Annotated in this window: 51 protein-coding genes (2 of these 51 running past the window's edge); 21 read left to right on the forward strand and 30 right to left on the reverse strand. The window is 54.3% G+C overall.

The features are described from left to right. Window positions 1–1,391, reverse strand: the 5' portion of a protein-coding gene (locus tag G7069_RS01130; RefSeq protein ID WP_166293427.1) for a GGDEF domain-containing phosphodiesterase. 859 nt of this gene lie to the left of the window's left edge; only the first 1,391 of its 2,250 coding nucleotides appear in the window; it begins with the start codon at window positions 1,389–1,391; the stop codon falls past the left edge of the window. A 165-nt stretch (window positions 1,392–1,556) separates the two neighbouring features. Between G7069_RS01130 and G7069_RS01135 the strand changes: the two genes are divergently transcribed. Further along, on the forward strand, window positions 1,557–2,171 hold the full coding sequence (locus G7069_RS01135; protein ID WP_240912598.1) for a response regulator: 615 nt from the start codon (window positions 1,557–1,559) through the stop codon (window positions 2,169–2,171). Between the two features lie 13 nt (window positions 2,172–2,184). Here the strand turns inward: G7069_RS01135 and clpB are convergent, their stop codons facing one another. Continuing rightward, window positions 2,185–4,767: an ATP-dependent chaperone ClpB gene (clpB, locus tag G7069_RS01140; RefSeq protein ID WP_166297402.1), complete on the reverse strand. Its 2,583-nt coding sequence runs from the start codon at window positions 4,765–4,767 to the stop codon at window positions 2,185–2,187. Window positions 4,768–4,903: 136 nt separating this feature from the next. Between clpB and G7069_RS01145 the strand changes: the two genes are divergently transcribed. Further along, on the forward strand, window positions 4,904–6,040 hold the full coding sequence (locus tag G7069_RS01145) for a saccharopine dehydrogenase NADP-binding domain-containing protein (protein WP_166293429.1): 1,137 nt from the start codon (window positions 4,904–4,906) through the stop codon (window positions 6,038–6,040). A 3-nt stretch (window positions 6,041–6,043) separates the two neighbouring features. On the opposite strand, the gene G7069_RS01150 is transcribed toward G7069_RS01145, so the two are convergent. From G7069_RS01150 to rluD, 4 genes are read right to left on the reverse strand one after another with little or no spacing between them, the layout of a single operon-like run. Then, window positions 6,044–6,439 (reverse strand): thiol-disulfide oxidoreductase DCC family protein, encoded by a 396-nt coding sequence (locus tag G7069_RS01150; protein WP_240912599.1) that lies wholly within the window; start codon window positions 6,437–6,439, stop codon window positions 6,044–6,046. Next, window positions 6,436–6,966: a DUF4166 domain-containing protein gene (locus G7069_RS01155; RefSeq protein WP_166293433.1), complete on the reverse strand. Its 531-nt coding sequence runs from the start codon at window positions 6,964–6,966 to the stop codon at window positions 6,436–6,438. Before G7069_RS01155 ends, G7069_RS01150 begins: the two co-directional genes overlap by 4 nt. Next, window positions 6,963–7,712, reverse strand: coding sequence for a peptidoglycan editing factor PgeF (pgeF, locus tag G7069_RS01160; protein WP_166293435.1), 750 nt, complete (start codon window positions 7,710–7,712; stop codon window positions 6,963–6,965). Before pgeF ends, G7069_RS01155 begins: the two co-directional genes overlap by 4 nt. Beyond that, window positions 7,709–8,719 carry a 23S rRNA pseudouridine(1911/1915/1917) synthase RluD gene (gene rluD / locus G7069_RS01165; protein WP_166293437.1) on the reverse strand — a complete coding sequence of 337 codons (1,011 nt, stop codon included), beginning with the start codon at window positions 8,717–8,719 and terminating at the stop codon, window positions 7,709–7,711. Before rluD ends, pgeF begins: the two co-directional genes overlap by 4 nt. Before the next feature lie 105 nt (window positions 8,720–8,824). Here rluD and G7069_RS01170 point away from each other — a divergent pair, with 105 nt between their 5' ends. Beyond that, window positions 8,825–9,745 carry an outer membrane protein assembly factor BamD gene (locus tag G7069_RS01170; protein WP_166293439.1) on the forward strand — a complete coding sequence of 307 codons (921 nt, stop codon included), beginning with the start codon at window positions 8,825–8,827 and terminating at the stop codon, window positions 9,743–9,745. A 15-nt stretch (window positions 9,746–9,760) separates the two neighbouring features. On the opposite strand, the gene G7069_RS01175 is transcribed toward G7069_RS01170, so the two are convergent. From G7069_RS01175 to sucC, 3 genes are all read right to left on the reverse strand, one after another. Next, a complete protein-coding gene (locus G7069_RS01175) occupies window positions 9,761–11,398 on the reverse strand; it encodes an NAD+ synthase (RefSeq protein WP_166293441.1) in 1,638 nt (545 codons plus the stop codon). A gap of 148 nt (window positions 11,399–11,546) precedes the next feature. Next, window positions 11,547–12,422: a succinate--CoA ligase subunit alpha gene (gene sucD / locus G7069_RS01180; RefSeq protein ID WP_166293443.1), complete on the reverse strand. Its 876-nt coding sequence runs from the start codon at window positions 12,420–12,422 to the stop codon at window positions 11,547–11,549. Then, window positions 12,422–13,591, reverse strand: coding sequence for an ADP-forming succinate--CoA ligase subunit beta (gene sucC / locus G7069_RS01185; protein WP_166293445.1), 1,170 nt, complete (start codon window positions 13,589–13,591; stop codon window positions 12,422–12,424). The genes sucD and sucC overlap by 1 nt, the downstream gene beginning before the upstream one ends. A gap of 173 nt (window positions 13,592–13,764) precedes the next feature. Between sucC and G7069_RS01190 the strand changes: the two genes are divergently transcribed. The 8 genes from G7069_RS01190 to G7069_RS01225 all read left to right on the forward strand — a co-directional run bounded on the left by G7069_RS01190 (window position 13,765) and on the right by G7069_RS01225 (window position 22,938). After that, on the forward strand, window positions 13,765–15,384 hold the full coding sequence (locus G7069_RS01190) for an ATP-binding protein (protein WP_166293447.1): 1,620 nt from the start codon (window positions 13,765–13,767) through the stop codon (window positions 15,382–15,384). Window positions 15,385–15,431: 47 nt separating this feature from the next. Further along, window positions 15,432–16,844, forward strand: coding sequence for a sigma-54 dependent transcriptional regulator (locus tag G7069_RS01195; RefSeq protein WP_166293449.1), 1,413 nt, complete (start codon window positions 15,432–15,434; stop codon window positions 16,842–16,844). Window positions 16,845–17,163: 319 nt separating this feature from the next. After that, window positions 17,164–17,520 carry a prepilin-type N-terminal cleavage/methylation domain-containing protein gene (locus tag G7069_RS10735; protein WP_166293451.1) on the forward strand — a complete coding sequence of 119 codons (357 nt, stop codon included), beginning with the start codon at window positions 17,164–17,166 and terminating at the stop codon, window positions 17,518–17,520. Between the two features lie 116 nt (window positions 17,521–17,636). Continuing rightward, the gene (locus G7069_RS10740; protein WP_166293453.1) at window positions 17,637–17,969 is read left to right on the forward strand and encodes a prepilin-type N-terminal cleavage/methylation domain-containing protein; all 333 of its coding nucleotides are present in this window, start codon (window positions 17,637–17,639) and stop codon (window positions 17,967–17,969) included. A 73-nt stretch (window positions 17,970–18,042) separates the two neighbouring features. Beyond that, window positions 18,043–19,884: a hypothetical protein gene (locus tag G7069_RS01210; protein ID WP_166293455.1), complete on the forward strand. Its 1,842-nt coding sequence runs from the start codon at window positions 18,043–18,045 to the stop codon at window positions 19,882–19,884. Beyond that, window positions 19,881–21,011 carry a glycosyltransferase family 4 protein gene (locus G7069_RS01215; protein ID WP_166293457.1) on the forward strand — a complete coding sequence of 377 codons (1,131 nt, stop codon included), beginning with the start codon at window positions 19,881–19,883 and terminating at the stop codon, window positions 21,009–21,011. The genes G7069_RS01210 and G7069_RS01215 overlap by 4 nt, the downstream gene beginning before the upstream one ends. Then, window positions 21,008–21,931 carry an NAD-dependent epimerase/dehydratase family protein gene (locus G7069_RS01220; protein WP_166293459.1) on the forward strand — a complete coding sequence of 308 codons (924 nt, stop codon included), beginning with the start codon at window positions 21,008–21,010 and terminating at the stop codon, window positions 21,929–21,931. Before G7069_RS01215 ends, G7069_RS01220 begins: the two co-directional genes overlap by 4 nt. Continuing rightward, complete coding sequence (locus G7069_RS01225) at window positions 21,904–22,938, forward strand: glycosyltransferase family 2 protein (RefSeq protein ID WP_166293462.1); 1,035 nt, start codon at window positions 21,904–21,906, stop codon at window positions 22,936–22,938. The genes G7069_RS01220 and G7069_RS01225 overlap by 28 nt, the downstream gene beginning before the upstream one ends. A gap of 121 nt (window positions 22,939–23,059) precedes the next feature. Here the strand turns inward: G7069_RS01225 and G7069_RS01230 are convergent, their stop codons facing one another. The 6 genes from G7069_RS01230 to G7069_RS01255 form a co-directional block, all read right to left on the reverse strand. Then, entirely contained in the window at window positions 23,060–24,010 is a 951-nt protein-coding gene (locus G7069_RS01230; protein ID WP_166293464.1) for a glycosyltransferase, read from the reverse strand. Beyond that, window positions 24,007–25,488 (reverse strand): lipopolysaccharide biosynthesis protein, encoded by a 1,482-nt coding sequence (locus G7069_RS01235; protein ID WP_240912600.1) that lies wholly within the window; start codon window positions 25,486–25,488, stop codon window positions 24,007–24,009. Before G7069_RS01235 ends, G7069_RS01230 begins: the two co-directional genes overlap by 4 nt. A 42-nt stretch (window positions 25,489–25,530) precedes the next feature. Next, complete coding sequence (locus G7069_RS01240) at window positions 25,531–26,325, reverse strand: class I SAM-dependent methyltransferase (RefSeq protein ID WP_166293468.1); 795 nt, start codon at window positions 26,323–26,325, stop codon at window positions 25,531–25,533. Continuing rightward, window positions 26,322–27,230, reverse strand: a complete 909-nt coding sequence (locus G7069_RS01245; protein ID WP_166293470.1) for a hypothetical protein — start codon at window positions 27,228–27,230, stop codon at window positions 26,322–26,324. The genes G7069_RS01240 and G7069_RS01245 overlap by 4 nt, the downstream gene beginning before the upstream one ends. A gap of 255 nt (window positions 27,231–27,485) precedes the next feature. Beyond that, the gene (locus G7069_RS01250) at window positions 27,486–28,652 is read right to left on the reverse strand and encodes a DegT/DnrJ/EryC1/StrS family aminotransferase (RefSeq protein WP_166293472.1); all 1,167 of its coding nucleotides are present in this window, start codon (window positions 28,650–28,652) and stop codon (window positions 27,486–27,488) included. A 4-nt stretch (window positions 28,653–28,656) separates the two neighbouring features. Beyond that, entirely contained in the window at window positions 28,657–29,514 is an 858-nt protein-coding gene (locus G7069_RS01255; RefSeq protein ID WP_166293474.1) for a glycosyltransferase family 2 protein, read from the reverse strand. A 68-nt stretch (window positions 29,515–29,582) separates the two neighbouring features. Between G7069_RS01255 and pilB the strand changes: the two genes are divergently transcribed. The 4 genes from pilB to coaE are packed head-to-tail and all read left to right on the forward strand — an operon-like array spanning window position 29,583 to window position 34,058. Continuing rightward, window positions 29,583–31,325, forward strand: coding sequence for a type IV-A pilus assembly ATPase PilB (gene pilB / locus G7069_RS01260; RefSeq protein ID WP_205758729.1), 1,743 nt, complete (start codon window positions 29,583–29,585; stop codon window positions 31,323–31,325). 2 nt (window positions 31,326–31,327) lie between these two features. Continuing rightward, on the forward strand, window positions 31,328–32,581 hold the full coding sequence (locus G7069_RS01265; protein ID WP_166293476.1) for a type II secretion system F family protein: 1,254 nt from the start codon (window positions 31,328–31,330) through the stop codon (window positions 32,579–32,581). A gap of 3 nt (window positions 32,582–32,584) precedes the next feature. Continuing rightward, window positions 32,585–33,451: an A24 family peptidase gene (locus G7069_RS01270; RefSeq protein WP_166293478.1), complete on the forward strand. Its 867-nt coding sequence runs from the start codon at window positions 32,585–32,587 to the stop codon at window positions 33,449–33,451. 1 nt (window position 33,452) lies between these two features. Further along, complete coding sequence (gene coaE / locus G7069_RS01275; protein WP_166293480.1) at window positions 33,453–34,058, forward strand: dephospho-CoA kinase; 606 nt, start codon at window positions 33,453–33,455, stop codon at window positions 34,056–34,058. A gap of 44 nt (window positions 34,059–34,102) precedes the next feature. Here coaE and G7069_RS01280 read toward each other — a convergent pair whose 3' ends face one another. After that, on the reverse strand, window positions 34,103–34,351 hold the full coding sequence (locus tag G7069_RS01280) for a hypothetical protein (RefSeq protein ID WP_166293482.1): 249 nt from the start codon (window positions 34,349–34,351) through the stop codon (window positions 34,103–34,105). 236 nt (window positions 34,352–34,587) lie between these two features. Between G7069_RS01280 and G7069_RS01285 the strand changes: the two genes are divergently transcribed. The 3 genes from G7069_RS01285 (at window position 34,588) to G7069_RS01295 (ending at window position 36,174) form a co-directional block, all read left to right on the forward strand. Continuing rightward, window positions 34,588–35,538, forward strand: coding sequence for a Nudix family hydrolase (locus G7069_RS01285; RefSeq protein WP_166293484.1), 951 nt, complete (start codon window positions 34,588–34,590; stop codon window positions 35,536–35,538). Between the two features lie 196 nt (window positions 35,539–35,734). Continuing rightward, window positions 35,735–35,881, forward strand: a complete 147-nt coding sequence (locus G7069_RS01290) for a hypothetical protein (RefSeq protein ID WP_166293486.1) — start codon at window positions 35,735–35,737, stop codon at window positions 35,879–35,881. A gap of 86 nt (window positions 35,882–35,967) precedes the next feature. Next, the gene (locus G7069_RS01295) at window positions 35,968–36,174 is read left to right on the forward strand and encodes a hypothetical protein (RefSeq protein WP_166293488.1); all 207 of its coding nucleotides are present in this window, start codon (window positions 35,968–35,970) and stop codon (window positions 36,172–36,174) included. Window positions 36,175–36,630: 456 nt separating this feature from the next. Here G7069_RS01295 and G7069_RS01300 read toward each other — a convergent pair whose 3' ends face one another. Next, entirely contained in the window at window positions 36,631–36,816 is a 186-nt protein-coding gene (locus tag G7069_RS01300; RefSeq protein ID WP_205758730.1) for a hypothetical protein, read from the reverse strand. A gap of 1,069 nt (window positions 36,817–37,885) precedes the next feature. On the opposite strand from G7069_RS01300, the gene G7069_RS01305 reads away from it, so the two are divergent. Together G7069_RS01305 and G7069_RS01310 are read left to right on the forward strand one after the other, a co-directional pair. Beyond that, on the forward strand, window positions 37,886–39,148 hold the full coding sequence (locus G7069_RS01305) for an HlyD family efflux transporter periplasmic adaptor subunit (protein WP_166293493.1): 1,263 nt from the start codon (window positions 37,886–37,888) through the stop codon (window positions 39,146–39,148). Then, entirely contained in the window at window positions 39,145–41,238 is a 2,094-nt protein-coding gene (locus tag G7069_RS01310) for a peptidase domain-containing ABC transporter (RefSeq protein WP_166293495.1), read from the forward strand. Before G7069_RS01305 ends, G7069_RS01310 begins: the two co-directional genes overlap by 4 nt. Before the next feature lie 466 nt (window positions 41,239–41,704). On the opposite strand, the gene G7069_RS01315 is transcribed toward G7069_RS01310, so the two are convergent. The 3 genes from G7069_RS01315 to G7069_RS01325 form a co-directional block, all read right to left on the reverse strand. Then, window positions 41,705–42,502, reverse strand: coding sequence for a hypothetical protein (locus G7069_RS01315; protein WP_166293497.1), 798 nt, complete (start codon window positions 42,500–42,502; stop codon window positions 41,705–41,707). A 253-nt stretch (window positions 42,503–42,755) separates the two neighbouring features. Beyond that, window positions 42,756–45,482: a preprotein translocase subunit SecA gene (secA, locus tag G7069_RS01320; RefSeq protein WP_166293499.1), complete on the reverse strand. Its 2,727-nt coding sequence runs from the start codon at window positions 45,480–45,482 to the stop codon at window positions 42,756–42,758. A 131-nt stretch (window positions 45,483–45,613) separates the two neighbouring features. Then, complete coding sequence (locus G7069_RS01325; RefSeq protein ID WP_240912601.1) at window positions 45,614–46,558, reverse strand: M23 family metallopeptidase; 945 nt, start codon at window positions 46,556–46,558, stop codon at window positions 45,614–45,616. Here G7069_RS01325 and G7069_RS01330 point away from each other — a divergent pair. Further along, window positions 46,549–47,019 carry a DciA family protein gene (locus tag G7069_RS01330; protein ID WP_166293501.1) on the forward strand — a complete coding sequence of 157 codons (471 nt, stop codon included), beginning with the start codon at window positions 46,549–46,551 and terminating at the stop codon, window positions 47,017–47,019. The genes G7069_RS01325 and G7069_RS01330 overlap by 10 nt on opposite strands. A 129-nt stretch (window positions 47,020–47,148) precedes the next feature. On the opposite strand, the gene lpxC is transcribed toward G7069_RS01330, so the two are convergent. The 10 genes from lpxC to murF all read right to left on the reverse strand — a co-directional run. Beyond that, window positions 47,149–48,069, reverse strand: coding sequence for a UDP-3-O-acyl-N-acetylglucosamine deacetylase (lpxC, locus tag G7069_RS01335; protein WP_166293504.1), 921 nt, complete (start codon window positions 48,067–48,069; stop codon window positions 47,149–47,151). A 141-nt stretch (window positions 48,070–48,210) separates the two neighbouring features. Then, complete coding sequence (gene ftsZ, locus G7069_RS01340; RefSeq protein ID WP_166293506.1) at window positions 48,211–49,461, reverse strand: cell division protein FtsZ; 1,251 nt, start codon at window positions 49,459–49,461, stop codon at window positions 48,211–48,213. A 98-nt stretch (window positions 49,462–49,559) separates the two neighbouring features. Further along, window positions 49,560–50,828: a cell division protein FtsA gene (ftsA, locus tag G7069_RS01345; protein WP_166293509.1), complete on the reverse strand. Its 1,269-nt coding sequence runs from the start codon at window positions 50,826–50,828 to the stop codon at window positions 49,560–49,562. Next, window positions 50,825–51,562, reverse strand: a complete 738-nt coding sequence (locus G7069_RS01350; protein ID WP_166293512.1) for a cell division protein FtsQ/DivIB — start codon at window positions 51,560–51,562, stop codon at window positions 50,825–50,827. The genes ftsA and G7069_RS01350 overlap by 4 nt, the downstream gene beginning before the upstream one ends. After that, window positions 51,559–52,518, reverse strand: a complete 960-nt coding sequence (locus tag G7069_RS01355) for a D-alanine--D-alanine ligase (protein ID WP_166293514.1) — start codon at window positions 52,516–52,518, stop codon at window positions 51,559–51,561. The genes G7069_RS01350 and G7069_RS01355 overlap by 4 nt, the downstream gene beginning before the upstream one ends. After that, window positions 52,515–53,975: a UDP-N-acetylmuramate--L-alanine ligase gene (murC, locus tag G7069_RS01360; RefSeq protein ID WP_166293516.1), complete on the reverse strand. Its 1,461-nt coding sequence runs from the start codon at window positions 53,973–53,975 to the stop codon at window positions 52,515–52,517. The genes G7069_RS01355 and murC overlap by 4 nt, the downstream gene beginning before the upstream one ends. After that, window positions 53,972–55,018 carry an undecaprenyldiphospho-muramoylpentapeptide beta-N-acetylglucosaminyltransferase gene (gene murG, locus G7069_RS01365; RefSeq protein WP_166297410.1) on the reverse strand — a complete coding sequence of 349 codons (1,047 nt, stop codon included), beginning with the start codon at window positions 55,016–55,018 and terminating at the stop codon, window positions 53,972–53,974. Before murG ends, murC begins: the two co-directional genes overlap by 4 nt. A 17-nt stretch (window positions 55,019–55,035) precedes the next feature. Beyond that, complete coding sequence (ftsW, locus tag G7069_RS01370; RefSeq protein WP_166293518.1) at window positions 55,036–56,418, reverse strand: putative lipid II flippase FtsW; 1,383 nt, start codon at window positions 56,416–56,418, stop codon at window positions 55,036–55,038. Then, entirely contained in the window at window positions 56,418–57,506 is a 1,089-nt protein-coding gene (mraY, locus tag G7069_RS01375) for a phospho-N-acetylmuramoyl-pentapeptide-transferase (RefSeq protein ID WP_166293521.1), read from the reverse strand. The genes ftsW and mraY overlap by 1 nt, the downstream gene beginning before the upstream one ends. Then, window positions 57,496–57,671 carry the 3' portion of a UDP-N-acetylmuramoyl-tripeptide--D-alanyl-D-alanine ligase gene (gene murF, locus G7069_RS01380; RefSeq protein WP_166297408.1) on the reverse strand. 1,201 nt of this gene lie beyond the right edge of the window, so 176 of the gene's 1,377 nt are visible here — the last part of the coding sequence; the start codon falls outside the window, past its right edge; it ends in the stop codon at window positions 57,496–57,498. The genes mraY and murF overlap by 11 nt, the downstream gene beginning before the upstream one ends.

Here is a 57,671-nt window from a genome sequence, read left to right on the forward strand (position 1 = left end):
TGCGAGGCGACCAGGAGTGCACTGTTCAAAGCCAAGACACTGTCGTCTTTCACGACCGCCACACCTAGGTAGGGCGACAGCCGCACCAACTGCCCATCAATGTCGACGGTTAATGATTCGATGCGACGAATAACGCGTACCCACGAGCGTTCGGTCAGACCTTCAGCGCGCGGCATCAGAACAAACTGGCCGGTACCCGCTATAAACGGCTCGCAGAAATTCGACAGCTGCTGCGCAATTTCGCGCTGCACACGTGCTTGAAGATCGATACCGAAGCCGGCCGTCCATTCTTCGCTACTGTCAATAAACATGTAGCCGATTTCCAAGGGCTCACCGCGCTTTTGCATCAACTTGGCCACATCACGGAACGCGACTAGGTTGGGCAATTGCGATACCGGATCCACGTGCGCTTGCGTCGACAGGCGTCTTGCTTGGGTGACCACATCACGGTGGTACACAAAGACGAACAGCAAACCAATCTGCAAAATCAGGGCTTCAAACGAGATCGATGCCAAGTTGGCCAGCGCTACCGGATCAATGGGCTGTGGAATGCCCATCGACGCCAGCTTGCAAATCAAGATCATGGCGACAGACAGCAGGGCAAACGCCAAACGCGGTCTGAGGTAGAGAAACACCCACGCCAGCACACCGGCAACGGCATAGCGGAAATCCGTAATGAGCGCAGCGCCATTTGCGGTGGATTTGCGATCGACATTGCTGAGCACGAAATAGGCCAGCACTAACAACCCCAGCATCAGCAACAGCCACAAGGCGCGTCGATGCGGCGAGCGTTTAACACGCAGTCGATAGGGTTCGCGAACATTGAACTCTGTGACGAAACCGATCAATGGCACGGTCACGATCAAGACGCCGAAGAAGCGCGCGAAAATGACTTGCAAACCGCCTGCAAACAATTCTTCAGGCACGGTGACCCACGCGCGCATGATGCCGGAGAACACCACCCCCAAAGGAAAGAGCATCAAGCCAATGAATGCAAAGCGTGGCAAGTCGGCACGCTCAATTCGGCGATGACCCTCGTCGCGCGGCCATCCCATCAATTTCGCGCAAAAGCGCGACCAAACAATGATGATCAGAACATCGACGATGCCGGGCCATATTTGATCGAACGTGCTGTTGTCGACATAGGCGCGCACCACCCAGCCGCAAAACAACACCAGAAAGTACGTAACCAGGATGCGAATGTCGCGAAAAAGCATCGCGATCGCCAAGCCGAGTCCCGTGTGCAAATGCATGAGTGTCGCGCTGTCAGTGACACCGCCATGGGCCCATACATAGGGCATGGAAATCTGCTGCAAGCCGATGCCGATCGCGCTTAGTAGCGCGGCCGGCGCAATCCAGCCGCGTGGAAGCAGTTGCCTGTCCAATTTCACAATCCGAGCTTCTCCAGAAGTCTGGTGCAGGGCAAGCTGCCAATTCCGTCGGCACCAGTATTCCTGTGACCGCGTTCATTTTGCAAGTGCGCCCGGCTAAACCTGCGAAACCAGTGACAAAACAGCATGTTCCAGCGTACTCTTTCCGCAGGGAGGGACTGACCCATGGCAACACTGGATTTTCTGAAGCGGATGTTGGGGACACCGAGCGCTGAAGCTGCACCGCAAGGTTCAGCGGCTGCCCGTGAGACCAATTCGACCGACCGCCGTTTGACCGGACGCGAGCAGGGTGAAATCGGCTTGAAAGTCCTTGTCGTGGACGACTCTCAGACCATCGTCAATGTGCTCACCCGCATGCTCGAACAGAACCACTATCAAGTGATGTCCGCAGGCGATGCCGAGAATGGTCTTGAACTCGCAAAAGTACACAAGCCCGAATTGATCTTCTTAGACGTTGTGCTGCCGGGCATGAGCGGTTTCGATGCATTACGCCACTTCCGCAAGCAAGAAGAAACCGCAACAACGCCCGTCATCATGATTAGTGGCAATGCCATGGCCACCGAACAGTTTTATGTCAAACGCATAGGTGCCGACGAATTCATGAAGAAGCCGTTCGGCCGCGTGGAAGTCTTTTCGGTCATTCAAACGCTTGTGCAAGCCGGTCGCCTACACAAGCGCGGTGCGCCGCAAGAACACTTGATGGTTGATGATGGCGAGCGCGTGATGCCGGACGACCCGGAAGACGACGCCGGTTTGAATCCAAACTTCGACGCCGCCTAATCCGAGCGCTTGCTTAGCGTTTGAATACCAAGTTGCCGCCCTCTGCGTCGACCTGAACATGGTCGCCGCTGCCGAAGTCACCTTTCAAGATCAGTGAGGCAAGCGGATTCTCAATCTGCTGCTGGATCGCGCGCTTCAATGGCCGTGCGCCATATATCGGATCGAAGCCCACGTCGCCCAACAGATCGAACGCCTTGTCGCTCAAGGTGATGGAAATACCGCGTTCGGCCAAACGCTTTTCCAAGCCACGGAGTTGGATGCGCGCAATCGATTTGATTTCCGTCTTGCTCAGCGGATGGAACACGACAATGTCGTCCAATCGATTGATGAACTCCGGCCTGAAATGCGCTTGCACCACACCCATGACCGCCGCCTTCATTTGCACATAGGCTTCGGGTGAGTCATCGCCGGACAACTCCTGAATTTGGTGCGAGCCCAAGTTCGACGTCATTACTATGACCGTGTTGCGGAAGTCGACCGTGCGGCCCTGCCCGTCCGTCAGACGGCCGTCGTCGAGCACTTGCAAGAGGATGTTAAAGACATCCGGATGCGCCTTCTCGACTTCGTCCAACAAGATCACGCTATACGGGCGACGACGCACCGCTTCGGTTAAGTAGCCACCTTCTTCATAGCCGACATAGCCCGGCGGCGCGCCAATCAGACGCGACACACTGTGCTTTTCCATGAACTCGCTCATGTCGATGCGCACCATGGCATCGGGCGAGTCAAACAAGAAGCCGGCCAATGCCTTGGTCAGCTCGGTTTTGCCAACGCCTGTCGGACCTAAGAACAGGAACGAACCTGCGGGTCGCTGAGGATCTGACAAGCCCGCGCGCGAACGTCGTACGGCATCGCTGACGACCTTGATTGCTTCCTCTTGACCGACCACTTGTGTATGCAGATGTTCTTCCATCCGCAGCAACTTCTCGCGCTCACCTTCGAGCATCTTGCTGACAGGAATCCCGGTCCAACGCGCGACCACTTCTGCAATTTCTTCAGCAGTCACTTTGTCTTGCAAGAGTTTGAAGCCACTGGTTTCGACTTCTTGCGCCGCTTTCAGCTGCTGCTCAAGGCCCGGCAGTGTGCCGTATTGGATTTCGCTCATGCGCGCAAAATCCTGCGTGCGCTGTGCCGACTCCAATTGGGCTTTCGCTTCTTCGATCTGTTCCTTGATCTTGGTGGCGCCTTGCACCATCGCCTTCTCGGCCTTCCAGACTTCATTCAAATCGTCGAACTCGCGCTCCAAGACGCTGATGTCCGCCTCCAAATCCGCCAAACGCTGCTTGGATGCATCGTCCTTTTCTTTCTTGAGTGCTTCGCGTTGGATCTTCAGTTGAATGAGGCGACGCTCTTTGCGATCCAACTCTTCCGGCTTCGAATCAATCTCCATACGAATGCGCGATGCAGCTTCATCCATTAGATCGATAGCTTTGTCTGGCAGCTTGCGGTCTGCGATATAGCGATTCGACAAAGTCGCTGCGGCCACAATTGCGGGGTCGGTGATTTCAACACCGTGGTGAACTGCATATTTCTCTTTAAGTCCGCGCAGAATGGCGATGGTGTCTTCAACCGAGGGCTCACCCACAAACACTTTCTGGAACCGACGCTCGAGTGCTGCGTCTTTTTCTATGTACTGGCGATACTCATCGAGCGTGGTCGCACCGATGCAATGCAATTCGCCACGCGCAAGCGCAGGCTTCAGCATATTGCCGGCGTCCATGGCACCGTCGCCTTTGCCCGCGCCGACCATGGTGTGCAATTCATCAATGAAGAGAATGATTTGCCCTTCATTCTTTGACAGATCATTCAGCACGCCTTTCAAGCGTTCTTCGAACTCGCCGCGGAATTTCGCACCCGCAATGAGCGCGCCCATATCGAGCGAGAGCACGCGCTTGCCGCGCAAACCCTCCGGCACCTCGCCGTTGACGATGCGCTGCGCAAGCCCCTCGACAATGGCGGTCTTACCCACGCCCGGCTCACCGATCAACACCGGGTTGTTCTTCGTACGACGCTGCAACACTTGAATGCACCGACGAATTTCCTCGTCGCGGCCGATCACGGGATCTAGCTTGCCCTTCTCGTGACGCGCGGTCAGGTCGATCGTGTATTTCTCAAGCGCCTGGCGCTGCTCTTCTGCATTTTCGTCTTGCACTTTTTCGCCTCCACGCATTTTTTCAATAGCCGCCTCAAGTCTTGCGCGATCTGCGCCGGCAGCCTTCAGTGCACGACCTGCTGCACCGCCTTCTTCAACACATGCCAACAAGAAGAGCTCGCTAGCGATAAACGCATCGCCGCGTTGCTGCGCCAGTTTGTCGGTCAGATTCAGCACACGCGACAACTCATTGCTCACACTCATTTGGCCACCCTGCCCGCTCACCTTGGGCAAGGCATCCAGCGCCTCAGTCAAGCGCTCACGCAGCACGGGTACATTGACGCCGGCCTGCGACAACAAGGGCTTGGTACCGCCCCCTGATTCGTCCAATAAGGCAAGCAGAACGTGCGCGGGTTCGATCATTGAATGATCGCGGCCGACTGCCATTGATTGCGCCTCCGACAGTGCCTGTTGGAAGCGGCTTGTAAGTTTGTCCATTCGCATGGCGTGCACCTGGGTATCTGGCGGCTTGCGTGCCGCGATGCCATGGATATGGTGGCAAACCGGGGTGAGTTCAACGTCAAAAACGTTCAAAATGACCCGAATTCAACATTTTGTTAATCAGGCAACGGAATAGCCAGTGACCTCATCTCCTACGCGCGTTGTCGTGCTCGGCGGCTACGGATTGTTTGGCCAACGTATCTCGGCGCGCTTGGCGAAAGATCCTTCATTTCATGTGTCTGTGGCTGGACGGCATCCCGACAAAGCGAATGATTTGATTCGCACGCTCGATGAAGACGCACGCAGTCGCTGCGCATCCGTGGCCATTGATACGCATGCCAGTGACTTTCCAGCGCGTCTGGCGGCCCTGTCGCCCCACATCGTGATCGACACAGCGGGGCCCTTTCAAGCACGCGACCTGCGTGTTCCGCACGCGGCACTGCAGGCGGGTGCGCACTGCATTGATCTGGCCGATGGCCGGGACTATGTGGCTCGAATTCAAACATTGGACGACTTGGCCAAGGCCAAAGGTTTGCGCGTGATCAGCGGCGCGAGCAGTGTGCCGGGGCTTTCCGCGGCTGTCATTGCTGCGCTGGCGCCGTCGTTTGAAAGACTCGATTCGGTCAACGTGGGCATCTCGCCGGGCAATCACACGCCTAGAGGACTCGCCACCACAGAAGCGATTCTGAGCTATGTCGGCAAGCCGTTTTCAATCTTGGAAGCCGGTACGTCGACTACCGTCCACGGATGGCAATCCTTGCGCAAGGTCGACTTTGAAGGTGTCGGGCGCAGGTGGTTTGCGCGTTGCGAAGTCCCTGACCTGGATGTGTTGCCGGCCCTCTACCCGAGCTTGAAGAATTGCGATTTTCGAGCCGGCTTAGAACTGCATCGAATGCATTTTGGTTTATGGCTTGCCAGCTGGGTGGTTCGCGCGGGACTAATGCCTTCATTGGCGACCTTCGCAAAACCCTTGCTTAGAATCAGCGAACTTTGGCAAACGTCGGGCAGTGACACCGGAGTGATGCACATAGATCTGAAGGGCACGGACGCGCAAGGAAACGCTAATGGCATGCGCTGGGAAATCATTGCACGTCAGGGAGATGGTCCGGAGATTCCTGCAACGCCCGCCGTTGTTTTGGCGCAGAAGCTTGCGCGCGGGGACATCAAAGGCGGTGGTGCATCCGCCTGCGCGAATTTGTTCGACTTGGCGTCGCTTCTGTCGTCACTTGCGCCCTTCAAAATTGAAACGCGGACAACGCAGCTGACGGATCTGTAAGTTTTAAAGGAATCGATCTGCAACGTCTGCTGCAGGCACGAGACAAGCTTCATGTTTACCGAAGAGGCGATAGCGATTTCGTGCAAGTGCGCGATAGGCGCGGTCACGCAGCGCATTTGGGACAACTTTGAAAATCACAGCGAGCGACCACACACCGCCAAGCGATTGCAGCACGCGAATGATCGCATTGGAATCTGAATAAGGAAGCCCTGCTTCCAAGAGTAAGAAAGACACGGGGTCGTCCGGGTCCGAGCCGTTATCAGCCAAAAGCGTCCGGCCAACCTCACTTTGCATAGAAGCAAATTTGTAGCGATTCGCTCTGTCTTTAGACAATAGAAATCGCACCCATCCGTTGCACAGTACGCAGACACCATCAAAAACGATGACGGAATGCGTCATGCGCGTTCCAACCATCCTTCATAGCGCACCAAACGCCCAACAATCGGCAACTGCGCATCCACGCAAAAGTGATAGCGCTCATCTTGCTCGGATTCGGTGCAACGCACGTGCTCAAGCCATGACTTTGGCAAAGGCAGGACGCCGAACACGCGTGCGCTGCGACCCACCCAATGCAGTTCTTTGCCCACGCGATACAGGTAGAAGCGAAACGAAATCATGCCCATGCGTTCGAACAGCATGCCCTCCTTCAACTTCAATGTTGAAACCAAGGGCGCGCCATTGAAATCGCGACGCCAGACTTCTTTATCGCGTCGCGTGGTGAACCGGACCGTCATCGGCGCATCTTGCATGTCGGGCGCCAAGCGCGCGAATGCGCCGCATAGCCGCGACAACACACCCGTGCCGCGTTCAACGTTGACGCGACCCGTATAGGTAAAGTCACCTTGCTCAATATGCAGCGCCTTCACTGCAGGTGCCAAATGAAAAAAGTCGGCACCTAGGATGCGCTGAAACAAAGAAACACTCATGGATCCATCCACACCAAGGTCGCCATTCTTCCTGTGCGCGCATCACGACGATGCGAGAAGAAGGCCTCAGATTCACTGATCGTGCAGCGGTCGCCACCGTAGATCTCGCTCACACCGATGGCGTTCAAGCGCTGCTTGGCAATGCCATAAAGATCAATGCGCCAATGTCCGGGGCGCGTTTCACGAAAACACGCACTCGCCGCCGCATCAGCGACCAAGAACGCATCGCGCACTTCCTCACCGACTTCATAGATGCACGGCCCCGCAGCCGGCCCCAACCACGCAACGAGTGCATCTGGTGCCGTCGCCATCGCTTCGACACTGCGCTCCAAGACACCGGCGACCAATCCACGCCAGCCCGCATGTGCCACGGCCACTTCCTGTCCGTTTTTCGCCACCAGCGCGACTGGCAAACAGTCTGCCGTCAACACGCTTAAGACCACACCACGCACTGAAGTCACCGCAGCATCCGCCACCTGCTCTGCCGCATCGACGTCTGCAACGGCTGAGAATCGATGCACATCGGTGCCATGGACCTGGTTCAGCCAATGCGGCAGCGATGGCAAATGCAATGCGTCTGCCAACGCTTGGCGATTACGCTGCACAACGGCTGCTTCATCGCCACTGCGCAAGCCGAGATTAAATTCGTTGAAAGGCGATGCCGATTCACCCAAGCCATGGCGCACCGTGGTGACAACGTGCACACCTTGCGGCAAGGTCAAGGCCGGCTCGATCCATGCACTCATCGGCGGCAATCGCGCGCTTCGAATTCTTCGGTGTCATCACGCAAGGCCGCAATGAGCGCCTTCATGTCTTCAGGGACCGGTGCTTCACATCGAATCTCACCGCCGTGTACGGGATGCTCAAACGCCAATACTTCCGCATGCAATGCTTGACGTTTGAAGCCGCGCAGTTGCGCCACCAAGTCATCCGTCGCGTTTTTCGGTAATCGCAAGGCACTGCCATACAAGGGGTCACCCACAATCGGATGACGCGCGAATTGCATGTGCACACGAATTTGGTGCGTGCGCCCTGTTTCCAATCTGCATTCAAGAAGCGTATGCGCGCGGAAGCGCTCGCGCAGGCGATAGTGCGTGACGGCATGACGGCCATCTTCGCGCACGGTCATGCGCAAGCGATCGCGCGGGTGTCGGTCTATCGGAGCGTCCGCCGTGCCACCCGATACCAATGCCCCGACCACGACCGCCAAGTACTGACGGTGTACATCACGCGCGGCAAGCATCTCTACCAGCTTGTTCAACGCGGGCATCGACCGCGCGACGACCATCACACCCGAGGTGTCTTTATCTAATCGATGCACAATGCCCGCGCGGGGTAATTGCGCCAGCGTCGGATCACGGAAAAGCAAGGCATTGACCAAGGTGCCATCCGGATTGCCCGCACCGGGGTGCACGACCAAGCCTGCAGGCTTGTTCACCACGAAAAGGTCAGCATCCTCGTACAGCACATCAATCGGGATGTCTTGCGGCAAGGCATGGGTCTGGGTGTCCAGCTGGACTTCCAGCACCAAGGACTCGCCCCCGGTCAGCGTATCTCTTGGCCGCGCAGTCGTACCGTTGACCGTCAGGCGGCCTGATTTGATCCAATCAGACAGCTTGGAGCGGGAAAAGTCCGGAAACAGCGTCGCCGCAATGACATCCAGCCGACTGCCAGCAAGGCTGAGTGGCACCGTGGCCGTTTGCGTGCTCGCAGTCGCATCGACCGAGTCCGTTTCATTTTCTGGGTCATGCATCCGCTGCGAGTCCTGTACTTAACCAAGTATTCATTCGGAGAAGGGATCGTTCCCCCCGCCTGCGGTATTATCGCCTTTTCCGTATTCACGGCGTCGCAGGCCCTCATGAACTCAGGCAACATCGAATTCGCAACCAAGCGCGTCGTCCGCGCAGTCCTCCTTTCTGCAGCTCTGGTAGTGGTAGCAACCGGCTGTACGACGATGAAGGGCTTGTTCGGCCGGAAGCAAACAAAAGAAGACAATCGTCCCGTCGCCATGTTGTATGACAAAGCGCACGACGCGGTCGTGAGGGGCAACTACGGCACTGCCGAAGAAGATTTCAAGACTTTGTTGGCGCAATATCCGTACGGCCCATACGCCGAGCAGTCGCTCATGGAAATGGCGTACGCGCAACACAAGGGCAATAACAACGACGACGCGATCTCTTCGATCGACCGTTTCTTGCGTACCTACCCGACCAATGCCAACGTGCCCTACATGTACTACTTGCGCGGTTTGTCCAACCAATCGCGCAATACCGTATTTATGGCGCGCATTTTCGACATCGATATGTCGTCGCGTGACCTGGCAGCGCCGCGTCAGGCCTACAACGATTTCGGTATTGTGCTCGACAAATATCCGAAGAGTCGATATGCCGAAGATGCGCGTGCACGTCGCGCCTATTTGAATAACCAATTCTCGCGCTACGAGTTGGGCACGGCTGTGCATTATTTGCGCAATGATGCCTATGTCGCGGCCGTCAACCGAGCGAAGTACTTGCTCGAAACCTATCCTGAAACCGAATATCGCAACGACGCAGTGGCTGTCATGGCTGAAGCCTATACGCGTCTCGGTAATACGCAATTGGCCGCAGACGCCAAGCGTGTGCTTGAAGCCAACGACCCCAATCACCCCTGGCTGAAGGGCACCTGGCCGCGCGGTGATTCGTTCCTTCGTCGTTTGAATCCATTTGCTCGCGGCAGCGCAGTCACCGTTGAACACGTGCCGCCGCCGATGCAAGCACCGGCACCGGCGCCGGCGCAATAGTTCGCCCTTAGTGGACTACCCTCGGTATCCGTTAGTAATCGGATACCGACGTTCGCGCCCAAATGCACGCCGCGAGACTTTGGGTCCTGGCGCTGCTTGATGGCGCTTCCATTCGGCAATGCGCACCAATTTGACGATGCGATCGACGACGTCAGCGCTATAGCCTGCCGCCACGATCTCATCGCGTGAGTGTTCTTGATCAACGTAGCGCATGAGGATGCCGTCAAGAACGTCATAGGGCGGCAGCGAATCTTGGTCTTTTTGGTTGTCGCGTAGTTCTGCCGTCGGCGGACGATCGATGACGGCTGTCGGAATCACCTCACCGGTACCGACGGTATTACGCCAACGCGAAAGTGCGAACACTTCCGATTTATAGAGATCTTTGAGCGGTGCATAGCCGCCGCACATATCGCCATAAATCGTTGCATAGCCCACGGCATACTCGCTCTTGTTGCCTGTCGTCAGCAGCAAGCCACCCAACTTATTTGAAAGCGCCATCATCATGGCGCCACGAATCCTGGACTGCAGATTTTCTTCGGTCACGTCCACCGGATGATCGGCGAAGGTGTCAGCCAAGGTCTCGAGATAGGCTTGAAAGGGCTTCTCGATGGGCAGTGCCAACAGGCGTACACCCAAGACATCGCACTGCGCTTGCGCCAAGTCGTTGCTGAGATCGGCCGTATAGCGTGAGGGCATACGCACCGCTGTGACATGTTCCGGGCCCAAAGCATCCACAGCCAATGACAGCACCATCGAAGAATCGATGCCACCTGACAGGCCTAGCCAAACTTGCTTGAAACCGTTCTTGCCGCAGTAGTCGCGAATGCCACGCACGATGGCACGCCACGCCAAACCATCTCGCGATTCGTCCTCATCGCTTTGCCAAAGCACAGGATGGAACCGACGCGCGTCAGCGTCATAGTCGACCACCAACCACTGATCAGAAAATGCTTTTGCGGCGAGTGATGCCGTGCCATCCGCATCAACGACGACAGACGCGCCATCAAACACCAATGCATCTTGCCCGCCCACCAAATTGAGATAGGCGACGCCAACGCCCGTCTCGCGCGCGCGTTGCGCAAGCAGCGCATCACGCTGCGCATGTTTGTCGCGTTCAAATGGCGATGCATTGGGCACCAAGACACAGCACGCTCCCGCTTTGACCGTGCTGGCAATCGGTTCTGCAAACCACAAATCCTCGCAGATCAGCAGACCGACTTGCGTTCCATTGACTTCAAATACGCAATCGTCTCTATCGGGATCCACTTCGAAATAGCGACGCTCATCGAACACCGCGTAGTTGGGTAATTCGCGCTTGCGATATGTTTGCGCAATCTCACCATCGCGCAATACACTCGCCGCGTTGTATACCACCGCACCTACGGCTTGCGGCCAACCGACCACCGCCACGATGCCCTGCACGGATGCTGCAATGTCTCGCAGTGCATCCGCACAGTCTTGCAAAAATCGCGGGCGGTACAACAAGTCTTCCGGCGGGTAACCACTGACCGCGAGTTCGGGAAACAACACCACATCGGCCGCATGCAGGTCTCGTGCCTCCGTCACCCAACGCTTGATGCGTTCTGTATTGCCGGCGATATCGCCGACGGGACAATCAAACTGCGCCAGCGCAATGCGTAAGGGTTTCGACATGACGCCAATACCTGTAATTCGACTTTCATCCAGAACGACTGAATGTGTCGCTTGGCGCGTCTGATGTCAAATCATGCGCCGTACAAAACAAACGGGCCCGCAAGCGGGCCCGTTGAGTGACAACACCAAGCGATGCTTAGGGCGTCGTTTACCTGGCGAGACGCTTGGCAATCGCTGCGCCCAAATCACCAGGTGACTTCACAGTTGTGACACCTGCTTTTTCCATCGCCGCAAACTTGCCTTCAGCAGTGCCCGAACCACCCGAAGCAATCGCACCTGCGTGGCCCATGCGCTTGCCCTTCGGTGCTGATGCACCGGCGATGAAGCCGACGACTGGCTTGGTGACGAACTTGGCGATGTATTCGGCCGCTTCTTCTTCAGCCGAACCGCCGATTTCGCCAACCATGATGATGCCTTCGGTTTGCGGATCTTCTTGGAACAACTTCAACGCGTCGATGAAGTTGGTGCCGTTGATCGGATCACCACCGATACCGATACAGGTCGACTGACCCAAACCTGCGTCGGTTGTTTGCTTCACGGCTTCATAGGTCAAGGTGCCCGAACGCGACACGATGCCCACTTTGCCCGGCATGTGGATATGACCCGGCATGATGCCGATCTTGCATTCGCCAGGCGTAATCACGCCCGGGCAGTTCGGACCAATCAAGCGTGCATCCGGATACTGCTTCAAGACATTCTTGACGCGCATCATGTCGAGCACCGGAATACCTTCGGTGATGCACACGATCACTTTGATACCGGCAGCGGCGGCTTCCATGATGGAATCCGCGGCGAACGGCGGCGGCACGTAGATGACCGAAGCATCTGCACCGGTAGCTGCAACGGCATCCGCCATCGAGTTGAACACCGGCAAGCCGAGATGTTCAGTGCCACCCTTACCCGGAGTCACGCCACCGACGACTTTGGTGCCGTAGTCGAGCATTTGTTGCGCGTGGAAAGTGCCTTGCGAGCCAGTGAAACCTTGCACCAGCACTTTCGTATTCTTGTTAATCAGAACAGCCATTAGTTGCTTCCTTTGACGGCTTCAACCGCCTTCTTCGCGCCGTCGTTGATGTCATCGGCCGGAATGATGGCCAAGCCCGAGTTCTTCAAGAGTTCTTTACCGGCATCCACATTGGTGCCTTCAAGACGCACGATCACCGGCACTTTGACGCCGACTTCTTTCACTGCAGCGATGATGCCTTCCGCAATCATGTCGCAACGAACGATGCCGCCGAAGATGTTGACGAAAATGGCTTTGACGGTCGGCGAACGCAAGATCAACTTGAACGCTTCGGTCACTTTTTCTTTGTTCGCGCCACCGCCGACGTCGAGGAAGTTGGCCGGCTCACCACCGTTCAACTTGATGACGTCCATGGTGGCCATGGCGAGACCTGCACCGTTCACCATGCAGCCGATGTTGCCGTCCATGGTCACGTAGTTGAGGTCGTACTTCGACGCCAACACTTCGGTTTCGTCTTCTTGACGCGTGTCGCGCATGGCGACGAGGTCAGCATGACGGAACGACGCGTTGTCGTCAGAATCGATCTTGCCGTCGAGCACGGCCAAGTTGCCGTCGTCGAGAATGGCGAGCGGGTTCAGCTCAACCAGGGCCAAGTCTTTTTCGTTGAAGAGCTTGAACAAGCCCAACATGATCTTCGACAGCTGACCCACTTGCTTGGCGTTCATGCCGAGCGCAAAGCCGAGGTCACGCGTTTGGTAAGGCTGCAAGCCTTCCACAAAGTTCACGTGCAAGGACTTGATCGCTTCAGGCTTTTCTTCAGCCACTTGTTCGATGTCCATACCGCCTTCAGCCGAAGCAATGAAGGTGACGGTTTGGGTCGCGCGATCTACGAGGACCGACAAATAGAGTTCTTTGTCGATATTGGTGGCTTGGGTCACCAAGACTGCGTCGATCGGCAGCTCCACACCGGCGGTTTGATACGTCGCCATCTTGGTGCCGAGCATGTTTTTGGCGTATTCGCGTACTTCGTCCAAGGTCTTGGCAAGCTTGACGCCGCCGGCCTTGCCGCGGCCACCCGCGTGAATCTGCGCTTTGACGACCCAGAAATCACCACCGATTTCTTTGGCGACCGTAACGGCCTCGTCAGGGGAATGGGCGACTTTGCCCACGGGAACTGCAATGCCGTAGTCGGCAAACAGTTGTTTTGCCTGATATTCGTGGAAATTCATGGCTCACCGAATGTAAGAAGGAAGCATGCGTCGGCAGAGTGCCCGAGGATCGGGCGGCCGAACGCCGCGCGGTATTGTCTCAAAAAATGACGCGGCGCGGCAAATCGGGGCCTGACAGGCACCTCACCCCCAGACACCTATATATTTATAAGGAGTCCACTCAGCACGTCCATGTGATCAAACTCTTCCCCAGCTCGCGCTTTGCCCTTGATGCCAACCGCCAGGAGCTGTTCGCCTACAGCGTCTTTCGCGCGTTTCAGGCCGGGATGGTCAGTTGGGTGGTGGTCGGGCCGGGCCAAGGTTGGTTTGGCGAAACCCGCCACGACTTCATCGGCCCGTGGATCTGCATCGCCTATTTGCTTTTCTCGTTGGTGATGTTGGGCGTTACCCGCAGCAACGTAAAGGTCGTCACGCAGGTTGCCATCGGCACGGTCATCGACATCTTCTTTGCGAACGCAGCGATTCGCATCTTGCCCGATGCGTCTCCCATCATCGCGATCATGTTGTTGTTGAACGTGGCTGCAAGCTCGCTACTTGTCTCCATGACATTTGGTCTTGCGACCGCCGCCTTGGCGGGCGCGACATTCATCTTGCAAGGCGTCATCAATCAAGCGATCGGATCCGAATATGCGGTTCGTCCGATCGCGGAATCTTTTGTTTTCGCCGCTGCGTTCATCGCGACTGCGCTGTTTGCCAACTCACTGGCACGGCGTGTGGTCAAGTCTGAAGAAGTCGCAAAAGTCTTCAGTGAAGAAGCGCGCGATCTCGCAGCAATCAATGAAGTGATCATTCGCCGCATGCCCACCGGCGTGATCATTGTCGATGGTGACGGCTATATCCAATTGGCGAATGAAGCCGCGATTGCACTGCTTGGGCAAGCCGGCGAAGGGCTGCGCGCACTCGCACTTTCCGCGCCAAATCTTTCAGATCGACTCGAGCTGTGGCGTCAGTACCCCACAGTGAAGTTTCAAGAGAGCGACAACTATGGCCCCATCCGGATGGGACCCGATCAGCTTGAAATCGTGCCTAAATTCCTGCGTTTGCATGCAGACAGCGAAGACGACGTGGTGATTTTTTTGGACGACACCACAATCGCATCGCGTCGCGCAGAAGGCATTACGCTCTCTGCGTTGGGTCGTTTTTCTGCAAGCCTCGCACACGAAATTCGTAACCCGCTTTCAGCTATCAGCTACTCCACACAACTCCTCGAAGAATCCCGCGACCTTTCAGTGATGGATCGCAAGATGCTCGAAATTGTTCGGCAGCAAGTCACGCGCGTGAACGGAATTATCGAAAGTGTCTTGGGCTTGGCGCGCAGAGAACGCGCGTTGCCTGAACCCGTTCAACTGGGCGACATCGCAAAAGAATTCGCAGAAGAATATGTGCGCAGTTATCCGTTGGATGCCGATGTATTGAAAGTCGATGCCACGGTGAATCCGATGGCGATGGCCGACCCAAGACACATCCACCAGATTCTGCAGGTCTTGATCAGTAACGCACGCTACTACGGCCGCAAACCGGGCGAGCCTGCCAAGATGACGATCCGCGCATTTATGGCCGGAAACACACCCATGCTGTCGGTGATCGATCAAGGGCCTGGTATCAGCGATAAGGACCAAGTCCAACTGTTCCGCCCCTTCCACACCACGTCGCCGCACGGCACCGGTTTGGGCTTGCATATCGCCCGTGAACTGGCGCGTAGCAATGGCGGCGACCTGCGCTACAAACGCACGGGCGTTGGCAGCGTGTTCGAACTTTCCTTGCCGGATTCATTAGCTTTACGCAAGACATGAAGCGCGGCGCGGTATCATGGTGTGACTCAATGGATTGATGGTTCAGAATGTCCGAAGACCGCTGTGCGCTAGTCGTTGATGACGAACGAGATATCCGGGAACTGCTGGTTCTGACGCTCACGCGCATGGGTTTGCGCGTGGAGACCGCAGCGACGCTCGGAATGGCCAAAAGCCAGCTGGCCAATGCGAAGTTCGATTTCTGCTTGACCGATATGCGCCTGCCGGACGGCTCCGGTTTGGAGCTGCTGTCGCACATTGCAGACAAATACCCCGAAATGCCGGTGGCCATGTTGACCGCCTTTGGCAATGTAGAGGCTGCGGTTGAAGCCCTTAAGCTTGGCGCCTTCGACTTCGTCGCCAAACCTGTCGATTTGAAGGTGTTGCGCAATTTGGTGCAGCACGCGCTGGACCTGCGTACAGAACGCAAGCTCGCCCCCAAAGCCCCCGAACCTGAAAAGCGCATGCACGGCGACTCGCCTGCCATGGCGCAATTGCGCCAAACGATTGGCAAAGTCGCGCGTAGTCAGGCGCCTGTTTACATCTTGGGTGAATCCGGCGCCGGTAAAGAGCTGGCCGCACGCAGTATTCATGACCATTCCCCGCGCGCGGATGGCCCCTTTGTGCCCGTCAACTGCGGCGCGATTCCGCCAGAGCTGATGGAAAGCGAATTCTTCGGCCACAAGAAAGGCAGCTTCACCGGTGCCCACGCAGACAAACAAGGCCTGTTCCAAGCAGCTAATGGTGGCTCGTTGTTTTTAGATGAAGTTGCCGAATTGCCGTTGTCGATGCAGGTGAAGTTGCTGCGAGCGATTCAAGAGAAATCGGTGCGTCCTGTTGGCGGCCAAGCGGAAGAAGGCGTCGACATTCGGCTCATTTCGGCGACCCACAAGGATCTTTCTGCGCTGGTGGACGAAGGTAAATTTCGCCACGACTTGTATTACCGCATCAATGTGATCGAACTGCGCGTGCCGCCTTTGCGTGAGCGCGTTGAAGATATCGGCACCTTGACCACAATGATCTTGGCCAAGTTGTCTGAGCGCCATCAGATGCCGAACACGAAGATCAGCAATGAAGCACTCGATGCATTGCATGCCTACCCCTTCCCAGGCAATGTGCGTGAGCTGGAAAATATTCTTGAGCGCGCGATGACGCTTTCGGATGGTCAGGCGATCTATCCGGAAGACCTCAACCTGCCAAAAGTGGCGCCTCCGGCTGTATCAGTGCCCACTGAGACAGCGGCGCCTGACTCGCCTCAAGAGCGCGCATTCGATGCACCTATCGCCCCGCAAAGCGTGGGAACGCCCACAGGGGCCCTGCCCGAGGCGCTGGAGCAGCTCGAAAAGCAAGCCATTGAGAGCGCCCTACTGGAAAACCGCTATAACAAGACCAAGACAGCTGCGCAGCTGGGTATCACCTTCCGCGCATTGCGTTACAAGCTTAAAAAGCTGGGTTTGGACTGAGTTTTTGGATTTTTAGACCGCCGCGATTTCAGAAAATTTCTTAGAATGGGAGCGCGGTCTCAAAATCGCTCAAGGTAATGCTTGATTAAATCTCGGCTGAATGTGACGCTTAGGGTCACTTTGGGACCAGGGGTGCGTCAGGGGATTCAGGGGAATCCTACGCGGGGATGGCGTAAGTGGTTGATTGACGGTCGGCGCCTCACTTGGCACGGCCTCTGCTTTACCAGTAATGCACGTGCACCGTAGCACGGCACCCACGGACCGGATTCACCGGCAACGGGGTACGTGAAAATCAAACCTTCTAGCTAGGAAGAACACTATGAACAAGCAACAAGGCTTTACCCTTATCGAATTGATGATCGTTGTTGCGATCATTGCAATCTTGGCCGCTATTGCTTTGCCGCAATACCGTAACTACACGCAGCGTTCGGCTAACTCGGCCTGTATGGCTGAAGGCAAGGCTTGGATGAGCACCGCAGTTGCAAACTGGGCCGATGACCGTACAGCTGACGCTTACACCCCGAAAGCTTGCGACGCGACCACGACTGTTTCGACCGCTCCGTCGAACTACAGCACCAACGCATCGATCACGTTCAACGCTCGCACCAAGGGCAATGCATCCGTGAAGCAAAACACCCGTTGCGACGGCGGTAGCGGTTCTTGCCGCCTGCTGTAATTCAAATTTCGACCATAATAGGTCGGTAATTTTGAAGCTTTGAAACAACCCCGCATCTGCGGGGTTGTTTTTTTGGCACGGTACCTGCTTGTTTAGTGGAGCCTAGGGGAAATCCAATGAAGAAGCAAAACGGGTTTACGTTGATCGAATTGATGATCGTTGTTGCGATCATCGCTGTCCTTGCCGGAATAGCGCTGCCAATGTACCGGACCTACCAAGGACGAGCCGCCGAGACGGCATGCCTATCGGAAATGAAAAGCTACGCTAGCTTGGCGATTGCATCTATGGCTACTGAGAATGCAACTGTCTGGCCTGCGCCAGTCAAGGCTTGCTCAGCAGCAGACGACATTACGGCCTCAACGACGACGGTCCTCGGAACACCAAAGCAGCCAGGGACAAAACAGGCATCATGTGATGTTGCAACTGGCAATTGCCACCTTCTGCCATAGAATCTAGTAGCAAAAAAGCTAGTTCGACGCCGAACGACTGCCATACTTTAACTTTGGGCAGATCTAGGCACCTGTGCGCACATTTAGCAAAAATTTCTTCTATGCAGCTCTACTGGTTGCTGCTTTAGCTGGTGCAGTTTTCGTACCCGGACTGGGTGGTCAGTTTCTCTTTGATGACAAGCCCAACATTGTTTACAACGTCGGCTTACATGTTCAATCATTAAGTATTGAATCGCTAACCAACGCAATCTATAGCTTTGCGCCCAGCGGCTATCACCGAATTCTTCCCGAGTTAACATTTGCTGTTGACCATTGGCGTGCCGGTCTCGATCCGAGAGCGTTTAAAGAAACTAATATTTTCATCCACTTTCTGACCGTTCTCGCGGTAACTGGTTTTTTCAGAAAGACCCTTCTAGCGGCGAACCTCCCACGTGAAAGGGCCGCTGCTTTGGCATTGCTCATGGCACTACTGTGGGCAATCCATCCGATTCAAGTGTCTTCTGTGCTCTATATCGTTCAACGCATGCAAACGATGGGCACTTTGTTTATTGTGCTTGCGCTTTGGGCGTACTTAAATATGCGTAGCGCCCAAATGGAAGGCGCGCCTAGTCGACTTTATTTAATTCTCCTGGTCTTTTTGTGGGTCCTTGCAATTGCATGCAAAGAAGACTCCGCGTTGCTTCCCGCCTATACATTGGCCATCGAACTTACTTTGTTCAAGTTCAAGGCGTCCAATTCAAGACTGGAAGTGCTCTTGAAGCGTGGCTATTTCCTTTGCACCGTATTTGCGTTGCTGCTGTACTTTTTTCTGATTGTTCCTCACTTTTGGTCAACTGATTCGTATCCAGGTAGAAACTTCAACTCTTTCGAACGTCTGCTTTCTCAAGGGCGTGCCCTTTGTTTGTATATTGGCCAAATTGTTCTGCCTCTACCGTCACGGTTCTCGTTCTATTACGACAACTTTGAAATCTCTCGTTCACTCTTTCAACCACTAACAACACTTCCATCGCTGGCACTGGTAGTTGTGCTTCTATGTATAGCTTGGCTTATGAAAGATCGACGGCCATTGCTGGCTTTGGGCATTTTTCTCTATTTCTCCGCCCACATAGTGGCAAGCAACATAATTGGTCTAGAGCTGGTTTTCGAGCACAGAAACCATTTCGCGCTTATTGGAGCAATCCTTTCTCTGACTGATCTGACCGTATTGGCTTTTGACAAGTTTCAAACACCACGTACGATTCGGTTAGCTGTTTCCATGATAGTCATCATAATTTTGGGTGCGTTTACGCTCAAAAACACCTCGATTTGGGGAAACCCAAGAGCGTTCTCAGAAAATCTAACCAAAGTTTCCCCTTTTTCTGCGCGCGCGTGGAACGCAAAGTGCGGGTATTACTTTGAGCTTTACGAGAGTGCAGGCAGTAGACCGAACGATCCAAATCTAGACAATGCAATATCCGCCTGCGAGACCGGCGGAAGAATTGGCTATGCAGCATCATCGCTTTCAAATGTCGTGCTGTTCAAGACAATTCGCGGTGACGTTACTGATGCAGACTGGGATAGATACATCCAACGAATATCAGTCGTTTCACCAAGTCCTGAAAATACTTACACTGTATGGGTGCTGATTGGCGCCGTAGAACGTGGTGTTCCACTCGAGGAATCTAAGCTTTTAAAGGCGATTGACATAGTTACTCGCAGGAGTCCGATGGACTACGTTCAGTATGCGCGGATCGGGTTCTTCATTCTTGAGAAGACATCTCTTGATGCCCAAGCATTTGAGTATTTTGAGATGTCTGTACATCTAGGAAGAAAAGACGAAAGATTCGTCAAGAGCGTCTATTCGGAACTAGAGAAGCAAGGTCATTCCAGTTGGGTTGAAGAGCTCAAATCAAATTCGGTCCGAACAAACTCATGAATCAAATCGAACAGCATCTAAGCGTGTTGATGACTTCGACATCTTTTCCTGAGCATTCAAATGACTGGAAGGGGCTGTTCATCCTTAGAATGTTGGAAGGCCTTTGCGCGCGCCCACAATTGCAAATGCATACTTGGTGCCCACCCGGCCCACTCCCCGAACATGCAAATTGCGCGTTGCAGGCCGGCGACGCCCGTTGGCTTAAAGATCTCAATTCCAAGGGCGGAATCGCCCAACTCCTTCGAAAGAAACCCTTTGAAGGTTTTATTGCTTCTTTGAGCCTGCTAAAAAGACTGAATCGCGCGTTCAAGTCCAGATCAACAAACGTCTATCACGTGAATTGGCTCCAATGCGCCTTGGCACTTCCCTCCAATTCTCGACCGGCAGTTATTTGTGTCCTTGGTACGGATATGGAGCTGCTTAAGCTTCCCCTTGTTAATCGTGCTTTGCGCAACCGGATCGCCAATAGAAAAACGGTCATCTGCCCAAACTCAGACTGGATGGTGGAACCCCTCCGAACCGCGTTTGGCGACATCGCAAAAGTTGAATGCGTTCCCTTTGGGATTGATGACAGATGGTACGAAGTAAAGAGGTCGCCTGATCGCGATCGTGAAAAGTGGCTTTGCGTATCACGCATAACGAAAGGAAAAATTGGAGACCTGTTCGATTGGGGGTCAAACATCTTCAATGATGGAAAGCGGGAACTTCATCTCGTCGGCCCTCTGCAAGATGAGGATATTTCAATCCCAGAATGGGTTAACTTTCATGGCCCCGCTACGCCTGAGTTGCTCGCGGAGAAATGGTTTCCAGAAGTTACCGGACTGATTTCATTGAGCCGCCATTCAGAGGGCCGTCCTCAGGTCATGTTAGAAGCAATGGCTGCAGGACTACCTATTATTGCGTCGCGCTTACCCGCTCACGAAGACCTAATCTCTAAGAATTCAGTAGGTCGCATCTGCGACAACCAGTCTATGCTTATAGAGGCGTTGGAATTTTTTGGGGATCCAGTGAACAACAAGAATACTCAACTCCAGTCCAGAGAGTTGACCAAGGAACGCTTTGGAAATTGGGATGATTGTGCCCGCCGATTTATTGACGTCTACACTACCTTGGTCGGCGATCAATGAATGCTAATAGGGACGCCGTCCTTGTGTTAGGTGCGGGCGGCTTTATTGGCAGGCACGTAACTAATGCATTGGCTCAGCGTGGCACGCCTGTCATCGCGGCCACCAGAAAGCAATGCACTTTTGACAACGTGATAGTAGAGAATGTGGTTTCTACGTTCGACGAAGCCGTAGATTTCAACGAGCTCTTAACTCGGTGTCAGACCGTAATACATACGTCGTCAATTAGTACCCCAGGTAGTAGTTCCGCAACACCACAGATCGATGGAAATCTGAGACCGACGCTGGCTCTTTTAGAAGCGATGCAGAGTAGGCCCGATTGCAAGCTAATTTACTTGTCTTCTGCAGGGACCCTTTACGGGGAGAAATCTGTACCAGCTCGTGAATCAGATCAGATTCGTCCTCGTTCATATCATGGCGCGGGCAAAGCAGCTGCTGAACACTTCATCCAGGCGTGGGCAAGACAATATGGCGGCTCAGCAGTCGTTCTCCGACCTTCCAACATTTACGGCCCTGGACAGCTTGCAAAGTCTGGATTCGCGATTATTCCAACGGCTATGGAATGCATTCTGAAGAGCGCAGCGCTCACGATATGGGGCAACGGTGAGCAAATTAGGGACTACCTTTACATCGACGATTTGGTTCGAATTTGCGTCGCGTCTGTAGAGATACAGCCAGATGAAGAGGTTCTTACCCTTAACGTGTCTAGCGGGATGGGGACTTCATTGAATGAGCTGCTTGCTAAAATTGAAGCAGTTGCGCAGGAGAAATTATTGCGTATCTATGAGGAAGCTCGTCCGGCTGACGTGAACTCGATCTTGATTAGCTCAGATGCAGCACAAAAGCAGCTCAGCTGGAGCCCTACAACTTCGCTCGAAGAAGGTCTAACTCAAACATGGATGTCATTCAATTCTCTGACATGAGTCGACCAAAGATCTCAGTTTGCATTGCAAACTATAATGGTGAGGACTTGCTCGAGAACTGTATTGACTCAGTACTCGCTCAGGAAGTAGACGCAGACATAGAGATCGTTGTGCACGATGATGCATCAACTGATGCGTCGGTGCTGATTATTGAGCAATGCTACCCACAAGTTCGAATTATCTCGTCCTCTCAGAATGTGGGCTTCTGCGTTGCCAACAACCGAATGACCAACATCGCCAAAGGCGAATTTCTCCTGTTACTTAACAATGACGCTGAGTTGGCGTCAGGCGCTCTCAGCGCGCTATTGAATAGTCAGAAGAGCATTCATGACCCTTGCATTCTGACCGTTCCACAAATTGACATGAAGACTGGTCGACTCGTTGATCGAGGCTGCCTAACAGATCCTTTTCTAAATCCAGTGCCGAATTTAGATGGGGCTCGCTCGGAAATTTCGTACGTAATCGGAGCGTGCCTATGGATCAAGATGGAACTATGGCAAACACTTCATGGGTTTCCGGAGTGGTTTGAATCTGTGGGTGAAGATCTCTTTTTATGTGGTGCAGCAAGACTTCAAGGCGCAACTATTCGGGTGACCTCGGATAGTTTCTATCGACATCATCAAGGTGTCAGTTTTGGAGGAAATAAAGCAGAGACTGAGTTGCTTACGACTTTCAAGAGGAGGCGCTTGAGCGAGATTAATAAGACGCGCTCACTGTTCATCTTGACACCGACGATTGTCGTATGGCCATTGCTCGCCATTCATATGACTTGCTTGATTTTCGAAGGTATTCTCTTAGCGACGGCTAGATCTAACTTTGAGATTTTTAGCTCAATCTACCTACCGGCTGCCCTTTCTCCGTTTAAAGAGTTCCGTGAACTCAGACTGGAACGTTCAAGGATGCAGGCGGCCAGACGAGTGACACTTGCCCAATGGTTCAAGACGACTCACTGGTCTCTCAGAAAGCTAACCTTACTCTCGAAATACGGGCTACCGAAAATAAGATAGCATCTCGAAAATTCGTAGTTGTGCTTCCACTTCCCACGCGTCGTCCGAGAACCCAGAACAATGTAAAGGACAGAGGCGTTGTTCGTTTTTGAAGAACCGACAACCAACATGCAGACATCGCTTAACGGTAATAGAGAATCTTTTTCTTAGTAGAAGGAAACATCAGGTATCCGAGAGCAATCTTTACGCTCATCCTTAGAACTGATTCACAGAAAAGCAGCATGGTGAGCATGATTCCGAGTGGTGCCGCGTCAATGACTCTCCTAGCCCATGAAAAGACCAGTCTAGGATCCATGGTATGAAGACTTTTGAAGAAAACACGCCGTAGAAAGTCTGCCGTACCCATCGCAACGGCGAATCTACTGACCAATTCTCTTGGCACGCTTTCTATAGCCTCCCAGTATAGATCTCGAACTCGACTGTTTGTAGTACGAACCATTGATTGGGTGGAGCCCACCCGATACACCGCGAGTGGCTCGCCAATGTGGCCAAGCTTTCCATGTCTCGCGTGCCAAAGGTGCGCGCGATAGTCGATCTGAGGCGTCAATACGTCTGACCACGCACGTTTGCAAGCTACCCGAAACAGCACTGTGCTATTACATAGAAAGTTTCCACGACTCAGCAGTTCCGATATCCCAAAGACCCAATCGCCAACATCGTTGAAAAATCCGATCCTAACTCCTGAGCTATTTTCTAGCAGCGCATTTGAATATACAGCTGTGCAATCGCCGTTTGCGTTGAGAAATTCCGTTTGCAAAGCAAGCTTGCCCGGTAGCCAGTAGTCATCGCCATCAACTCTGGCAATGAAATCTCCTTCGGCCTTTAAGATGAGGTCCCGCATATTGTTATAAGGACCGTGATTAGTCTCGCGGCGCAAGTGAGTCAAACGTACGCCGTATTCCAAATTCAATTCTTTAATGATCAAACTAGTTCTGTCCGTGGATGCATCGTCTCCTACGAGCACATCCACGTCTGCATCGACCTCCTGATCCAGAATGCTCCGGAGGCAGGCCTCAATCGTTTCTTCTTGATTGTAAGTTGCTACGCACACTGTAATTCGTTGCCTTTTCATCGCGAGACAACTCTAAACTTACGACTAACCGCACGGAAAGCGCCTTCAAGAAGCCTCCACACCTCCCGAAAAGATTCGAGTTGAAAAGCAAAGGCTCCACCGATGTAGACAAGAGCGCCAATCACAAACGTAAGAACTAAATTCCAGTAAGCGATATCAGAGGAAGATCTAAAGAAGTACGCAGCGAAGGTGGCAACAGCAGCAAGTACGACTATTGGCATAAGATCCTTAAGCTGTTTTCTAAGGCCGTACCCGAGAAGCCGCTTCGAGTACCACGTGTTTAAAAACACAAACGAGAGATTTGTTACGAGGACGGACCACGCCAGTACAAGAATGCCGAAGGGAATTGCCAGGATCGTCAGACTTACTGTAATTATCGATTTGTACACCTCAAGCTTGAGCAATATATCGCTCCTACCCATTGAGGTAGTTGCGACTAGATTCAGGACGTGCAATGGCCAAATTGAGCAAGCGATACAAAGAACCGAGAGAATCGGTGCAACCCTCAACCACTCATTCCCGTAGAGAAGCTTAACAATAGGTTCAGAGGAGAGCGCAAGCCAGAACATGAAAGGTACAAAAAAGAAAAGTGAAAGCCGCAGTGATTTTCCAAACACCCCAGGGACTTGTTCTGGTTCAGTCGCAGCGATTGAAAACATCGGAAGTCCAACTCGGTTCAACAAGTTGGTCATGAACTGAAGGGGAGCTTGCTGAGTATTGAGAGCAACTGAGTAGATCCCCAATGTTCTGGGCTCATACCGATGCCCAATGAGCAGTAGCTGCAATCTAGCAGCAAGCATATTCATCAGACCCGAGAGCAACAAGAAAGCACTAAATGGAACCAGTTCGAGAACTGAATTCAACTTAAAGATCCCTCTTGGTCGCCACTCTGCGAAGACCAAGAGCAATAGGGCTCGGATTGCTGCCCATGAGACTGCCTGCCACACTAGTGCCCACACGCCAGCTCGAAAATAAATGGCTAGAAAGAGCGCGAGCACTCCCGAGACCGTTGATGAAATAACTTCAACTAATGCACGCTGCTTAAAAGCTAGTCGTTTTGCTAGTAGTGCGTTTGGGACTGCCGCAATGGCGCCGAGCGGCAACACGGCAACGAGCAAATGAAGCAATTCAACTAGGCGCGGTTGACGGTAGAAGTTAGAGATCGTAGGTGCACACGCCCATAATGCACCTGAGATCAGAATGCTAATCCCAATATTAGTCCAGAAGACACTGGTTTCTTGAATCTGGTTTGCCGACGCCTTCTGGATAAGTGCACTACAGAGCCCTCCTTCGACGATGACTGCAGAAACCGCGGTAAAAACCACAAGCATTGCCATCAGGCCGAGTTCACTCGGACCAAGTATTCGCGCAAGCACAACTGTTACGGCAAATTGAACGCCGTACTTGCTTGATATCTCCAAGCCGCTCCAGAAAGTGGCGTGCGAAGCTCGACTAACGCTGGCTCTACCGACACTCATCTCCCTAGGCACCGATCAATAGCCTCGCAATCACCGAATGGCTCAATTAGAAGCACAAAGAAACAAGGGGCGCCTGTAGAACTCGCCTGGGAATACGTCCAAGAATTCAAATCTGTGCTGATTGGTATCGACCTTTCTTTCTACGTAAGCAATCCTTCCATTTGAATCTTTCGATGCGAAGGAAACTTTCTTGTCTGACCAGTTCGAATCGCCCAATATTGAGCGAAATAGCTCAAGCTTCTTAAGGTCGTCAAACGTATCTACGATTGGAAGGCTCTTGTCGCCACCCCAGTTGCTTCCAACTTGAAATAGCATTTCTTTCGCGTTAGTGCCAAGCAACTTTAGATATGAAACTGCATAGTCGCGAAATTTTTCCTTTTCTTCCAAAACGTCAGAGTCAAAATCATGGCCAGCATGGTGCAAAACGTTTAAGTGAAGTAAAAAGTCAGACGCTGGGAGACTGGAAAGATCTCGAATTCCAACTGACTTTTGAATGACCTTGACGTTGTCCAGTGCGAAGTACTTTGCGATTTTTTCAATAAAACTGGAATGATTTGGATTGGCTTCGACCGCGATAAATTCAGTATCTCTGAACTCATTCGCGAGGCTCAAGATGAAGAATCCAGTATTCGCACCAAAATCTAGCCATAGCTCGCCACTGGCCGGCACACGGTTTTGTAGTAGATAGCTCATTCGCGGCCTGTCGTCTCGCCAGCTTGACCTTACCTCTTCTTTGTACCCAATTTCTTTCGTAACAAAATCGGGAACGCTTTGATAAGAGGAGTGTTTGGACGCATCCGAATAAAGACTTTGAAGTACGTCTTTGAGTTCGTTCATTTCCACCACCGCAACTTGATGTTTGACATAATTTCGACCCTAAAGCAATGAATTGTGTCGCTTCTGAAATAGACATCACAACCTATGTTGCGAACTATCTTGCTCAATAGTTTCCAGCGATTCTGCTTCCAAGAAAGCCTGCCGCTTGACAGGAGCGATTCGAGTAGTCCACCAAGCCATAAGTAGTAGTTCTTTTTAGAGGATGGCAAGCAGTCCAAGTACGCATGCGGCGTTCCAGTAAGCGTCTCACCAATGAATGCCTGAAGTATTTCTTGTCGTTGGTCGAGACAAAACTGAATTGGACCCCAGATTCTTGGATTGAATTCGATAAAGACGTCATCCCCATCACGGCGAATAACTTCAATCATGCCAATTCCATGAAAACCCTTTCGGCTGAGTGCGCTAATGAATGCCGCCGCGCCAGCAGATTCGTGGAAAAAAGACGGTTCCGCGAACAGAATTGACTTTCCTGATTGCTGCTGGAGCAAATTCCGTTGTGACCACTTGTACACTTCATTTGTATTTTTACAAATGTAGAACATCAAATAGTGGCTCTCACCAACGACATACTCCTGAAAGAAGTAGTCGTTTGCTCGATTTGAAAGGGGGAACTTTTCCAACTCTTGCCCATTTAACAATAGATGAGGGTAGTTGGAGACCCCGTTTGTTGACCGATTCGACTTGGGCTTCGCAACGATCGGTGGTGTCAACCGTGTAGATTCAATCTCTTTCGGGACCCTGAAACCTTCTGCCTCAAACAAATCGGTTGCACTACGCTTCTCACTAAGCTTCAAATAAAGCTCTTTTCTGACCAGTGGAATTTCACAACCGAGTCTCTGAATTTGGTCTCGATTCTCGAGTAGAAAGAGATTCAAGTATTCAGTTGAAGGCAGAATGACGAGCATTTCCGACGGGAACTTTTGCCTTACTTTTGCAACACATAGTTCGAAGACCTCAATGGAAAGCTCATGTGTTGGCCTTGTCCAAACGATGTCTTTGCGAAATATACTTCTACTTATCCGATCAGAGGGCGTCCTAGCAACAATTGCAGCTCGTTTTCCACACAAGTGCAGCGCGCGCAGAAACGCAACTACTGCTCGATCATTCCCGCCACTGAAGACCAAGAATATTTTTTCTTCGACGCACGACATCTGAGTTGTCTATTGCACTGTCTGGCGAATTAAACTACAAATTAATCTGATCTCATCGCTTGATAGTTGCTGTCCATTTGGCAGTATTAGGACCCGCTCGGAGAGCACCAGTGTATGTGGCAACACAAGATCCGAATGTGGGTAAAGCGCTTTGTAAGGTTGCATTCTATGACTGCCTGGCCAGAAGTATTTTCTAGCTAAGACATTCTCAGCATGGAGCATGTTTACCAGTTCATCTCTAGACGCACCACACTCCTCACTAATCTCCAATACGATGTAATGGTGACTGTTTCTTTCCGAAGAATCGAACTCAAGTACCTTTAGGCCCGGAATACCGCAGAGATTACTTCGGTAGACTTCATGATTCGCTCGATTAACTTCTGTCACAGAGTCGAAAGAGGCAATATTTGCCAGGCCCATTGCCGCGCATGCCTCAATCATTTTTCCGTTTGTTCCAGGGTGAATGACGTTGTCGTAACCTTTAAAGCCGAAGTTCCGCATGAGCCTCAATGTTTCTGCAAGCTCATGGTTGTTTGTCGTTACAGCGCCACCCTCCATTGTGTTGAAGGCCTTTGTTGCATGAAAACTAAAGACTTCGCATTCACCAAACTGTCCGATTGACTTGCCTTTGTAGCTGCTTCCAAATGCGTGCGCGGCATCGAACATTAGTTTTAGATCGTGTTCATCGGCCACAGATTGAAGCGCCTCTACATTTGCACTTCTTCCCCACAAATGAACCCCAATAATGCCAGACGTCCTCGGCGTGATCATTGTCCGCACGGAATCTGGATCTAGGTTATGCGTATCCATGTCGATGTCAGCAAATACAGGTGTGATGCCTTGCCAATAAAGTGCATGCGCCGTAGCGACAAAAGTCCATGAAGGAACGATTACTTCACCATTCAAGCCCAACGCACGAATTGCTATTTCTAAAGCGATAGTTCCGTTGCACATCGCTACACAGTGCTCAACGCCTAAATACTGGGCAACTCTTTGCTCGAACTCTTGAACCATTGGGCCATTGTTTGTTAGCCAATTGTTGTCCAATATTCGACCTATGTTGGCTAAGAATGTGTCTCTATTCCCGACATTTGGTCTTCCAACGTGCAGTAGTTCTGCGAATGCTGGTTCAGCGCCATTAACTGCGAGATCGGATTTTGAATTGACTCTTTTCACTGGCTTATTCCAATGACTCACGCTTATAGGTCAAATTTGTAATTTGCTCTGAAATCAATCCCATCAGAAAGATGATCACCGAAGCACTAAGTAGGAGTGCACTCATATTCGTAAATCTGTGCTCGAAATAGAATGTCCACCCGTAATAGCAAAGCCCAAGCAAAAAGAAGAAAATAGAAGCAGGCGCAAAGAGCTTTACTGGCGAGTACAATGTCGCGATTTTGAAAATAATCAATAGAAATCTCATGCCGTCCTTGATTGGTCGGATATGGCTTTTGCCAAGTCTTTTCGCAACGGGTACCTTTACGTATGCAACTGAATATGCACTACGGAAAAACGCCATGGTGCTCGTTGTAGGATAGGAAAATCCGTTAGGAAGCAAGTGTAGAAACTCCCTAAACTTGCTGGCCCGAACCGCGCGAAATCCCGACGTCAGATCAAGAACCCTATGGCCTGTCATCCAGCTTGCGAGGCGGTTGTAAAAACCATTTGCGAGACCTCGCCCGAAGTTTGCCTGACCCGTCGAATCCCTTGCGCCTACGACCATGTCGTAGCCCTGATTCAGCTTGTCGATCAAAGCCTGAATGTAAATGGGGTCGTGTTGCGCATCCGCATCCATAAACACCAAGACATCTTCGCTAGCGATGCGTGCACCTCGCTTCACAGAAGCACCGTTGCCCATTGAGTAGGGATTTGAAAGGATTTCAATATCCATTTTGGCGCAGATGGATTTCGTTTCGTCGGTAGACCCGTCATCGACCACGATTATTTCTGCATCGGGCCACGCCACCTTGAGCTTTGGCAGAACGATGGCCAAACCCTCGGCCTCATTCTTCGCCGGAAGGATGATGGAAATCCCCATTGCAACCCCAAAATGCTTACATTCACATGAGTTTACGGTACATTCTTGTACTGGGGTCGAACTTTGGAATGGCAGTGAATAGTGTCGCCGCAACCAACCTGACGGGCATTACTGGCATCACGCGTCGCTTGGCGATCGATGGTCTCATTGACCCCGACGTCGCGCGCGAGGCGCAGACGGCCGCCAGCGCACAGCGCAAGCCGATTGCGCGCTATTTGGTTGAGAACAATCTAGCGACCTCTCCCCAGGTATTGGGCGCCATCTCAGCCGAGTTTGGGATCCCGCTCTTCGATCCGAGTGCAATGGATCCAAACCAGTCAGCCCTAAAGCTGGTTTCAGAAGATCTGATTAATAAGCACAACATCATTCCGTTGTTTAAGAGGGGCGGCAAGCTCTTTGTAGGCACGGCCGATCCGGCAAACTTCGCCGCGACAGAAGACCTCCGGTTCACTACCAATCTTAGTGTTGAGATGATTCTGGTCGACGAAGACCAGATCAAGCGCACCGTCGAGGCCTGGCAAACCGCATCGGGCGGCAATTTCGACGCCATGATGGGTGGCGATGGCGGAGACTACGACAACCTTGATGTCTCCGCTGGTGATGACGAAGATAACGGTGGCGACAAAGGCATCGAAGCCGGTGGCAGCGACGATGCGCCCGTCGTCAAATTCGTCAATAAGGTATTGATCGACGCCATTCGCCGCGGTGCATCAGACATCCACTTTGAACCCTTCGAGAACGACTACCGAGTGCGCCTGCGTGTCGACGGCCTGCTGAAGAATGTCGCAACGATCCCCAACAAGATGCATTCTCGGATCGCGGCGCGTCTGAAGGTGATGGCCCAACTCGATATCGCCGAAAAGCGTATTCCGCAAGACGGCCGGATCAAGCTCAATATCTCGAAGACCAAGCAGATGGACTTCCGGGTCAGTACCTTGCCCACCCTGTTTGGTGAAAAGGTCGTGCTTCGCCTTTTGGATGGCAGCGCCGCCAAACTGGGCATTGACAAGCTGGGCTACGAAGACGACCAACGCAAACTCTTCGAAGACGCAATCCAAAAACCATACGGAATGGTACTGGTTACGGGCCCCACCGGCTCGGGTAAGACAGTCTCGCTCTACACCGCACTGAATATCTTGAACGACGAAACCCGAAACATCTCAACCGTGGAAGACCCGGTTGAAATTCGTGTGGCGGGCATCAACCAAGTCCAACAGAACAACAAACGCGGCATGACCTTCGCCGCAGCGCTCCGCAGCTTCTTGCGCCAAGATCCTGACGTCATCATGGTCGGTGAAATCCGTGACTTGGAAACCGCGGAAATCGCCGTCAAAGCCGCTCAAACCGGTCACATGGTGCTCTCGACGCTTCACACCAACGACGCCCCGCAAACCATCTCGCGTTTGATGAACATGGGCATCGCGCCCTTTAACATCACCTCGTCCGTGACCTTGGTGATCGCTCAGCGCCTCGCGCGGCGCTTGCATGACTGCAAGCAGCCTGTCACTCTGCCGGAAGCGGCACTGATTGCCGAGGGGTTTACAGAGGCAGAGGTTGCGGAAGGCATCACTTTGTATGAAGCCAAGGGTTGCCCGGATTGCACCGATGGTTACAAGGGGCGTACAGGTATTTATCAGGTCATGCCTATGACCGAAGAGATTCAAGCCATCGTGTTGCAGGGGGGCAACGCGATGCAAATTGCCGAGGCAGCGGAACGGAGTGGCGTAAACGATCTACGCAAATCCGCGCTGTTGAAAGCGAAAAACGGGGTGACAAGCCTCAATGAAATCAACCGCGTGACCAAGGATTGAACATGGCCGCTAGCAAGACAGCAGTAAGGGGAACCGCAGGCGCCGACAAGTTGGACACCTTCGTTTGGAAGGGCACCGACAAGCGTGGCGTCGTGATGAAAGGCGAGCAGACGGGCAAGAGCCTGAATCTGGTCAAGGCCGAGTTGCGCAAGCAAGGCATCAACCCGACTGACGTAAAAATGAAGCGTAAGTCGATGTTCGGCAACAAAGGTGGCAAGGCCATCAAGCCGCTCGACATCGCGATCTTCAGCCGGATGTGGGCCACCATGATGAAGTCCGGCGTGCCAATTGTGCAGTCCTTGGAAATCATTGGGTCTGGCCAAAAAAATCCGAGAATGGCCACGATGGTCAATCAAGTTCGTGATGACATCTCCGGTGGTAACTCGCTCTATGACTCTCTGAGCAAGCACCCCGTGCAGTTCGATGAGCTCTATCGCAACTTGGTGCGCGCAGGTGAAAGCGCCGGTGTGCTCGAAACCGTGCTGGAAACGATCGCCTCCTACAAAGAAAACATCGAGGCCATCAAAGGCAAGATCAAGAAGGCCCTGTTCTATCCCGCCATGATTATCGTGGTTGCGATCTTGGTCAGTGCCGTGTTGCTGATTTTCGTCGTGCCGCAGTTTGAAGAAGTGTTCAAAGGCTTTGGTGCAGAGCTTCCGGCATTCACCAAAATGATTGTCGCGGCCAGTAAGTTCTTGGTGGCTTACTGGTGGATTATGTTGCTCATCGCGGTCGCTGCGATTGCCGGCTTCATATTCGCCTACAAGCGCTCGGTGCCAATGCAGCATGCAATTGACCGGATTTCATTGCGCCTTCCGATTATTGGCAAGATTTTGAATGACTCTGCCGTCGCACGGTTCTCGCGCACCTTGGCTGTGACCTTTGCCGCAGGCGTGCCATTGGTTGAAGCACTTGACTCTGTGGCCGGTGCAACGGGCAACAGCGTGTATACCGAGGCAGTTCATCGCATTCGCGAAGACGTCGCAGTGGGCTATAACGTCAACACCGCCATGAAACAAACCAACCTCTTCCCACACATGGTTGTTCAGATGACTGCCATCGGTGAAGAAGCAGGTGCACTCGACACCATGTTGTTCAAAGTGGCCGAGTTCTACGAACAAGAAGTCAACAATGCCGTCGATGCATTGGCCTCGTTGATCGAACCGTTCGTGATGGTGATCATCGGCGTGTTGGTGGGCAGCATGGTGATTGGTATGTACTTGCCGATCTTCAAACTCGCATCCGTCGTCGGCTGATACATGGCATTTCTTGATACCCAGCCCGCCTTGGGCTATGCCTTGGCGGCGGGCTTGGGTGCTTGCGTCGGTAGCTTTATCAACGTCGTTGTGTTGCGTTTGCCTTTGCGCATGCAATGGGAATGGCGCAAAGAAGCTCGGGAAATTCTTGAAATCCCCGAGGTCTACGAGCCCGCGCCACCTGGTATCGCTGTTGAACCTTCGCATTGCCCGCAGTGCAAAGCACGACTGTCTTGGTACGAAAACATTCCGCTGCTGAGTTGGATCGCATTGCGCGGCAAGTGTCGTCATTGCCATGCGCCGATTTCAAAGCAATATCCGCTTGTTGAACTCGCAACCTTGCTGCTGTCGCTGGTGTGCGTGTGGCGTTTTGGCTTCGGTTGGCAGGGCTTTGGTGCGCTCGTGCTGACGTGGTCACTGATCGCGGCGATAGGCATCGATGCCAAGCATCAGCTGTTGCCTGATGTGATCACCCTGCCCTTGCTCTGGCTCGGATTACTCGCTTCGACCGACTCACTGTATGTCACGCCCAAGAAGGCCATCATGGGCGCCGCAGTGGGTTACGTCGTGCTGTGGTTGGTGTGGTGGCTGTACAAACAGTTCACCGGTAAGAACGGCTTGGGCGGCGGTGATTTCAAATTGCTTGCGGCGATAGGCGCATGGACGGGTACTGCCGGGCTGTTTCCGACCATTCTGTTGTCGTCATTTGTGGGTGCCGTTCTCGGCTCCATTTCGCTGAAGCTGCAGCAACGCGGTTACGACACACGTATCTCTTTCGGCCCTTATTTGGCGGTAGCCGGCTGGATTGTCTTCATGTGGGGACCCGAGCTCGTGGCCTGGTACTACAACACGATGGGCCTCAGGCGCTAACATGGGCGCCTACGTCGTCGCGGTGACGGGCGGCATTGCATCAGGGAAAACCGCGTTCGCAGAATACTTGAATTCACTCGGCGCGGACCTGCTGGATGCCGATGTCGTCGCGCGCGAAGTCGTCGAAACCGGTTCTGATGCGCTTGCAGACATCGCTGCGCACTTTGGCCAAGATATTTTGCTTTCAAACGGCACACTGGATCGCGCCGCCTTGCGCAAGCGCGTATTCGAAAGTCGTGAAGAGCGGACGTGGCTTGAGGCTTTGTTGCATCCGTTGATTCGCGCCCGATTGCATGAGCAAGCGAATGCGTCTACTGCGTCGTATGTGGTGACCGTTATTCCATTGCTGACTGAAAGCGGTGGCCGCAAGAACTATCCGTGGGTGGATCGCATCGCTGTAGTGGATGTGCCTGAGTCCGTTCAAGCCGAACGACTCATGGCACGTGATAAGACCGACGCTGACATGGCCCGCAAAATGATCGCAGCGCAAGCAACGCGCGAACAGCGACTCGGTATTGCAGATGACGTGATCAGCAATACGTCTTCGTTTGAACAACTGCAGCGTTCAGCACAGTGCTTGGATATTCTTTACAAGAATCTGGCTTAAGCAAACGCATGATGTGAATGATCGGCGATTGAATTCAATAAGGATTAGTCGCGCGCATTTGCATCGTCACCACGACGCCCTCCGCTGCCAAAAGCGTCCCAAATAAAGACTATGAGCACTATGAACCAGCCAGCGACTTTGATCGCTAAGGGCCATGTCTCGTAGTGCCATTTTTCTGGCAGAAGTACATTGAGGCCCGTCGGCCAGACCGTGCCCACGAGCAAGAGAATCATCAAGAGGATTGTCAGTACTTGCTTGATGATTTTTCCGCCATTTCGAATCTCAAAGCCCATAAAGTCTCAGTTTTCTACGGTGGCAGCTTCTTGCAATCGTTGACCCACATTGCTAACGATCAGCCGTCGCTGACCTTAGAATTAAGCTGCAACGAAAGCGTGTCAGATTTACACGTAGATGACTGTAGGAAATTTCGGATGTTGGACCAATTTGTCGAGGCATCTAGATCCACGAGCTCAAGACGCCTATCAATGCATGCACTCATTCCCACGGCAATGATCCAATGATCCACGTGATGGCCGCCCTAATAACCGACGCGAAAGGCCGCATCCTTATGGCCCGCCGTTTGGTCGGCCGTGACTTCGCCGGCTACTGGGAATTCCCAGGCGGAAAAGTTGATCCCGGCGAAACGCCAGAAGCCGCCCTCGCACGCGAGCTGAAAGAAGAACTAGGCATCGATGCCCGAATCGACGAAGCCGTGATGGTCGTCCCCCAGCACGCCCCCAAAGCACTCAAGCTTGATGTGCGCTGGGTCCGTCATTGGACAGGCACCCCAAAGGGCCTGGACGGCCAAGCCCTCGCCTGGGTCCCCCGCGACAAGCTCGCCCAATACGCCGTCCCTCCACCCGACGTCCCCGTCATCGCCCACCTCCTAGAACCCGACCAAGTCTGGATCACCCCCCAATTAACGGTGACAGGTACAGTTAATTCGGAATTAACGGGGACGGGTTCAGTTAATTGGCTTGGCCGATTGGAGGCTGTGTTGTCCTCCGGCGTGAAGCGGATCCAATTGCGACCGTGGGGGAATGGGGTGCCTGCAGAGGAAGCGCTAGCCGCGTCGCGCGCGCTGGTCACTCAAGGCGTCGAACTCTGCCGGAAGTATGGTGCTGAAGTTGCCATTAACGCTGACGTCGATCTTGCACGCACACTCGGCTGCGGCCTCCATTTGAAGTCCTCCCAACTGCATATGCGCGCCCTGCCCGATCTTCCGCTAAGCGCCTCATGTCATAACGCGGAAGAACTCCAACGCGCACACGCTCTCGGCTGTCGATATGCATTGCTCGGGCCCGTCGCGCAAACGCGCAGCCACCCGGATGCTTCTCCATTAGGTTGGGACAAGTTCTTTGATATCCGCGGCTATGCGCCTGCACTACCGACGTACGCACTCGGCGGAATGACACCTGCGGACATTCAAATTGCCCGATATCACGGCGCTCAAGGTATTGCGACAATCCGCGGGCTTTAGACGTAAATCGGTTTGCATCCATCGACCAAAAGAAAACTCTAAAAGTGAAAGTGTTGCCTCCGTCCAAGTCATGATTCGGACTTCTCCTACAGACTTCATTGCGAATGCGCCCTTATCCTCAAAGAGCACACTCGGTGCATTGCTAAAAGCAAACCTACCGCGAGACTACGAAGGTCACGCCCAACGGAGAGACGGAATGAAGCAATTGAACGAACTTGAATGTGCGCACGTGTTTGGTGGCGCTGATGGCGCACCTTCGCAAACCGATTGGCGCAATGAAGTAGAGCGCCAGTTCGAAGCATTGAAGCGTCTGTTGGAAGAACAACGCAAACGTGAAAGGTAATCGTTGACCACGCGTGAGTGTTTCTACCATCACGCCCAAGTCGCGATGCACAGCTGAACTTTCTCAATATTCTTTAAGGACTAATCATGCGTGAATTGAATGAAATCGAAGTAGGTGAAGTAGACGGCGGCAAGATCTCGACCGGCACCGCATTGAGTGTTGCGGGTTGTTGGGTCACCACGGTCGCAGGCGTTGGCCTCGCTGTCGTCGGCGCGCCCCTGCTAGCGGGTGCTGCCGGAACGCTTGCACTCGGCCTCGCGATCACCGCAGCTGTCTCCTACGCGACGGAATAAGCACAACGGGGGTATTCTCTTTAGATGCCCCCATCCCAGAAAGCTATGACGAAACGCTTCCAAACCAGTCGAGTGATAGTTCTTTTGCTTGCGACATTCTTCGCGGCAATCGCTGTGTATTTCGCTAGCCGCATGTACCTGTCTCAAACGGTGTCGTTGATCCTGGCAACGACGACCATCGCTTTTTGTTCCACGCTAGTTGCAAGGCGTGTGCTCAGCCGCTCTAGCTAGTCAACTTGCTTGCTTTCCAACTTTATCAAACGCAGCGGTAGCCAGAAAAAGAACTTCTTGACCCAATTCGCCGTTTGCACAGTAATCATGATCGGTATTGCCTATTTTTCCCTGCCCAATTACACAGGGAAATTTGGACTTTCTTTCAAGTTCGGTTTGATGTGGGGAATCGCTACAGCGACGCTCTTGTTTCTTGTTGTCAGGCTCATTAAGGTCTTGACCGCATCAACGGGAAAACTTGGTAATGACCTTCATAAATAGGTAAATGAGTACGGGACCCATCACCGCAATCACGCATGCACCGGTGAACCAATTTCGACCCAAATACCCCTGACTGAAATACTTCACGCCGACAATGACAGCGACAATAAACGGTAACAGGAGCAAGTAAACAACGCTCGGCAACTTCATCGCAAGAAAGGCCCTCTCCGTGACGGTTTCCAATGCCATTCTACGGAGAAACAGAGCTCAACGATGCGCCTGAAGTACAGCACGTTTTTTGGAAAGAAGATTTGCACTCGTGCACTGACAGGGCACGAAGCCATTTTTGAAGTTCTTCAAGAGACAGTGTAGCACCTGAAGAGTGATTCGGACTTTTCCTATATGATCCAAAATTCTCGTCAGGTAACATTTTTCTACCGACAACACCACCGAACTATCGGAACGCCAAAATCATATTGGGAGGTTTTAATGAGAATGACTTCAGCAATAGAAACAGCGCGTGTCAGCGGCGGAATACAAGCTGGGCCGAATAGTCGGACAAACCATGTCGCTTACAATCAGTGTACGTTTGACGCGTTCTCGAGCACGGTAATCTCTGCAGGTGTCGCAGGCTTTGTTGGCGGAGCCATTTTCGGCCCAGGAGCGGTGATCGGTGGCGTCGCTGGAATAATGGGCGGCTACGCTGGCCAATCAGCGGCGTGTTTGCTAGACATGGCGACGGGCCCCGATTCAAGTGATGAATATTCGACCCCATCACCGGCAAGATAGCCGCTGGTTGTTCTGGAGCGAACTTTGAAAATTTTCTTGTCTGTCTTTTTCGTAATGATCGGGGTGAAGATCACACTTGATCTATTCCGATTCGGTCATGTGAATATTGCCGAGAGCGGCTACGTTGTTCTTGCCTGTGCAATTTCTTCTGCCGTAGTTGCCTACTTTCTACGCAGAAGAAGCAGTGCAAAGTGACGAAACGTTCATTCGAATAGAGTACCCAAGCGCGCATAAGTTTTATTCATCGCGTGTGGTCGTTTAATAGCAAAGCAATCACTAGGCGTGTCCGAATCCGAAGATTTATCCCGTGCAAGGCGTGAAATTTAGATCTCCCGCGGGGTTGCAACAAGTGGTCATAGCTTGGTGCCAGAGTGGCATCGGACCTATACAGGACGCGCGTGTTTTTTTAATGTTCAGATTTTTCCGATACCGAATTACATGCGCACCCGATAGCTTTCTCTTTTTCTTGGAACGTTCGGTATTCTTATAGATGACTTCCGCCCTGTTTCGACAAGAAGCCCTTGACGCCAAGAAAGGCGGTTGGCTTGGACGCATATCACTCGCGCAACCTATGCCGCTGTGGGTGATGACTTCAATCGCAGTGATTGGCGCAGTGTCGATTCTCTTGTTTCTCTTCGTCGGCAGCTACAGTCGTCGCTCGACAGTGATCGGGCAGTTGGTGCCTACGCGGGGCGTCTCCATCATCCTGGCGCCTGCAACCGGCGTCTTATCGCAGATGGACACGATGGAAGGCCGACACGTCGACAAGGGTCAGGCTCTTGCTGTCGTCACCATGCCACGCGCAACTGTAGAAGACGGCGACACACTATCGGCCCTGCACACACAGTTGGCACGTCGCACGCAAGGTTTGGAAGGCAACCGCGATGCGCAGGCTCAACTTTTGACCACGCAGGCGTCAAGCTTCAGTGCCCAACTGGCGACCGCGCGTACCGAACTGAAACAACTCGAAGGTGAGATCTCAACGCGCAAAGAGCAAGTCCGAATAGCGAAAGAAACACTCGGTCGCTTTCGTCAGCTACGTCAAGACAACTATGTAAGCGAGCTGCAAATGAAGCAGCAAGAGGCCGCATATTTGCAGTCGGTCGGTGAAATGCAGATTCTCGAACGTCAGGCCACATCCGCACGCCGAGGTGTTCTGCAACTGCAACAAAGCCTTCAGGAACTTCCGGCCCAACGTATGGCATCGGATGCCGGCTTCCAACGTGATCTGGCCACCCTCGCTCAGGAATCACTTGAGGTCAGTGCGCGCGGTGCATTGGCCATCAATGCGCCGATCAAAGGAACGATTTCAAACATCCTCGCCAAACCCGGTCAGGCGGTGCAACTCGGACAGCCGTTGTTGAGTGTGTTGCCCGCCGATGCGCAACTCGAAGCAGAGCTATTAGTGCCGAGTCGCGCAGTCGGTTTCATCGAACCCGGCGATAAGGTCTTGCTTCGATACCAAGCCTTTCCGTATCAGAAGTTCGGACACCACATCGGGCGCGTTGCACGTATCAGCCGGAGTGCTTTGAGTCCGGCGGAATTGCAATCAATCTCCGGTCTCTCTGGCAACAGTGAGCCGCTGTACCGCGTGACGGTGCGCTTGGCGCGTCAAGCCGTCACGGCCTACGGCAGGCCCGAAGCGTTGCGTCCGGGCATGTTGCTGGAGGCCGATATTTTAGGAGAGCGTCGAAGTTTGATTGAGTGGATATTCGAACCACTGTATTCAGTTGCCGGAAGAACACTCAATTGAAAACGATTCTTCAATCCGAAGCCGCCGAGTGCGGCCTAGCGTCACTGGCTATGGTGGCATCTGCGCATGGCAATGCAGTGACATTGGCCGAAGTGCGTCGTCGCTTCCCGCTTTCGCTTAAGGGCGCCAAGCTCAATCAGCTCATCCAGATCGCACAACAGCTTGGTATGCAAACGCGCGCCTTGCGTTTGGATATGGATGATTTGGGCAAGCTGAAGCTCCCGTGCATCTTGCACTGGGACTTGAACCATTTCGTCGTGTTGTCGAAGGTGTCACGTGGCAAAGCGACGATCCACGATCCGGCGTTCGGCAAGCGTGAGATGGCATTCACGGAAGTTTCGGAACATTTCACCGGTGTGGCGCTGGAGCTGACGCCGGGCAAGAACTTCATCCAGAAGAAAGCCGCGCCTGGCATTACATTGCGACAACTTACCGGTCACGTCACGGGTGCACGAAGGGCATTGACGCAGATTCTGTTGTTGTCGATCGCGCTTCAAGTATTTGTGGTGCTTGCGCCGTTCTTCATGCAATGGGTGGTGGATCAGGTTCTAGTATCGGCCGACCGCGATTTGCTGACCGTGTTGGGCCTCGGCTTCGGATTGGCCTTATTGCTGCAGATTGCCATTGGTGTTTTGCGCGGATGGTCTGTGGTGTATCTGTCATCACGCCTCGGCATTCAGTGGATGGACAACGTCTTTGCACACGTCCTGCGTCTACCGCTCGACTTTTTCGAGAAGCGCAACCTCGGTGACATCACCTCGCGAATGTCGTCGGTACAGGCCATTCAACGCACGCTGACAACGAGTTTTGTCGAAGGTTTGATTGACGGACTGATGGCGATCGTGACCCTCGTTTTGATGGTGGTCTACAGCTGGAAATTGGCCTTGGTGACTTTCGCGGCAGTCGCGTTGTACTTTGGCATTCGATTGCTTTCTTTCCGACCGTTACGCGATGGCACCGAGCGCCAGTTGGTAGCTGGTGCACGACAACAAACACATTTACTGGAATCACTGCGCGGTATTCAAAGCCTCAAGGTCGCCGGCGCCGAACCGCTGCGACGCTCGACCTACGACAACTTGATGGTCGATACCGTGAACCAGGATGTTCGACTGGCGCAGATGGGACTGGGGTTCAGCGGCGCAAGTCAGATGGTGTTCGGCATCGAGCGCATCGCGGTCATCTGGATTGGCGCTTTGCTTGCGATGTCGAATGTGTTTTCGGTCGGGATGCTGATCGCCTATCTCGCCTACAAAGATCAGTTTGCAGCGCGTATGTCTGCGTTGATCGACAAGTTCATCGAGTTCCGCATGTTGCGCTTGCACGGCGAGCGCTTGGCCGACATTGTGCTCACGCCGCCTGAGCACGCGATGGACACCGATATACAGGCACCCCCGTCGACCTGTCGGATCGAAGTGGAGGGTTTGGGCTTTCGCTATGCCAGCGGCGAACCTTGGGTGTTGAAAGAGTGCAGCTTCGTCATTGAGCCGGGGCAATCGGTGGCATTTGTCGGTGCATCGGGCTGCGGCAAAACAACACTCGTGAAATTGCTCTTGGGCCTTCTTGAGCCGACGGAAGGTGTCATTCGCGTCGGAGGCGAAGACTTGCGCAAGCTCGGGCCGCGCACGGTGCGGCAGATTGTGGGTGCCGTGATGCAGGATGATCAGTTGTTCAACGGCAGCATCGCCGACAACATCAGCTTCTTCGATCCGGATGTGGACCAAGTGCGTATCGAACACGCTGCGACAATGGCCGCCGTGCACGCCGAAATCGTCGCCATGCCGATGGCGTACCACAGCTTGATCGGTGATATGGGCAGCAGCTTGTCAGGTGGCCAAAAGCAAAGGGTGATCTTGGCCCGTGCGCTGTATCGTCAACCGAAAATCCTGTTTCTGGATGAAGCCACTAGCCACTTGGATGTGCAGAACGAACATTGGGTGAACGCAGCGGTGAAGCAACTCGATGTGACGCGTGTCATTGTTGCGCATCGCCCCGAGACCATTGCCAGTGCTGATCGAGTGCTGGTCATGCATGGCGGAAAGATTGTGCAAGAGGTTGCGCCTGCGAAGGGCGCGCAGCAAGAGGCTGCGTGAATGCGTCTTCAACCCACCTCAGTTCGTCTTTCGACGATGCGATAGCCGACGCCTGTTTGCCGCATCAATTAGCACCTAAATCAATGATTTGAGGATCGCACTCATGAATAGCAGCGTAAAGTTCGGTCTTTTCGGTTTGGTTGCAACAGCAGTGACTATTCTTGTACTTCGCATATTCGCAACAGACGATTCCGGGCTATATGTCGCTGGAACGGCGATCGCCTGGTATGCGACCGGACTTTGCTTCATAAGACGCCCATCAAAAGAGCGTCTCTCGCCGCTGAGAGAATAAAGAGTCGCAATCAACACATGGCCGAGGTTTTTCATATTTCCCGGAATTGAGCCTATTCGCACGTGTAACGGCAAGCCGCACTTCATCAACAGCACAACGCTAGGCTGCCCTATGACGCGGGACGTACCCGCTATCTCGGTTTACGCGCTTGACGCGTAAGACGCCAAGCGGACGTTATAACTCGCTGCCCTTCATCGATACGACAGCACTCGGCTGCAATATTGGACCGCAACCGATCGCTTTTGAAAAGAGATCCACTGGGTTCACGCCCGCCACGTACTCAGCTTGCCAATTCGCGCGTGATTGATGTGCGTCGACAAAACCAAGTGCGTAATAGCCCGCCAAATATTTAATGTCTTCTTCAACGTATTGAAGTTCGTTCTTTCGGAAACGCACGTAACGTGCTTCATCCAAGTGATTCACCTTTGCCATGTAGAATTCTGCCGGCCACTCAATGCTACTTTCCCAAGCGGCCCTGCCCTTCTCTAGATCATTTAGCGCGGCGTATGTTTCACGAAGTTGTTGGCACTGTGTGGTTCTTCCAGTGGCGCGATCCAAAACTGCGCGATAGAACGCGTTCATCTTGTCCACGCTTCGAGTGTGCCTCGTTTGCTCAGCTGCCGATAGATAGGTAACAGCGTCCATTCTCACTTTTAGCGACGTCGCCTTTCCTATCTGCACCATCAAATGGAATGCTTCGTGACTTGCAACCAGTGCTCGCTGTTCTTTGCCATCAACCAACAGCGCTTTAGATGGAACGAAAATGGAAGCCACGCCGCACGAGTCAAAGAACTGTATTTCTGATCCATCCGGTCCTTTCTGAGATTTCGCCACGTCCTCGCAGCTCGAATTTCGCGGTAAGCGTCCAAAAAAAACTTGCGTGAAAGAGCCCTGTGGACCGGGTGTCCAGACCAGCGTATTCAATTCGACCTTGTGCGCTGAATCCCCTTCACAACCGGCGAACATACACATCAAAAGAATTCCGATGACTTTGCACCGGAATCCTTTAATTATGAGCAAGTCAAATGACAAGCAGAATTACTTCGTTTGCGCGGTAGACGTCACGGTAGACGGGACATCCGAAAAGTTCGCCAACAGAAATCTGACGCATTTCTATCTCGCTTTTGGCAATTGATCTCGCTGAGGCATTGCTTTTTCGAATGCCTAAGCAAGATTAGATGCAGCATCGATACGCTGGCAACCCAGAGATTGGCATGAGCCGCCCTTAAGCCAACTGCCCGTGGCAATGCTTGAACTTCTTCCCGCTGCCACACGGGCAAGGATCATTACGGCCGACATTCGCGTACATCGGATCGAGCTCAGTTGAACCATCGGCGTTGACTTGCGCCTCGCCGTAAGCGCCCATACCCGGATGTTGGAAGTTCATTTGGGCAGCTTGCGCATCTGCATGGGCGCGTTCTGCCGCTTCCATTTCTGCGATTTCTTCTTCGCTACGAATGTGCAGGCGCGCCATCATGGCGATGACCTGGCGCTTGACGGTTTCGAGCATTTCAGAGAAGAGTTCGAAGGCTTCCTTCTTGTATTCGTCCTTCGGCTGCTTCTGTGCGTAGCCGCGCAAGTGAATACCTTGGCGCAAGTAGTCCATGCGCGCGAGGTGTTCTTTCCAGTTTTGGTCGAGCACGTTCAACATCAAGTGCTTTTCGACCATGCGCATAGTTTCGCTGCCGATTTGTTGCTCGCGTGATTCGAAGTGCGCATCAACCGCCTTTTGCACTTCCTCTTCAACGTCTTGCGACTCTGCCATGTCGCGACCTTCAATCCACTGCGTCAACGGCAGGTGGACATTCATTTCGCTGGCGAGCTCGGCTTCCAGGCCGCGCAGATCCCATTGATCAATGATGGATTCGTTGGGCACGTACTTGGCGACAAGGTCACCCACGACGTCTGCACGAATACCGTCGATGTTTTCTTTGACCGACTCAGCATCAAGCAACTCATCACGCTGGGTGTAAATCACCTTGCGCTGGTCATTGTTGACGTCATCGAATTCGAGCAGGTTCTTACGAATGTCGAAGTTGTGCGATTCAACCTTGCGTTGCGCGTTGGCGATTTGCTTCGTCACCAAGGTGCTTTCGATGATGTCGTCTTCTTTCAGACCCATGCGCTGCATCATCTTTTGCACCCAATCGGCGGCAAAGATACGCATCAAGTTGTCTTCGAGCGACAAGTAGAAACGGGACGAACCCGGGTCACCTTGACGGCCCGAACGACCACGCAACTGGTTATCGATACGGCGACTTTCATGGCGCTCGGTACCGAGGATGTGCAAACCGCCCGCGGCCTTCACTTCATCGTGGCGTACTTGCCAAGCCGACTTCAAGTTGGCGCGCTCTGCTTCGCCGACGGGTTCGCCGCCGCGCTCTGCTTCAAGCATCGCAATTTCAGATTCAAGCGAACCGCCCAACACGATGTCGGTACCGCGGCCTGCCATGTTGGTGGCGATCGTGACGGCACCTGGACGGCCGGCCTGCGCGACGATATGCGCTTCACGTTCGTGCTGTTTGGCGTTCAAGACTTCGTGCGGAATGCCTTCTTGTTTCAGGTAATCACTCAGCAGCTCGGACACTTCAATTGAGGTCGTACCGACCAACACCGGCTGACCTTTATCGTGCGACGCCTTGATTTCTTTTGCCACGGCGCGGAACTTGCCATTGCGGTTCAAGAACACCAAGTCGGAATGATCTTTACGGACCATCGGGCGATGCGTCGGGATGACCACCACTTCCAAACCGTAGATGCTTTGGAATTCGAAGGCTTCCGTATCCGCCGTACCGGTCATACCCGAAAGCTTCTTGTACATGCGGAAAAGATTTTGGAAGGTGATGCTGGCGAGCGTTTGGTTCTCGCGTTGGATATCGACGCGTTCCTTCGCTTCAACGGCTTGATGCAAACCATCCGACCAGCGACGCCCCGGCAACGTACGACCGGTGAATTCGTCGACGATCACCACTTCGTTATCGCGCACGATGTAATCCACATCGCGTTGATAAATCGCATGCGCACGCATGGCTGCATTCAAGTGGTGAACCACGTGAATGTTTTGCGGTGCGTACAAACTTTCGTCTTCACCGATGATGCCGGCGCGACGCAACAAGTCTTCAGCGTGCTCTTGCCCTTGTTCGGACATATGCACTTGTTTTTGCTTTTCATCAACCCAGAAGTCGCCTTCGCTGTCTTCTTTGTCTTGGCGCACCAAATTCGGCACCAACGCATCAACGCGTGAGTACAGCTCAGGGGATTCTTCGGTCGGCCCGGAAATAATGAGCGGCGTACGCGCTTCGTCGATCAAGATCGAGTCAACTTCGTCGATGATCGCGTAGTTCAAGGTACGTTGGAAACGGTCTTCCTTCGAGAGCGCCATGTTGTCGCGCAGATAATCGAAGCCGAATTCGTTGTTGGTGCCGTAGGTGATATCGGCGGCGTAGGCAGCGTGCTTGTCGCCATGATTCATGCCCGGATACACGACACCGACCGTCAGGCCGAGCCAGTTGTACAACTTGCCCATTTGCGCGGCGTCGCGGCGTGCCAAGTAGTCGTTCACCGTAATGACGTGAACACCTTTGCCTTCGAGTGCGTTGAGATAGACCGGCAAGGTGGCGACCAAGGTCTTACCTTCACCTGTACGCATTTCAGCGATCTTGCCCAAATGCAACACCATGCCACCGACGAGCTGGACGTCGTAGTGACGCATGCCCAACACACGTGTGCTGGCTTCACGGCAGGTTGCGAAGGCTTCCGGCAACACTTTGTCGAGCGATTCGCCATTGGCGATACGATCTTTGAACTTCTGGGTTTGTGCCTTGAGTTCGTCGTCGCTCATCGCCTTCATGGCGTCTTCGTAAGCGTTGACCTTTTTGACAATGACGTTGAGCTGCTTGAGCAGGCGCTCATTACGGCTGCCGAAAACACTGGTGAGCAAACGGTTGATCATGAAATTGTTCTATTTCCTGAGGAATTTCGGGCCAATAAAAAAGGGCGCAATGCGCCCTTTCATGGCTCACCTATTGTAGCTGGGGCCGCCGGTGCGTGTCCGCAAGGCCTGCAACCCCAGAACATTAAGCTTTATCCATGTGTTAGGTCGCTGCCGCGCTGCGCCTGCAAGAACGGTGTCGGGTTCACATAGGCACCGTTTTTCCAGACTTCCAGATGCACATGGACGCCTGTGGAACGCCCCGTAGAGCCTGCTTTCGCGACTTCTTGGCCCTTTCGGACCAGGTCACCCACTTGCTTGCTGAGCGCAGAATTATGCGCGTAGCGGGTCACGTAGCCATTGCCATGGTCGACCTCGATGACATTGCCATAGCCGGTGCGGACCCCTGCGAAGCTGACCACGCCGTCGGCGACGGCAAAGACCGAGTCGCCATAATCTGCGCTGAAATCGATGCCCTTATGGAACTGCCCACCGGCACCGAACGGATCGGCGCGGAGGCCAAAGCTCGAGGTGATGATAGGGCTATCAGTCGGTGAACGGGATGGCAGGAAGCGGCTCGCGCTCATGTTGGCACTGAGCAGGTTCTGCAACACCTCAAGTTGTGCGCCCGTGCTTTGCAGCTGCGCTTGCGTGTTGTTCAGGCTTTGATTGAAAACCGCTGGCGGAATATCAAACGCCGGACCACCACCACCGGTACCGACCGGTTGATCAAAATTGAACTCACCGCCTTGAAGGCCGCTGGTCTCTACAAGACGTTTGCCGAGCGCATTCAGACGCGTGGCCTGGGCTTGCATCTCCGCCAAACGCGCAGACATCGCGTTCAATTCGCGCTGTGCATTCTTTCGTGTGAGCTCAATTTGCTGCGACTGCTGGGATTGCAGGCTGCGCAATTTCAGGACTTCGCCCTGTTGCATGCTGAATTGAACGGCAAAGCCGGTCAGTAGACCCATGCCGAGCAATGCGCCGCCGGCCCATAAGGGACGTTGCGAAATGACCTTGGCGGCTTGTTGCACCTTCGGCATAACGAAGGTTTCTGTAAAGTAGTTGAATTGCTTTTGGATGCGCGATGTCTTCACGAAATTCCTTTGGTTCGGGTTCGCCCCCCCGTCGTACGCGCAAACCGCCGCGTAACGTGGTGGACGTGGCCATGCAATCGGCGCTGGCAGACCCGCTTCGCCGCGCCGCTTGGCTCGGCAAGGTCGGGCTGCAGCTTTCGACTGCATTGCCCCGCGAGCTGGTCGCGCATGCGCGATTTGCCAATATCGAAGGGCGGACCTTGGTGTATTTGGTGGATGGGCCGGTTTGGGCGAATCGCTTGCGGCTTTCGGCGGAGCCAATCATTGCTTCTGCCCGTTCCGTCGGGCTGGATGTTGAGGCACTCAAGGTGCGGGTGGCACGCAATCCGTTTCCGTTGCCCCCCTCTGTCGGCAACCGAGCGCAACCGCCGGTCCCTGCGACAGAACGAACAGCGCTGCGCACTATCCGTCACCTTCTGGCCGACGCACAGAAGCGAGGCCAATCCTCCGACGACAGCTGAAAGCCGTTACCGGAGCCGTGCAATGTTAGCGGCGGCGTGCAGATCGGGTGTTAAAGAAGGCTTAAAGTGTGAACGCCATGTGAAAATCGGCATTCGGAAGCCTGTCGCCAGGCCCTTGAAGCGCGCGAATTACGCGGTTGCGAGGGCCGGATAAATGCCGGCGACAGTCTCAGGCGCCTGCGCCTGGTCTTCAAAGGTCACGATGTCCCATGCCTCGGCATCTTCAAGCACGGCGCGAACCAGACGGTTATTCAATGCGTGCCCTGACTTAAAGCCGGTATAGGCACCGAGGACTTGATGACCGGTGAGGTAGAGATCACCCACGGCATCCAAGATTTTGTGGCGGACAAATTCGTCTTGGTAACGCAGACCATCGTCATTCAACACGCGGAACTCATCCAACACGATGGCGTTGTCCATCGAGCCGCCGAGACCCAGATTGCGTTCACGCATGTATTCGAGATCACGCATGAACCCGAAGGTCCGTGCACGACTCACTTCTTGCACGTAGGCATCGCTGGAAAACTCAACGCTTGCACGCGATTGCGAGGGCGGAATTGCCGGGTGGTTAAACACCACGGTGAAGTCGAGCTTGAAACCGTCATACGGCGCAAATGCGGCGCGCTTGTCGCCTTCAGTCACTTCGACGGCTTTCTTAATACGAATGAATTTCTTGGGTGCGTTTTGCTCGACGATGCCAGCAGACTGCAGCAAGAAAACAAAAGGACTGGAGGAACCGTCCATGATCGGCACTTCCGGCGCCGAGAGTTCGACATAGACGTTGTCTATGCCAAGGCCCGCCAGTGCGGACAGCAAATGTTCGACCGTCATGACCCGGGCATCGCCCTTGATCAGACCGGTGCAGAGTGTGGTTTCACCGACCAGTTCGCCATTGGCGGGGATCTCAACCACAGGATCCAAATCGACACGGCGAAACACCACGCCGGTATTGACCGGGGCGGGACGCAACGTGAGGTAGACCTTTTCGCCGCCATGCAAACCGACGCCAGTGGCGCGGATGACATTCTTGAGCGTGCGTTGTGGAATCATCTGGGGGAATTCACCCTAGGGGGCAGAAATATTAACACCAATGCCTAAATCTGAACCCGTAAAGCTGAATGTGAGGAAAGCGCCAAAACTGGCCGCCAGCCGTGAGGCCGGCGGCCAAAAGAGAGACACAACTTTTCTAAATCAATCTGCTTGACGGCGCAGGAAGGCCGGGATGTTCAGGTAGTCGTTCGGTAGATCAGCAATTGCCGGTGCTGCGGCTTCCGTGGTGGCCGAACCGCGCTCACGCAGGCTGCGCGAGATGCTTTGGGTCGGGTTGTACGGATCTGCAACGTCATCGATCGCCGAGGTCACGAACTGGCCGGTGGTGCCATCGCGCTTGCCTTCGGTTTGACGGACAAGTTCGATCTTCGGCATTTGAACGCGCTCACCCTTGCCAGCGGTTTGGTTCGGGCGCGTCGAACGTGCGGTGACCGGATTCAAGCCGGTGGCCACGACCGTTACGCGGACTTCGTCTTGCATGTCCGGATCGCAGGACGTGCCGATGATGACCGTGGCATCTTCCGATGCGTAGTTTTCGATGGTCGCACCGATTTCGCTGAATTCCGAAATCGTGAAGTCCGGACCCGCGGTGATGTTGACCAAGATGCCATTGGCACCCGAGAGGTTCACATCGTCCAACAGCGGGTTTTGGATCGCAGCTTCAGCGGCAGCTTGTGCGCGATCGTCGCCACGTGCCACGCCCGTACCCATCATGGCCAGACCCATTTCGCTCATCACGGTGCGGACGTCTGCGAAGTCGACGTTGATGACGCCCGGACGAACGATCAGGTCAGCGATACCTTGCACGGCACCTTGCAACACATCGTTGGCGGCGCGGAAGGCTTGCACCATGGTGGCCGAGCGGCCGAGCACGGTGATCAGTTTTTCATTCGGAATGGTGATCAAGGAATCGACTTGTTGAGCCAATTCTTCAATCCCTTTTTGTGCCGTTTGCATGCGGCGCGGGCCTTCAAACGGGAACGGCTTCGTCACAACGGCGACGGTGAGAATGCCCATTTCTTTGGCGAGCTGTGCGACCACCGGTGCTGCACCGGTACCGGTACCACCACCCATGCCAGCGGTGATGAACACCATGTCTGCACCTTGCAGCGCGTCCATGATGCGTTCGCGATCTTCAAGCGCAGCTTGGCGACCGACTTCCGGATTCGCGCCAGCACCCAGGCCCTTGGTGACATTGCTGCCCAATTGCAGGTGGGTTTTGGCACCGATTTTCTTGATGGCTTGTGCGTCCGTGTTGGCGACAACGAACTCGACGCCTTCCACTTGATTCGCAACCATGTGCGCGACCGCATTGCCGCCGCCACCACCGACGCCGACAACCTTGATCACCGCATTCGGTGCAAGCTTTTCAACCAATTCAAAGTTACCCATTGTTGTGTCCTCTCGATTTTTGTTTTGTTGTTTATTGATTTTTGTAATGGAGGTGTTGCGTTTACGCCTTGCCCTGCCCGCCGCTTTGAATCTGAAACTTAGAACTCACCGCGATACCAATTTTTGAATCGCGTCATCGCCTGAGCGATGGCGCCGGTACCCGCGCTCGCCGGCAACAAAGAACGACTGCGTCTCGGTGCTTCTGCTTGTGTACCGAGCAACAGCAGACCCACGCCGGTGGCGTGTTCCGGATTGCCGACGACTTCACCGAGGCCGGCCACCTTTTGCGGAATGCCGATGCGGACCGGCATCTGCAGCATTTCTTCTGCCAGTTCAACCACGCCTTCCATGCGCACAGCACCACCGGTCAACACCATGCCGGCGCGCACTTGCGGTTCAAGACCTGCACGGCGCAATTCGGCTTGGACCATTTCAAAGATTTCTTCGTAGCGACCTTGCACGGCTTGCGCCAAGGCATGACGCGGCATGCGACGCGGCGGGCGATCACCCACGCTCGGCACTTGGATGGTTTCTTCAGCGGTTGCCAACTGTGCCAAGGCGCAGGCATAGCGCACCTTGATTTGCTCGGCTTCCGGCGTCGGCGTGCGCAGCATGTGCGCGATGTCATTGGTGACGTGGTCGCCTGCGACGGGGATCGATGCGGTGTGTGCAATGGCGCCGTTGATAAAGACAGCGAGATCAGTCGTGCCTGCACCGATGTCGACGAGGGCGACACCCAGCTCGCGTTCGTCGTCAGTCAAGACTGCAGTGGCGGATGCCAACGAAGACAGCGCGAGATCATCCACGCGCAAACCACCGCGTTGAATGCACTTGGTGATATTGGCAGCGGCCGATTCGGCACAGACGACCAAATGCGCATGCACTTCCAATCGCACACCGCTCATACCGACCGGATTGCGGATGCCTTCTTGCGAATCGTCCAACACGTATTCCTGCGGGATGGCGTGCAAGATGCGTTGATCGGAAGGAATGGCAACGGCCTTCGCTGCATCCAACACGTTATCCAAATCGACATAGGTGACCTCTGCATCGCGCAGCGGCACGATGCCTTTGGAGTTGCGGCATTGAATGTGGTTGCCGGTGATCGATGCATGCACACTGCGAATTTCGCAGCCGGCCATGAGCTCAGCTTCTTCCAGTGCGCGTTGAATGGAGTGCACGGTCGATTCAATGTCGACCACAACGCCGCGCTTCAAACCGCGCGATTCGTGCGTGCCAATACCGATGACGTCAATGGGGTTATGCACACCGACATCGCCGGGTGTGTACTCGCCCACCAAGGCGGTGATCTTGGATGTGCCAATGTCCAAACCAACAATGAGGGATTTATCGCCTTTGCGCGTCATGCTTGATCCTGTGTGTTTTTCGGGGCTTTCGACTGCGAACCCCAACGCAGTGCGAAACCATTGGTGTAGCGGAGGTCCGCGCGTTCAAGCACGCGGTTCGTTTGTTCTGCGGTGAGCTTCGGCAGAATGCCGGCGAAGCGCTTGATACGCGATTCGGCGTCATGACGACCCACCACCACTTGCACGCCGCTTTGCAAGGTCAATGACCAGCTGCCGCGTGCGTCTGCCGACAAGGCCTGCACGCTGTTACCGGTGGCGGCGAACAAGTCTTGCGACGTTGCATACAAGGCGAGCGCAGCACTGACATAACGCGGATCGCCATCCAAGTGCGGCATGCCTTTAGGCAGTGCAATACCCTTCGAGCGCGGGTAGAGCGTGCCGCGCGTTGAGACCAGTTGGTCCTTGCCCCAGAATGCGAACGGATTGTTTTCGACGATTTGTACTTCGATCACATCCGGCCAGCGCTTACGCACTTCAATGGAATCGATCCACGGCAGTTGTGCGACGTCGCGTTGCGTGTCTGCCACACGGATGGCAAAGAACCCTTTCTTAGCGTGCGGTGCGAGCGCACGCTGCAATTCTTGCGCATGGACGCGCGTGACCTGGCCTTCCACACGCAATGTGCGCAGCGGAAAGCGGCTGCTACCGACTGTGCCGCTCAAAACGAGCAGCAGCGGCAATGCAATCAATCCGATTGCAAGTAAGCCTACCGTCAGTCGCAGCGGTGCGTTCAAGCAGTCGCCTCCGAGCTCAAGGTCATTTCAAGAATTCGCCAGCACAGATTTTCGAAACTGATACCGACTTGTTGCGCCGCTTTAGGCACCAAGGAGTGACTCGTCATGCCAGGCGCCGTATTGACTTCCAACAGATAGAGCGTGTTGTCTGCGCGGTTGCGCATGACGTCGACGCGGCCCCAACCGGTGCAGCCAGCGGCCTTAAACGCTTTAAGTGCTAGTGCACGAATGGCGGCTTCTTCTTCGCCTTCCAAGCCCGGGCAGAGATATTGGGTGTCGTCTGCAATGTATTTGGCGTGGTAGTCGTACCACTCGCCCTTCGGCACGATGCGAATGGATGGCAATGCCAGATCACCGAGGATACCGACGGTCAATTCGTCACCCACAACGAGTTGTTCCATCAACATTTCGCCGTCGTATTCTTGCGCCACGCGGATGGCGTCTTCCAAATCTGCTTCTGCCAATACGCGCGAGACGCCGACGCTTGAACCTTCGCAAGAAGGCTTTACAAAGACCGGTAGTTGCAGCGCTTTTGCCGCGCTGCGCACGTCGTCGCCGCGATTCAAACGCACGTAGCGTGGCGTTGAGAGCCCTTCGGCAATCCACACTTGCTTGGTGCGAATTTTGTCCATGGTGAGTGCAGACCCCAACACACCGGGACCGGTATACGGCACGCCCAGTGCATCCAACAAGCCTTGCAAGACGCCGTCTTCGCCGCCGCCATGATTGCCGTGCAAGATGTTGAACACGCGATCCACCTTGCCGGTTTGGATGGCTTGCACCAAGGCCGGAATGCCATCGACGGCGAAGGCTTTGACGCCTTGCGACACCAAGGCTTCCAACACGTTGGCGCCTGAGTTCAACGACACTTCACGTTCGGATGAGGTGCCACCCATCAACACGGCAACTTTGCCGAAATCTGCCGGGTTATGCGTGCGCTGTGCGGGCACGTTCATGCGTTTTGATCTCCTTCTTCTGCGGCGACGCCGTCGCGCGCAATGTTTTGTGCGGCTGCGCCGATATCACCCGCGCCCATCATCAAGACGAGATCGCCGTCTTGCAGCACGCTGGCGAGTGCGGCGCGCAAATCGATGGCGCGCTCCACGACAACGGGCTCCACGCGACCGCGTGTACGAATGGCGCGTGCAAGTGATTTGCTGTCTGCGCCAGCAATGGGCGCCTCACCGGCCGGATAGACTTCGGTCAACAACAGCGCATCGACTTCCGACAACACCATGGCGAAGTCATCAAACTGATCACGTGTGCGGCTGTAGCGATGCGGCTGGAATGCAACAACGAGACGTCGATCCGGCCAGCCGCCGCGCGCCGCTTGGAACACAGCCTGCAGTTCTTTCGGGTGATGACCATAGTCGTCGACCAAAGTGGCTTCGCCGCCGTTTGGCAACTGCAGCGTACCGAGCTCGTTGAAGCGGCGGCCGATGCCTTTGAATTTTTCGAGTGCCGATGCAATCTTCGCCTGCGAAACACCCAGTTGCCATGCAACCGCCGATGCAGCCAAGGCGTTCTGCACATTGTGTTTGCCGGGCAATGCCAAGGTCACCGGTGTGCAGGTGCCATCGGGCAAGCACAGTTCGAAATGCATCGATGCGCCCGTTTGGCTGACGTTGGCCGCGCGCACCGCCGCGTCTTTATCGAAGCCATAGGTGACGACGTGGCGCAAGGTTTTTTCAGCCAAGGCTGCGACGTTCGCATCGTCGATGCACAACACGGCCAAGCCGTAGAACGGCAGGCGGTGCAAGAATTCTTCGAAGGCCAAACGCACGTTGGCGAAATCGCCACCGTAGTTTTCAAGATGGTCGGCGTCGATATTCGTGATGACGGCGATCAAGGGGTTCAAGCGCAAGAAGCTGCCATCGCTTTCGTCAGCCTCTGCCACCAGCCAATGGCTGTCGCCGAGTTTGGCGTTGGCACCGGCGGCGAGCAATTGACCACCGATCACAAAGGTCGGATCCAAGCCGCCTTCTTGGAGGATGCTCGCCGTCAACGATGTGGTCGTGGTCTTGCCATGCGTACCCGCAATGGCGATACCGCGACGAAAGCGCATCAGCTCGGCCAACATTTCAGCGCGCGGCACCACGGGGATGCGTTGTGCGCGTGCTTCCATCAATTCGGGATTGTCTTGGCGAATCGCCGAAGACACGACCACGCAATCCGCGCCCAAGACGTTGGCCGCGGCATGGCCGAGGAAAAGTTTCGCGCCGGCGTTTTGCAAACGTTGTGTCGCCCGATTTTCGGTTTGGTCTGAACCTGAGACTTCGTAACCCAAGGTGCAGAGCACTTCGGCAATGCCGCTCATGCCGACACCGCCGATACCGACGAAGTGCACGCGACGGAATTGCTGTGCGAGATCGCCAGCGTTTTGCAAACGACGTTGGTGAATCGTCGACGTCATGCGGCAGCCTCCAAAGCAATGTCGGCAACGCGATTGGCCGCATCAGGCCGCGCCAACGTGCGTGCAGAGAGCGACATACCGAGACGGCGACGTTCGTCGTTGCCGAGGTCGCGCAACACGCCGGTCAAGTTCTCAGCCAGGCTGTCGCCTTGCTTGAGCAGAACGGCGGCGCCATGGTCAACCAAGAAGAGCGCGTTGCGTGTTTGATGGTCATCGACCGCTTGCGGGAACGGCACCAACACACTGGCAACACCCGCCGCACACACTTCAGCCAAGGTCAGCGCACCGGCGCGGCACACCAACAAGTCGGCCCAAGCGTAGGCTTGCGCCATATCCGTAATGAAAGGTTCAACGCTTGCTTCGACGCCCGCAGCGGCATAGGCGGCGCGCGCTTCGTCGGCTTGTCGTTCGCCACATTGATGACGCACTTCGACCTTCAAACCGCTTTTGGCGATCGCAACCGGAACGGCTTCATTGAGTGCGCGGGCGCCTTGGCTGCCGCCGAGTACAAGCAAGCGGAGTGTGTGTTCGCCACGATTCAAACGTGTGCTCGGTGCTTCGATCGTGCTGATGACTTCGCGAACCGGATTGCCCACGACCACTTCGTCTTCGAACGTATCCGGGAAGCCTGTCATCACTACTTTTGCAAAACGTGCGAGCGTTTTGTTGGTCATGCCTGCGGCGCGATTTTGCTCGTGCACCAACAAGGGAATGCCCAACCACCGCGCTGCAATGCCACCCGGACCTGCGGCATAGCCGCCAAAGCTGATCACAACGCGCGGGCGATGTGTGGCGAGAATCTTGCGGGCACCAATAATGGCGCGCATCAATTTGAGCGGCATCGTCAACAATGCAGCCAGGCCTTTGCCCCGCACGCCCTTTACCGGAATCGTGTCGATGGCAATGTCGTTCTGAGGCACCAAGCGCGTTTCCATCGCGTCGCGCGCGCCCATCCAACGCACTTCCACACCTTGTTCGCGCAAGACGTGCGCAACCGCGAGACCCGGAAAGATATGGCCACCGGTGCCACCTGCCAGAATCATCACTGGGCCTTGCGATTTCATCGACGGCCCTCCGTTTGCATGACGGGTTCGACGCGTTGCGTGCTGCCAGTCCGTACTTCAGTCTTTTCCGTGCGACGCAGCAGGCTCGCAACGCGATCTGCCACGTTGCTGAGCGGCGGCAATGTGTCGCGCAATGGTGTGCGTACGGCCGAATCTGCCGACGGAGACATCACGTCATCTGCGGAAGTGTGTTCGGGACGCATCACATTGCGTTGGCGTGTCGCTTTATTGAGTTCGAACGAGACACGCAGCAGCAAGCCCATGGCGACGCAACCCACGGTCAGGCTCGAACCACCATAAGAAATCAGTGGCAAGGTCAGGCCCTTGGTCGGCAACAAACCGACATTGACGCCCATCGAGACAAAGCTTTGAATCGCAATCCACAAGCCGATGCCGAAGGCGCAGAAGCCGGAAAAGTAGCGGCCCATGTCGACGCACTTCAAGCCCACCCAGAAGGCACGGCCGACCAGCAAGGCATAGACGCCCATCAAGCAGCAGGTACCGATGAAACCCAGCTCTTCTGAGATCACCGACATGATGAAGTCGGTATGTGCTTCAGGCAGATAGCTCAACTTTTGCACCGAGCCGCCTAAACCCACGCCCCAGAATTCACCGCGACCGATCGCCATCAGTGCATTGGTGAGCTGGTAACCGGACCCTTGCGGATCGCTCCAGGGATCCATGTAAGACGTCAGGCGGCGCACGCGATACGGCTCGATGATGATCATCAGCGCAGCCGCCGGCAGCAAGACCAACAGCGGAATAATCAAACGCTTCAAGTGAACGCCGCCCAGCACCAGCATGCCGGCCGTCAGGGCCATCAGCAAAGCCGTCGAACCGAAGTCTTTTTGCACGACGAGCAAGATCGCGCCGAGGAACAAGGCGACGCCCAATGCTTTGAACATCGCAGTCCACGTGCCGCCGACTTCATCACGGAAGCGCACCAAGTAACTGGCGAGCCAGACAATCATCAACAACTTTGCCGCTTCAACCGGTTGAAAACGTGCGGGGCCGAAACCGATCCAACGACGCGCACCTTTCACGGTGATGCCCAAGCCAGGTACCAACACCAGCAACAGCATCACGGCTGCAAGAATCGGGAACCAATGGCTATAACGTTCGATGTCTTTGAGCTCGGTACGCATCACCAAGTACGCGCCCGCGATGCCCGCCACCAAGAAGATGAGGTGCTTGATCAAAAACGTAAACGGACCGCCGCCGTTGTCGACGGCTTCCGGGAACGACGCCGAACCGACCATCACCGTGCCGAAAGCCAACAACGAAGAAATGCACAGCAACAACCACGTGTCGTAATGACCGCCAATCGCATCGACGCGCGTGGCTTGGCTCGAGAACGGGCGATGCATCACGGCGGCCATCAGCGCACCTTCAAGGTCGCGAGACCGATCAAGACGAGCACAACCGAGATGATCCAGAAGCGCACGATCACGCGCGGCTCAGGCCACCCTTTCAGCTCGAAGTGGTGATGGATCGGCGCCATGCGAAACACACGTTTGCCGGTCAATTTGAATGAAGCGACTTGGATCATCACCGAAAGCGTTTCGATGACGAAGATGCCGCCCATGATGACGAGCACCAATTCTTGTCGCACGATGACGGCGATGGTGCCGAGCACGGCGCCCAATGCCAGAGCACCGATGTCGCCCATGAACACCATGGCCGGATACGTGTTGAACCACAGGAAGCCCAACCCTGCACCGGCAATCGCGGTGCACACAATCAGTAGCTCACCCGCGCCCGGCACTTGCGGAATTTGCAGGTAACGCGAGAACTCGGCATGACCGGATGCATAGGCGAAGACACCGAGGCCGCATGCGACGAGCACCGACGGCATGATCGCAAGACCGTCGAGACCGTCGGTCAAGTTCACTGCATTCGAGAAACCCACCACCCAGAAATAGGCGATCGCAACGAAGCCAATGCCGGCCAAGGGCAAGGCAAATGATTTGAACAAGGGCACGTACAAAGTGGTTGCCGCCGGCACACTGGCGAACTTCCACAAGTAGATACCAATCGCCAAACCGAACAAGGATTGCAGCAAATATTTCCAGCGCGACTTCATACCGTTCGGATCGCGCTTGACGATCTTGATCCAATCGTCCCACCAGCCAATGGCGCCGTAGGCCACCATCGCGAACAACACGATCCAAACGTACTTGTTGCGCAAATCACCCCACAACAACACCGAGGCCAAGATGGTGAGCAAGATCAACACACCGCCCATCGTTGGCGTACCGGCTTTTGAAAAATGCGATTGCGGGCCGTCGGTACGAATCGGCTGACCGCCGCTCTTCAAGCTCGCAAGATAGCGAATGACCATCGGGCCCCACCACAGCGAGAACGCGAGTGAGGTGAGCGCGGCAAGAATGGCGCGAAAGGTCAGGTAATTGAACAGGCCGAAGTGACGCTGCATCGATTCCAAGTAGCGAAACAGTTCAAGCAGCATGGTTTTCCCCCTCGAGTAGTGCGCTGACAATGCGATCCATCGCACTGCCGCGCGAACCCTTGACCAAAATGCGAACCGGTGACGTCATGTCCGCCGCCAGTTGTGCGGCTAACGCTGCATGGCTTTCAAATACGCGTGCGCCCTCGCCGAATGCAGCAGCCGCTG

The sequence above is a fragment of the Lysobacter sp. HDW10 genome (genome assembly GCF_011300685.1).
In the GTDB taxonomy this organism is placed as follows: domain Bacteria; phylum Pseudomonadota; class Gammaproteobacteria; order Xanthomonadales; family Xanthomonadaceae; genus Solilutibacter.

Excerpts from the sequence above, each read along its gene's own strand:
- G7069_RS01135 (WP_240912598.1), top strand. The coding sequence starts at position 1,557 with ATGGCAACACTGGATTTTCTGAAGCGGATGTTGGGGACACCGAGCGCT.
- clpB (WP_166297402.1), bottom strand. The coding sequence starts at position 4,767 with ATGCGAATGGACAAACTTACAAGCCGCTTCCAACAGGCACTGTCGGAG.
- G7069_RS01150 (WP_240912599.1), bottom strand. The coding sequence starts at position 6,439 with ATGACGCATTCCGTCATCGTTTTTGATGGTGTCTGCGTACTGTGCAAC.
- G7069_RS01155 (WP_166293433.1), bottom strand. The coding sequence starts at position 6,966 with ATGAGTGTTTCTTTGTTTCAGCGCATCCTAGGTGCCGACTTTTTTCAT.
- pgeF (WP_166293435.1), bottom strand. The coding sequence starts at position 7,712 with ATGAGTGCATGGATCGAGCCGGCCTTGACCTTGCCGCAAGGTGTGCAC.
- rluD (WP_166293437.1), bottom strand. The coding sequence starts at position 8,719 with ATGCATGACCCAGAAAATGAAACGGACTCGGTCGATGCGACTGCGAGC.
- G7069_RS01170 (WP_166293439.1), top strand. The coding sequence starts at position 8,825 with ATGAACTCAGGCAACATCGAATTCGCAACCAAGCGCGTCGTCCGCGCA.
- G7069_RS01175 (WP_166293441.1), bottom strand. The coding sequence starts at position 11,398 with ATGTCGAAACCCTTACGCATTGCGCTGGCGCAGTTTGATTGTCCCGTC.
- sucD (WP_166293443.1), bottom strand. The coding sequence starts at position 12,422 with ATGGCTGTTCTGATTAACAAGAATACGAAAGTGCTGGTGCAAGGTTTC.
- sucC (WP_166293445.1), bottom strand. The coding sequence starts at position 13,591 with ATGAATTTCCACGAATATCAGGCAAAACAACTGTTTGCCGACTACGGC.
- G7069_RS01195 (WP_166293449.1), top strand. The coding sequence starts at position 15,432 with ATGTCCGAAGACCGCTGTGCGCTAGTCGTTGATGACGAACGAGATATC.
- G7069_RS10735 (WP_166293451.1), top strand. The coding sequence starts at position 17,164 with ATGAACAAGCAACAAGGCTTTACCCTTATCGAATTGATGATCGTTGTT.
- G7069_RS10740 (WP_166293453.1), top strand. The coding sequence starts at position 17,637 with ATGAAGAAGCAAAACGGGTTTACGTTGATCGAATTGATGATCGTTGTT.
- G7069_RS01215 (WP_166293457.1), top strand. The coding sequence starts at position 19,881 with ATGAATCAAATCGAACAGCATCTAAGCGTGTTGATGACTTCGACATCT.
- G7069_RS01220 (WP_166293459.1), top strand. The coding sequence starts at position 21,008 with ATGAATGCTAATAGGGACGCCGTCCTTGTGTTAGGTGCGGGCGGCTTT.
- G7069_RS01225 (WP_166293462.1), top strand. The coding sequence starts at position 21,904 with ATGGATGTCATTCAATTCTCTGACATGAGTCGACCAAAGATCTCAGTT.
- G7069_RS01230 (WP_166293464.1), bottom strand. The coding sequence starts at position 24,010 with ATGAAAAGGCAACGAATTACAGTGTGCGTAGCAACTTACAATCAAGAA.
- G7069_RS01235 (WP_240912600.1), bottom strand. The coding sequence starts at position 25,488 with ATGAGTGTCGGTAGAGCCAGCGTTAGTCGAGCTTCGCACGCCACTTTC.
- G7069_RS01240 (WP_166293468.1), bottom strand. The coding sequence starts at position 26,325 with ATGAACGAACTCAAAGACGTACTTCAAAGTCTTTATTCGGATGCGTCC.
- G7069_RS01245 (WP_166293470.1), bottom strand. The coding sequence starts at position 27,230 with ATGCTCGTCATTCTGCCTTCAACTGAATACTTGAATCTCTTTCTACTC.
- G7069_RS01255 (WP_166293474.1), bottom strand. The coding sequence starts at position 29,514 with ATGGGGATTTCCATCATCCTTCCGGCGAAGAATGAGGCCGAGGGTTTG.
- pilB (WP_205758729.1), top strand. The coding sequence starts at position 29,583 with ATGGCAGTGAATAGTGTCGCCGCAACCAACCTGACGGGCATTACTGGC.
- G7069_RS01265 (WP_166293476.1), top strand. The coding sequence starts at position 31,328 with ATGGCCGCTAGCAAGACAGCAGTAAGGGGAACCGCAGGCGCCGACAAG.
- G7069_RS01270 (WP_166293478.1), top strand. The coding sequence starts at position 32,585 with ATGGCATTTCTTGATACCCAGCCCGCCTTGGGCTATGCCTTGGCGGCG.
- coaE (WP_166293480.1), top strand. The coding sequence starts at position 33,453 with ATGGGCGCCTACGTCGTCGCGGTGACGGGCGGCATTGCATCAGGGAAA.
- G7069_RS01280 (WP_166293482.1), bottom strand. The coding sequence starts at position 34,351 with ATGGGCTTTGAGATTCGAAATGGCGGAAAAATCATCAAGCAAGTACTG.
- G7069_RS01285 (WP_166293484.1), top strand. The coding sequence starts at position 34,588 with ATGGCCGCCCTAATAACCGACGCGAAAGGCCGCATCCTTATGGCCCGC.
- G7069_RS01290 (WP_166293486.1), top strand. The coding sequence starts at position 35,735 with ATGAAGCAATTGAACGAACTTGAATGTGCGCACGTGTTTGGTGGCGCT.
- G7069_RS01295 (WP_166293488.1), top strand. The coding sequence starts at position 35,968 with ATGCGTGAATTGAATGAAATCGAAGTAGGTGAAGTAGACGGCGGCAAG.
- G7069_RS01300 (WP_205758730.1), bottom strand. The coding sequence starts at position 36,816 with ATGAAGTTGCCGAGCGTTGTTTACTTGCTCCTGTTACCGTTTATTGTC.
- G7069_RS01305 (WP_166293493.1), top strand. The coding sequence starts at position 37,886 with ATGACTTCCGCCCTGTTTCGACAAGAAGCCCTTGACGCCAAGAAAGGC.
- G7069_RS01315 (WP_166293497.1), bottom strand. The coding sequence starts at position 42,502 with ATGTGTATGTTCGCCGGTTGTGAAGGGGATTCAGCGCACAAGGTCGAA.
- secA (WP_166293499.1), bottom strand. The coding sequence starts at position 45,482 with ATGATCAACCGTTTGCTCACCAGTGTTTTCGGCAGCCGTAATGAGCGC.
- G7069_RS01330 (WP_166293501.1), top strand. The coding sequence starts at position 46,549 with ATGTCTTCACGAAATTCCTTTGGTTCGGGTTCGCCCCCCCGTCGTACG.
- lpxC (WP_166293504.1), bottom strand. The coding sequence starts at position 48,069 with ATGATTCCACAACGCACGCTCAAGAATGTCATCCGCGCCACTGGCGTC.
- ftsZ (WP_166293506.1), bottom strand. The coding sequence starts at position 49,461 with ATGGGTAACTTTGAATTGGTTGAAAAGCTTGCACCGAATGCGGTGATC.
- ftsA (WP_166293509.1), bottom strand. The coding sequence starts at position 50,828 with ATGACGCGCAAAGGCGATAAATCCCTCATTGTTGGTTTGGACATTGGC.
- G7069_RS01355 (WP_166293514.1), bottom strand. The coding sequence starts at position 52,518 with ATGAACGTGCCCGCACAGCGCACGCATAACCCGGCAGATTTCGGCAAA.
- murC (WP_166293516.1), bottom strand. The coding sequence starts at position 53,975 with ATGACGTCGACGATTCACCAACGTCGTTTGCAAAACGCTGGCGATCTC.
- murG (WP_166297410.1), bottom strand. The coding sequence starts at position 55,018 with ATGATTCTGGCAGGTGGCACCGGTGGCCATATCTTTCCGGGTCTCGCG.
- ftsW (WP_166293518.1), bottom strand. The coding sequence starts at position 56,418 with ATGGCCGCCGTGATGCATCGCCCGTTCTCGAGCCAAGCCACGCGCGTC.
- mraY (WP_166293521.1), bottom strand. The coding sequence starts at position 57,506 with ATGCTGCTTGAACTGTTTCGCTACTTGGAATCGATGCAGCGTCACTTC.